Annotated in this window: 44 protein-coding genes; 13 read left to right on the top strand and 31 right to left on the bottom strand. The window is 74.3% G+C overall.

The genetic code is table 11. The features are described 5' to 3' along the window. Positions 1-5 precede the first annotated feature (5 nt). The gene (ilvD, locus tag ACI795_RS10240; protein ID WP_457075389.1) at positions 6-1,727 is read right to left on the bottom strand and encodes a dihydroxy-acid dehydratase; all 1,722 of its coding nucleotides are present in this window, start codon (positions 1,725-1,727) and stop codon (positions 6-8) included. 99 nt (positions 1,728-1,826) lie between these two features. Here ilvD and ACI795_RS10235 point away from each other — a divergent pair, with 99 nt between their 5' ends. Then, entirely contained in the window at positions 1,827-2,651 is an 825-nt protein-coding gene (locus ACI795_RS10235; protein WP_457075388.1) for a helix-turn-helix transcriptional regulator, read from the top strand. Between the two features lie 24 nt (positions 2,652-2,675). Beyond that, on the top strand, positions 2,676-3,038 hold the full coding sequence (locus ACI795_RS10230; protein WP_457075387.1) for a PH domain-containing protein: 363 nt from the start codon (positions 2,676-2,678) through the stop codon (positions 3,036-3,038). A gap of 27 nt (positions 3,039-3,065) precedes the next feature. Here the strand turns inward: ACI795_RS10230 and ACI795_RS10225 are convergent, their stop codons facing one another. From ACI795_RS10225 to ACI795_RS10205, 5 genes are all read right to left on the bottom strand, one after another. Then, a complete protein-coding gene (locus ACI795_RS10225) occupies positions 3,066-4,220 on the bottom strand; it encodes a branched-chain amino acid ABC transporter permease (RefSeq protein WP_457075386.1) in 1,155 nt (384 codons plus the stop codon). Next, positions 4,213-5,103, bottom strand: coding sequence for a branched-chain amino acid ABC transporter permease (locus ACI795_RS10220; RefSeq protein ID WP_457075385.1), 891 nt, complete (start codon positions 5,101-5,103; stop codon positions 4,213-4,215). The genes ACI795_RS10225 and ACI795_RS10220 overlap by 8 nt, the downstream gene beginning before the upstream one ends. Continuing rightward, positions 5,100-6,689, bottom strand: a complete 1,590-nt coding sequence (locus tag ACI795_RS10215; protein ID WP_457075384.1) for an ATP-binding cassette domain-containing protein — start codon at positions 6,687-6,689, stop codon at positions 5,100-5,102. The genes ACI795_RS10220 and ACI795_RS10215 overlap by 4 nt, the downstream gene beginning before the upstream one ends. A gap of 165 nt (positions 6,690-6,854) precedes the next feature. Next, complete coding sequence (locus tag ACI795_RS10210) at positions 6,855-8,108, bottom strand: ABC transporter substrate-binding protein (RefSeq protein WP_457075383.1); 1,254 nt, start codon at positions 8,106-8,108, stop codon at positions 6,855-6,857. 286 nt (positions 8,109-8,394) lie between these two features. Next, positions 8,395-9,351 carry a 2-hydroxyacid dehydrogenase gene (locus ACI795_RS10205; protein WP_457075382.1) on the bottom strand — a complete coding sequence of 319 codons (957 nt, stop codon included), beginning with the start codon at positions 9,349-9,351 and terminating at the stop codon, positions 8,395-8,397. A gap of 83 nt (positions 9,352-9,434) precedes the next feature. Between ACI795_RS10205 and ACI795_RS10200 the strand changes: the two genes are divergently transcribed. After that, on the top strand, positions 9,435-10,595 hold the full coding sequence (locus ACI795_RS10200; protein ID WP_457075381.1) for a PQQ-dependent sugar dehydrogenase: 1,161 nt from the start codon (positions 9,435-9,437) through the stop codon (positions 10,593-10,595). Here ACI795_RS10200 and ACI795_RS10195 read toward each other — a convergent pair. From ACI795_RS10195 to gatC, 5 genes are read right to left on the bottom strand one after another with little or no spacing between them, the layout of a single operon-like run. Continuing rightward, positions 10,592-11,140: a GNAT family N-acetyltransferase gene (locus tag ACI795_RS10195; RefSeq protein WP_457075380.1), complete on the bottom strand. Its 549-nt coding sequence runs from the start codon at positions 11,138-11,140 to the stop codon at positions 10,592-10,594. The two genes, ACI795_RS10200 and ACI795_RS10195, sit on opposite strands and share 4 nt — an antisense overlap. A gap of 19 nt (positions 11,141-11,159) precedes the next feature. Continuing rightward, positions 11,160-12,671, bottom strand: coding sequence for an Asp-tRNA(Asn)/Glu-tRNA(Gln) amidotransferase subunit GatB (gene gatB, locus ACI795_RS10190; RefSeq protein ID WP_457075379.1), 1,512 nt, complete (start codon positions 12,669-12,671; stop codon positions 11,160-11,162). Then, complete coding sequence (locus ACI795_RS10185; protein WP_457075378.1) at positions 12,668-12,883, bottom strand: hypothetical protein; 216 nt, start codon at positions 12,881-12,883, stop codon at positions 12,668-12,670. The genes gatB and ACI795_RS10185 overlap by 4 nt, the downstream gene beginning before the upstream one ends. Beyond that, positions 12,880-14,403 carry an Asp-tRNA(Asn)/Glu-tRNA(Gln) amidotransferase subunit GatA gene (gene gatA, locus ACI795_RS10180; RefSeq protein WP_457075377.1) on the bottom strand — a complete coding sequence of 508 codons (1,524 nt, stop codon included), beginning with the start codon at positions 14,401-14,403 and terminating at the stop codon, positions 12,880-12,882. The genes ACI795_RS10185 and gatA overlap by 4 nt, the downstream gene beginning before the upstream one ends. Continuing rightward, positions 14,400-14,699: an Asp-tRNA(Asn)/Glu-tRNA(Gln) amidotransferase subunit GatC gene (gatC, locus tag ACI795_RS10175; protein WP_457075376.1), complete on the bottom strand. Its 300-nt coding sequence runs from the start codon at positions 14,697-14,699 to the stop codon at positions 14,400-14,402. The genes gatA and gatC overlap by 4 nt, the downstream gene beginning before the upstream one ends. 182 nt (positions 14,700-14,881) lie before the next feature. On the opposite strand from gatC, the gene ACI795_RS10170 reads away from it, so the two are divergent. After that, positions 14,882-15,541 carry an ACT domain-containing protein gene (locus ACI795_RS10170; protein ID WP_457075375.1) on the top strand — a complete coding sequence of 220 codons (660 nt, stop codon included), beginning with the start codon at positions 14,882-14,884 and terminating at the stop codon, positions 15,539-15,541. Between the two features lie 10 nt (positions 15,542-15,551). On the opposite strand, the gene ligA is transcribed toward ACI795_RS10170, so the two are convergent. Together ligA and ACI795_RS10160 are read right to left on the bottom strand one after the other, a co-directional pair. Beyond that, positions 15,552-17,720, bottom strand: a complete 2,169-nt coding sequence (gene ligA / locus ACI795_RS10165) for an NAD-dependent DNA ligase LigA (protein WP_457075374.1) — start codon at positions 17,718-17,720, stop codon at positions 15,552-15,554. 235 nt (positions 17,721-17,955) lie between these two features. After that, positions 17,956-19,158, bottom strand: coding sequence for a DUF222 domain-containing protein (locus tag ACI795_RS10160; protein ID WP_457075417.1), 1,203 nt, complete (start codon positions 19,156-19,158; stop codon positions 17,956-17,958). A gap of 221 nt (positions 19,159-19,379) precedes the next feature. Between ACI795_RS10160 and ACI795_RS10155 the strand changes: the two genes are divergently transcribed. Continuing rightward, complete coding sequence (locus ACI795_RS10155) at positions 19,380-19,760, top strand: hypothetical protein (protein ID WP_457075373.1); 381 nt, start codon at positions 19,380-19,382, stop codon at positions 19,758-19,760. A 660-nt stretch (positions 19,761-20,420) separates the two neighbouring features. Here ACI795_RS10155 and ACI795_RS10150 read toward each other — a convergent pair. The 9 genes from ACI795_RS10150 to ACI795_RS10110 form a co-directional block, all read right to left on the bottom strand. Next, entirely contained in the window at positions 20,421-21,479 is a 1,059-nt protein-coding gene (locus tag ACI795_RS10150; protein WP_457075372.1) for a methionine synthase, read from the bottom strand. Further along, positions 21,463-23,736 (bottom strand): bifunctional metallophosphatase/5'-nucleotidase, encoded by a 2,274-nt coding sequence (locus ACI795_RS10145; protein ID WP_457075371.1) that lies wholly within the window; start codon positions 23,734-23,736, stop codon positions 21,463-21,465. Before ACI795_RS10145 ends, ACI795_RS10150 begins: the two co-directional genes overlap by 17 nt. A 176-nt stretch (positions 23,737-23,912) precedes the next feature. After that, positions 23,913-24,986 carry a tRNA 2-thiouridine(34) synthase MnmA gene (gene mnmA / locus ACI795_RS10140; RefSeq protein WP_457075370.1) on the bottom strand — a complete coding sequence of 358 codons (1,074 nt, stop codon included), beginning with the start codon at positions 24,984-24,986 and terminating at the stop codon, positions 23,913-23,915. A 2-nt stretch (positions 24,987-24,988) separates the two neighbouring features. Beyond that, a complete protein-coding gene (locus ACI795_RS10135; RefSeq protein ID WP_457075369.1) occupies positions 24,989-26,179 on the bottom strand; it encodes a cysteine desulfurase family protein in 1,191 nt (396 codons plus the stop codon). A gap of 154 nt (positions 26,180-26,333) precedes the next feature. Further along, positions 26,334-27,296 (bottom strand): electron transfer flavoprotein subunit alpha/FixB family protein, encoded by a 963-nt coding sequence (locus ACI795_RS10130; protein WP_457075368.1) that lies wholly within the window; start codon positions 27,294-27,296, stop codon positions 26,334-26,336. 31 nt (positions 27,297-27,327) lie between these two features. Beyond that, complete coding sequence (locus tag ACI795_RS10125; protein ID WP_457075367.1) at positions 27,328-28,107, bottom strand: electron transfer flavoprotein subunit beta/FixA family protein; 780 nt, start codon at positions 28,105-28,107, stop codon at positions 27,328-27,330. A 106-nt stretch (positions 28,108-28,213) separates the two neighbouring features. Next, complete coding sequence (gene cds1, locus ACI795_RS10120; protein WP_457075366.1) at positions 28,214-29,317, bottom strand: L-cysteine desulfhydrase Cds1; 1,104 nt, start codon at positions 29,315-29,317, stop codon at positions 28,214-28,216. Further along, the gene (locus tag ACI795_RS10115; protein WP_457075365.1) at positions 29,314-30,099 is read right to left on the bottom strand and encodes an enoyl-CoA hydratase/isomerase family protein; all 786 of its coding nucleotides are present in this window, start codon (positions 30,097-30,099) and stop codon (positions 29,314-29,316) included. The genes cds1 and ACI795_RS10115 overlap by 4 nt, the downstream gene beginning before the upstream one ends. A 75-nt stretch (positions 30,100-30,174) precedes the next feature. Then, positions 30,175-30,972 carry an ABC transporter ATP-binding protein gene (locus ACI795_RS10110; protein ID WP_457075364.1) on the bottom strand — a complete coding sequence of 266 codons (798 nt, stop codon included), beginning with the start codon at positions 30,970-30,972 and terminating at the stop codon, positions 30,175-30,177. A 62-nt stretch (positions 30,973-31,034) separates the two neighbouring features. Between ACI795_RS10110 and glgX the strand changes: the two genes are divergently transcribed. Next, on the top strand, positions 31,035-33,206 hold the full coding sequence (glgX, locus tag ACI795_RS10105) for a glycogen debranching protein GlgX (RefSeq protein ID WP_457075363.1): 2,172 nt from the start codon (positions 31,035-31,037) through the stop codon (positions 33,204-33,206). Between the two features lie 13 nt (positions 33,207-33,219). On the opposite strand, the gene ACI795_RS10100 is transcribed toward glgX, so the two are convergent. The 3 genes from ACI795_RS10100 to glgP all read right to left on the bottom strand — a co-directional run bounded on the left by ACI795_RS10100 (position 33,220) and on the right by glgP (position 37,492). Next, positions 33,220-33,777 (bottom strand): hypothetical protein, encoded by a 558-nt coding sequence (locus ACI795_RS10100; protein ID WP_457075362.1) that lies wholly within the window; start codon positions 33,775-33,777, stop codon positions 33,220-33,222. A 4-nt stretch (positions 33,778-33,781) separates the two neighbouring features. Next, positions 33,782-34,765 carry an FHA domain-containing protein gene (locus ACI795_RS10095; protein WP_457075361.1) on the bottom strand — a complete coding sequence of 328 codons (984 nt, stop codon included), beginning with the start codon at positions 34,763-34,765 and terminating at the stop codon, positions 33,782-33,784. Between the two features lie 177 nt (positions 34,766-34,942). Further along, positions 34,943-37,492 carry an alpha-glucan family phosphorylase gene (glgP, locus tag ACI795_RS10090; protein WP_457075360.1) on the bottom strand — a complete coding sequence of 850 codons (2,550 nt, stop codon included), beginning with the start codon at positions 37,490-37,492 and terminating at the stop codon, positions 34,943-34,945. Positions 37,493-37,688: 196 nt separating this feature from the next. Between glgP and ACI795_RS10085 the strand changes: the two genes are divergently transcribed. The 5 genes from ACI795_RS10085 (at position 37,689) to ACI795_RS10065 (ending at position 47,714) form a co-directional block, all read left to right on the top strand. Then, entirely contained in the window at positions 37,689-39,701 is a 2,013-nt protein-coding gene (locus ACI795_RS10085) for an alpha-1,4-glucan--maltose-1-phosphate maltosyltransferase (RefSeq protein ID WP_457075359.1), read from the top strand. Between the two features lie 102 nt (positions 39,702-39,803). Then, a complete protein-coding gene (gene treS / locus ACI795_RS10080) occupies positions 39,804-41,663 on the top strand; it encodes a maltose alpha-D-glucosyltransferase (protein ID WP_457075358.1) in 1,860 nt (619 codons plus the stop codon). Continuing rightward, complete coding sequence (locus tag ACI795_RS10075) at positions 41,663-43,033, top strand: maltokinase N-terminal cap-like domain-containing protein (RefSeq protein WP_457075357.1); 1,371 nt, start codon at positions 41,663-41,665, stop codon at positions 43,031-43,033. Before treS ends, ACI795_RS10075 begins: the two co-directional genes overlap by 1 nt. Before the next feature lie 41 nt (positions 43,034-43,074). After that, positions 43,075-46,188: a 1,4-alpha-glucan branching protein GlgB gene (gene glgB, locus ACI795_RS10070; RefSeq protein ID WP_457075356.1), complete on the top strand. Its 3,114-nt coding sequence runs from the start codon at positions 43,075-43,077 to the stop codon at positions 46,186-46,188. A gap of 92 nt (positions 46,189-46,280) precedes the next feature. Next, positions 46,281-47,714, top strand: coding sequence for a neutral zinc metallopeptidase (locus ACI795_RS10065; protein ID WP_457075355.1), 1,434 nt, complete (start codon positions 46,281-46,283; stop codon positions 47,712-47,714). Between the two features lie 55 nt (positions 47,715-47,769). On the opposite strand, the gene ACI795_RS10060 is transcribed toward ACI795_RS10065, so the two are convergent. From ACI795_RS10060 to ACI795_RS10035, 6 genes are all read right to left on the bottom strand, one after another. After that, on the bottom strand, positions 47,770-48,750 hold the full coding sequence (locus ACI795_RS10060; protein WP_457075354.1) for a tetratricopeptide repeat protein: 981 nt from the start codon (positions 48,748-48,750) through the stop codon (positions 47,770-47,772). A gap of 53 nt (positions 48,751-48,803) precedes the next feature. Then, positions 48,804-50,495 carry an acyl-CoA mutase large subunit family protein gene (locus tag ACI795_RS10055; protein ID WP_457075353.1) on the bottom strand — a complete coding sequence of 564 codons (1,692 nt, stop codon included), beginning with the start codon at positions 50,493-50,495 and terminating at the stop codon, positions 48,804-48,806. Positions 50,496-50,536: 41 nt separating this feature from the next. Next, a complete protein-coding gene (locus tag ACI795_RS10050; protein WP_457075352.1) occupies positions 50,537-51,046 on the bottom strand; it encodes a MarR family winged helix-turn-helix transcriptional regulator in 510 nt (169 codons plus the stop codon). Between the two features lie 254 nt (positions 51,047-51,300). After that, on the bottom strand, positions 51,301-52,773 hold the full coding sequence (locus ACI795_RS10045) for a phytoene desaturase family protein (protein WP_457075351.1): 1,473 nt from the start codon (positions 52,771-52,773) through the stop codon (positions 51,301-51,303). Then, the gene (gene meaB / locus ACI795_RS10040; RefSeq protein ID WP_457075350.1) at positions 52,770-53,819 is read right to left on the bottom strand and encodes a methylmalonyl Co-A mutase-associated GTPase MeaB; all 1,050 of its coding nucleotides are present in this window, start codon (positions 53,817-53,819) and stop codon (positions 52,770-52,772) included. Before meaB ends, ACI795_RS10045 begins: the two co-directional genes overlap by 4 nt. After that, positions 53,816-55,021 carry an acetyl-CoA C-acetyltransferase gene (locus ACI795_RS10035; RefSeq protein WP_457075349.1) on the bottom strand — a complete coding sequence of 402 codons (1,206 nt, stop codon included), beginning with the start codon at positions 55,019-55,021 and terminating at the stop codon, positions 53,816-53,818. Before ACI795_RS10035 ends, meaB begins: the two co-directional genes overlap by 4 nt. Before the next feature lie 222 nt (positions 55,022-55,243). Between ACI795_RS10035 and mce the strand changes: the two genes are divergently transcribed. Both mce and ACI795_RS10025 read left to right on the top strand, forming a co-directional pair. Then, complete coding sequence (mce, locus tag ACI795_RS10030; RefSeq protein WP_457075348.1) at positions 55,244-55,708, top strand: methylmalonyl-CoA epimerase; 465 nt, start codon at positions 55,244-55,246, stop codon at positions 55,706-55,708. A gap of 181 nt (positions 55,709-55,889) precedes the next feature. Further along, a complete protein-coding gene (locus tag ACI795_RS10025; RefSeq protein ID WP_457075347.1) occupies positions 55,890-57,371 on the top strand; it encodes a hypothetical protein in 1,482 nt (493 codons plus the stop codon). Positions 57,372-57,671: the final 300 nt, after the last annotated feature.

Below are 57,671 nucleotides of genomic sequence, written 5' to 3'. Positions count from 1 at the left end.
CGGGGTCAGCCGCAGACGGCCCCCTGCGCGGCCGACCCGACGAGCTTGGCGTACTTGCCGAGGACGCCGGTGGTGTAGCGCGGGGCGGGCGGCGCCCACCCGTCCCGGCGGCGGGCCAGCTCCTCGTCGTCGACCAGCAGCTCCAGGGTGCGGTTGGCCAGGTCCAGCCGGATCGGGTCGCCGTCCCGCACGAACGCGATGGGCCCGCCGTCGGTGGCCTCGGGCGCGATGTGCCCGACGCACAGGCCGGTGGTGCCCCCGGAGAAGCGGCCGTCGGTGAGCAGCAGGACGTCCTTGCCCAGCCCCGCGCCCTTGATCGCGCCGGTCACCGCGAGCATCTCCCGCATGCCCGGGCCGCCCTTGGGCCCCTCGTAGCGGATGACCACGACGTCGCCGGCCCGCAGCGTCCCGTCGGTGACGGCGTCCATCGCGCCCTGCTCGCCGTCGAAGACCCGGGCGGTGCCCTCGAAGACGTCGGTGTCGAACCCGGCGGACTTCACCACGGCACCGTCGGGGGCCAGCGACCCGCGCAGGATCGTCAGGCCACCGGTGCGGTGGATCGGCTCGCTCATCGCGTGGATGATCGCGCCGTCGGGGTCCGGCGGGGAGAGCTCGGCGAGGTTCTCGGCCATGGTCTTCCCGGTGACGGTCAGCGTGTCGCCGTGCAGCAGACCGGCGTCCAGCAGCGCCCGCAGCACCACGGGGACACCGCCGACCCGGTCGACGTCGGTCATCACGAACCGGCCGAAGGGCTTGACGTCGGCCAGGTGCGGCGTGCGGTCACCGATCCGGTTGAAGTCCTCCAGCGTCAGCTCGACCTGCGCCTCGTGCGCGATCGCCATCAGGTGCAGGACGGCGTTGGTGGAGCCGCCCAGTGCCATGACGACGGTGATCGCGTTCTCGAAGGCCTCCCGGGTCATGATCTGCCGCGCGGTGATGCCCTTGCGGAGCAGCTCGACCACGGCCTCGCCGGACTTCACCGCGTAGTCGTCGCGGCGGCGGTCCGGCGCCGGCGGGGCGGCGCTGCCGGGCAGGCTCATGCCCAGTGCCTCGGCGACGCTGGCCATGGTGTTGGCGGTGTACATCCCGCCGCAGGAGCCCTGGCCGGGGCAGGCCGCCTTCTCGATGGCGGTCAGCTCGTCGCGGGTGATCAGCCCCCGCGCGCAGGCGCCGACGCCCTCGAAGACGTCGATGATCGTGAGGTCCTTGTCGCCCAGCTTCCCCGGCAGGGTGGAGCCGGAGTAGAGGAAGACGCTGGCCAGGTCCAGCCGGGCGGCGGCCATCAGCATGCCGGGCAGCGACTTGTCGCAGCCGGCCAGCAGCACCGAGCCGTCCAGCCGCTCGGCGAACATGACCGTCTCCACCGAGTCGGCGATCACCTCCCGGGACACCAGCGAGGCGCGCATGCCCTCGTGGCCCATGGAGATGCCGTCGGAGACCGAGATGGTGCCGAACTCCAGCGGGAACCCGCCGGCGGCGTGCACCCCCTCCTTGGCGCTCTTGGCCAGCCGGTCCAGGGAGAGGTTGCAGGGGGTGATCTCGTTCCAGGACGAGGCGACGCCGATCTGCGGCTTGGCGAAGTCGTCGTCGCCCATGCCGACCGCCCGCAGCATCGCCCGGGCCGGGGCCTTCGCGTCCCCGTCGGTCACCGCCCGGCTGCGCGGCTTGATGTCGACGGTGGGCTGTCCTGCGGTGGTCTGCTCGGGGCGGTCTTCGACGGTCGTCACGCCGGCGATGCTAGGCGGCTCCGTCCGCCGTCCCCAGATGCAGTGCATGCTGGTACCAGCACCACCACCCATCTGGCCGCGTGCCCCGAGGAGGACCCCGTGCCCGGCACCCCGCGCGAGGAGCTCGCCGCCTTCCTGCGGTCACGGCGCCGCCAGGTCGACCCGGCCGCCGTCGGTCTGCCCGGCACGGGCTCCCGGCGCACCCCGGGGTTGCGCCGGGAGGAGGTGGCGCTGCTCGCCGGGGTGAGCCACACCTGGTACACGTGGCTGGAACAGGGCCGGGACATCCGCCCCTCCCGGCAGGTGGTCGACGCGGTGGCCCGCACCCTGCAGATGTCGGCGGCCGAGCACGAGTACGTGCTGCGGCTGGCCGGGCACGCCGCCGCCGCGCCGGCCGGCAGCGCCGGTGGGCTGCCGCCGCACCTGCACCGGCTGCTGGACGCGCTGGGCCCCTCCCCCGCGTACGCCATCACGCCCGACTGGTCGATCGTCGGCTGGAACGCCGCGTACGCACGCTTCTACCCCGGGGCTGCCGACGCCGAGGACGGCGACCGGAACCTGCTGTGGCTGGTCTTCACCGACCCCCGGGTGCGTGGCCTGCTGGCCGACTGGACCACCGACAGCCGGCGCTTCCTCACCCAGTTCCGGGCCGAGGTGGGCGGCCGGCTGCACGACCCCGCCGTGGTGCGCCTGGTCGCCCGGCTGGAGGCGGCCAGCGAGCACTTCCGGACCGGCTGGGCCAGCCACGACGTCGACCGGTTCACCTCCGGGGAGCGCCGCTTCTGCCACCCGGAGGTCGGCGAGCTGGTGCTGGAGCACCACCAGCTCTCCCCCGCCGACGCACCGGGGGTGCACCTGGTCGTCTACACGGCCGCGCCCGGCACCGACGCCGCCGACCGGCTGGCCCGTCTCTCCGCGGGCTGACCGGGGTCTGGGACCATCGCGGCCGTGGCGACAGCTCGGATGCGGATGAGCCGGACGGCGCTGCTGCCGGTGGGCCTGATGGCCTTCTGCGTGCTGCCGCTGGCCTCGGCCACGCCGTGGCTGCTGCTCCTGCTGGTCGTCCCGCTGGTGCTCGCCGCGTGGGTGCTGACCGTCGGCGTCGACGTCGGCCCCGACGGCATGACCGCCCGCTCGCTGGTGGGCCGGAGGCTGGTCCCGTGGCCCGAGCTGGCCGGGGTGCGGGTGGCCGAGGACCGGGCACTGTGGCTGGTCACGACCACCGGCAGCCAGGTGCGCCTGCCGGCGCTGCGGGCCCGGGACCTGCCCCGGCTGGCGGCGCTGACCGACGGGCGGATCCCCGCGCCCTGAGCCGCGGAGCCCGCCGTCAGCGGTGCCTCAGGAGCTGTCCGACCCGGTCGGGACGCCGGGGCGCACCTCGGTCCGCGCGTCGTCCGGGTCGCCGGCCGGCGCCGGTTCCGGCGGCAGGCTGCTGGTGTCCGGCGGCCGCCGCCGGTGGCGGAGCCGGTCGATCCCCCCGATGAGGCCGCCGCGGAGGAACAACAGCACGAGGATGATCGCGACCGCGTAGAGGAACCGGGCCAGCGTGCCGGCGTCGACTCCACCGGACCCGGGCAGCGCCAGGAACGGCAGCGCCGAGCTGTACTGCACGAGCACCAGCGGCAACGTCACCACGAAGACCGCGCCGATGACGGCGCCGGCGATGGTGCCCACCCCGCCCAGGACGATCATGATGAGGAAGTCGATGGACAGCTGGAACGTGAAGACGTCGGGTGAGATCCGCCCGTAGGCCAGCGCCATCAGCGCCCCGCCGATGCCGGCGTAGGCGGAGGAGACGATGAAGGCGGTCGCCTTCGCCCGGGCGACGTGGATGCCCATCGCCGCCGCCGCCGTCTCGCTGTCCCGCACGTTGGTCCAGGCGCGGCCGGTGCGGCTGGCCCGCAGGTTCCGGCCGATCCAGACGGCGGCCACGGCCACCACGAGGAAGACGTACCAGAGGCGGTGCAGCCCGCCGAACTCCACGCCGGCGACGGCCAGGTAGTCCGGGTCGGAGTTGCTGAAGCTGAACCCGGGGACGGCGAGCGCCTCGACGCTGCGGCCGTTGAAGCCACCGGTGACGTCCTCGACGTTGAGCATCACGTGCCGGGCCAGGAACACCAGGCCGAGGGTGGCCAGGCCCAGGTAGATGCCGCGCAGCCGCCCGGAGATGGGGCTGAACAGCGCGCCGGCGAGCGCGGCCACCAGGCCGCCCAGCACCAGCGCGAGCACCGGCGGCAACCCCAGCCCGGCCGCGCGACCGTCGACCGGGCCGGCCGCCCAGGCGTAGGTGTAGGCGCCGAGCGCGGCGAACGCCGCGTGCCCCAGGGACAGCTGACCGGCGGTGCCGACCAGCAGGGTGAGCCCGATCGCGGCGACGACCGCGGCCATGGAGAACAGCCCGGTCTGCAGCCAGAAGTCGGAGAGGAACAGCGGCAGCACCAGCGCGGCGAGGACGGCGAGCACCACGGGGAGGCGGCGCACCAGGTCAGACACGGACGGCCTCCTTCTTGCCGAAGAGACCCTGCGGACGGACCAGCAGGACCGCGATCATCACCACGTAGGGGACGACCTCCCCCAGGCCGCGGCCGAGGAACTCGAGGTGGGACTCGTAGCCGACCACCAGTGCGGTCGAGATCCCGATGACCAGGCCGCCGACGATCGCCCCCACCACGGAGTCGAAGCCGCCGAGGACCCAGGCCGGGATCGCGGCCAGCGCGGTGAGCGCCACGCTCGGCGCCACGCCCGGCGCGGGGAACGAGGTGAGGAAGATGCCGGCCAGCGCGGCCAGCGCGCCGGCGAGGGCCCACCCGGTCGCCCCGGTGCGGGAGAGCCGGATGCCCATCAGCGAGGCGGTGTCCCCGTCGCTGGCGGCCGCCCGCATGGCGACCCCCGCCCGGGTCCGGGCGAACAGGAACCACAGCAGGGCGAAGGCGACGAGCGCCACCCCCGCCGCGACCGCGCGGCTGGTCGGCAGGGTCACCGGCCCGAGGGTCACGACGTCGGCACCCCACGGCGCGCCGTTGGTGAGCACCCGGTTGCCGATCCGCCGGGTCAGCTCGGTGAGCAGCAGGACCTGCACCGCGAGGGTCAGGGTCGCCGCCGTCCCGGGGTCGGACTCGGCGAGGTTGCGCACCAGGACGGCGTTGACCAGCACGGCGAGCAGCGCGGCGCCGAGGACCCCCACGACGACCGCGGGCCAGAAGCCGATCGGCTCCTTGAGGACCGCGACCAGGTAGGCCCCGGCCAGCAGGATCGCGCCGTGCGCGAAGTTCAGCACGCCGGTCGCGGTGAAGACGATGACGAAGCCGACGGCGATCAGGCCGAGGATCAGCCCGTAGGAGACGCCGTTGGCCAGCTGGGTGAGCAGGTAGCTCATGCCGCCGCCGTTCCGAGGTAGGCGCGCAGCACCTCGGGGTCCCGCTGCACCTCTGCGGGCGTCCCCTCGGCGATGCGCTGTCCGAAGTCGAGGACCGTGATGTGGGCGGCCAGCCCCATCACGAAGGGCATGTCGTGCTCGACGAGCAGCACCGAGAGCCCGAGCTCGGACTGCACGGTCCGGATGACGGCCGCCATCTCCACCGACTCGCCGTGGGTCATGCCGGCCACCGGCTCATCGAGCAGCAGCAGCGTGGGCTCGCCGGTCAGTGCCCGGCCCAGCTCCACCCGCTTCCGGTCGCCGTAGGAGAGCGTGTGCACCTCGCGCTGCAGCAGGCGCTCGATGCCCAGCAGCTCGGCGGTCCGCCGGACCGCCTCCCGGTGCTCGCGTTCCTCCCGGCGTGCCCTGGGCAGCCGCAGCGCGTCGGACACCGCCCCCGAGCGCATCAGGTGGTGGCGCCCGACGAGCAGGTTCTCCTCGACCGTCTGCTCCAGGGCCAGCGAGATGTTCTGGAACGTGCGCGCCACGCCCAGCTCGGCGAGCCGGTGCGGCGGGCTGCCGGTCACCTCGACGTCGCCGTAGCGGACGCTGCCGCTGGTGGCCCGGTAGGCGCCGCCGAGGACGTTGATGCAGGTCGACTTCCCGGCACCGTTGGGGCCGATGAGCGCCTGGATGGTGCCGGGCTCGACGGTGAAGGAGACCTCCGACAGTGCGGTGATCCCGCCGAACCGGACGGTCAGCCGGTCGATCGTCAGCCGCTCGGGGCGGGCCCGCCCCTCCCGGTCGGCCGGCGCGGCGGCCGCTGCGGGGGTTCCGGTGGCGGCGTGGCTGCCGCTGGTGGCCGGCGCCTCGGTCACGCCCAGGTAGCGGCTGCGGATCTCGTCGGTGGCGGCGAGCTCCGCAGCCGGGCCCGAGGCGGTGACCGCGCCGGTCTCCAGCACGTACGCGCGGTCGGCCACGCGCAGTCCCATCGCGGCGTTCTGCTCGATGAGCAGCACCGACGTCCCCTGGGCGTGGATCTGGCTGATGATGTCGCCGATCTGCTCGACCAGCTGGGGTGCCAGCCCCAGCGACGGCTCGTCGAGCAGCAGGAGCTTCGGCGAGGTCATCAGGGCCCGGCCCATCGCCAGCATCTGCTGCTCGCCCCCGGACAGCAGCCCGCCGCGCTGGTCGCGCCGCTGGGCCAGGACCGGGAACAGCTCCAGGACCCGCTCGTGGGCCTCCTTGCGCGCCCGGGCGTCCCCGACGGTGTAGCCGCCGGCCTGCAGGTTGTCCTCGACGGTGAGGTCGCGGAAGATCCGGCGCCCCTCCGGCACCTGCACCAGCCCGGCGCGGACCGCCCAGGACGAGTCGTGCCGCGCGAGGTCCTGCCCGTCGAACCGGATCCGGCCGCCGGTGACCGCGCCGCCGACGCTGGCCAGGGACCGGGACACCGCCCGCAGGAGGGTCGTCTTCCCGGCGCCGTTGCTGCCGAGGACGGCGACGACCGAGCCGGCGTCGACCTGGAGGGTGACCCCGCGCAGCGCCTGCACGGCGCCGCCGTAGGTGACGGCGAGGTCCTCCACCATCAGGAGGGGATCGGGCACGGGCAACCTCTCAGCGGAAGGGGCGCCGGGCGCTGTGCGGTCCCGGCGGGGACGTCGCCGCCCGGGCCGCGGCACCGGGGGCGGATGAGCTCGGAGGGCGGGCGACGGGGAGCCGCCCACCGGCAGGGCTCCGGCCCGGGGCAGTGCCCGGGCCGGAGCCGGCGGTCACTCGAAGGTGTAGCTCTCCGCGCTGGGCCCGAGGATCGTGTCCTCCATCCGCAGCCCACCGGGCGCCTCGGCGTCGGGACGCAGCAGGTACACCTCGCGGAGCGGGGGCACCCCCTCCTCGGAGTAGTCCAGCGTGCCCGGGAGGATCCCGCCGGTGTCGAGGTCGGTGGTCTCCCGGATCCCCTCGACGATGCCCGCGGGCGTGAGGTCACCGGCCTCGCAGGCGTTCTCCATCGCCTCGCGCAGCAGCATGGCCTCGGCGTTGCCCGCCGGGATCTCCCAGCCCGCCGGGACGTCGGGAGCCGCCTCCTCGTGCAGCGCGACCGCCTCCTGGACACCGGGCTCGTCGGCGCTGTAGGGGGCGATGCTGCTCAGGAAGTAGAAGTTCTCCAGCAGGGCCGGGCCCGCCGGCCCGTCCAGGAGCGAGGGGTTGTAGGTCGGCGAGTTGCCCAGCAGCGGGACGTCGAGCCCCTGCGAGGAGAGGACGGCGGCGAGGGATGCCAGCTGGGCCGGTGCGGCGCCCAGGATGACGGCGGAGACACCTTCCTGCTTCAGCGCCGAGACCTGCGCGGACAGGTCCGTGTCGGCCGGCGTGATCTGCTGCGGCACGATCTCCAGACCGCGCTGCTGTGCCGCGTACTCGGCGCCGGCGAGCGAGTCGCCGCCGAGGTCGCCGGTGAAGTAGACGACGCCCACCTTGTCGCCCTCGGAGAGGCCGAGCTCGTCGACGAGGTAGTCGATCCCGTTGGCGCTCTCGATGCTGTACGTCGTGCCGGGGATGTGCGCGTTCGGGTAGTCGAGGACGACGCTGGACCACCCCATGCCGCCGACGTAGAGGTCGTCCTCCTCGGCCAGCGGCATCAGGGCCGCGACGACGGGCGAGCCGAGCACCTGCTGGAGCGCCGCCACGTTCGGCGCCATGCTGCGGTACAGGGCGACCGCCCGCTGCGGGTCGTACTGGTGGTCCTGGACCTGCACCTCGACGTTCCGGCCGCAGACGCCGCCCTCGGAGTTCACCTGGTCCCAGTAGGCCTGGATCTGGCTCACGTGCAGCGGGGCGCTGACGGCGAAGGGACCGGAGAGGTCGGTGAGGATGCCGACGCTGATCGTGTCGTCGGTCACGCCGTTGCCGGTCTGGACCTCGTCCCCGTCGCCTCCGCCACCGCTGGCCTCCGGAGCCTCGGTGCTGCATGCCGTCAGGAGGGCGGCACAGCCGGCGACAGCCAGCGCGGACCGGGTGCGGTGCTTCATGTGATCCCCTTCTCGACGGCGGGCGGACCCGCCGGACTGCCCTACCGGACGTCGATGTCTGGAGTGACTCAAGTCACAGCGAAGTTAGAGGGGATCGCGACGGGCGTCAAGGAAAGTTCTAGTGTCGTGATCGGACCGCGACCATCCGGCCTTCCGCCAGGCGGAAGACGGCAGCACGGAGCGGCCCGCAGCCGGGCGGCTGCGCGCGTACGAGCGGTGGGAGGCAGTGCGGCCCCGTCCCGGGGCTCGCCCCGAGCCCGCGAGGGGTGCGGAGGACGGGGTCCTTCTAGTAGTCGCCGACGACGTTCTGCAGCGGGCGGCCGGCCAGCACGCGCGCCAGCTGCTCGGTGACCGCGGCGGTCGCCCGGGCCTCGGTGTCGGGGACGTCCCCGCCCACGTGCGGGGTCAGCAGCAGCCCGGGGGCGGCGAACAGGGGGTGCCCGTCGGGCAGCGGCTCCGGGTCGGTGACGTCCAGCGCCGCGCGCAGCCGGCCCCGGTGCAGCTCGGCGAGCAGCGCGTCGGTGTCCACGACCACCCCGCGGGCGGCGTTGACCAGCAGGGCGTCGTCCTTCATCGCCGCCAGGAACGCGGCGTCGACCATCCCGGTCGTGTGCGGGGTGACCGGCACGATGAGCACCACGACGTCGGCGTGCGGCAGCAGCTCGGGCAGCTCGTCCATCGCGTGCACGCCCTCGCGGGCGGTGCGGGCCACCCAGGTGAGCTCGACGTCGAACCCGGCCAGCATGCGGCCGATGGCCCGGCCGATGTCCCCGGCGCCGATGACGAGCACCCGGGCACCCACCAGCGAGTGGTGCGTCGCGGGTGACCAGCGGCCGGCGTCCTGCGCCCGGGTGAAGGACGGGATCCCGCGCTGGGCGGCCAGCGTCGCGGCCACCGCCCACTCGGCGGTGGCCGGGGTGTGCGCGCCGCGGGCGTTGCAGAGCACCACCCGGTCGGGCAGCCGGCCGGCGAACTTCTCCGCACCCGCGCTGAGCAGCTGCACCAGGCGCAGGTCCGGCAGCGCGTCCAGCAGTCCCTCGGGCAGCCCGGCGCCACCCCGGGGCACCAGCACCTGGGCGCGGGCGGCCGCACCGGTGGGCAGGCCCGCGTCCGGGTCGAGGCGGTGCGCCGTCACGCGGGGCGACAGCGCCTCCACCGCCTCGGCGAGCGCGCGGGAGGGCACCAGCACGTGCAACGTCTCGTCGGGGGCGAGTTCCAGCAGGGGCGGCGACGTGTCCGGCACGGCTCCCGACCCTAGGCCGCAGCGGCCCCGGTGGCTCGCTCGGGCGGCCACACCGGTGGCGGGCGGGCCGTACTGTGGCGGGCGTGGGACGGCGGACGGCGCGCACGCGCACCGGGCTGGCCGGTGCCCTGCTCGCCTGCAGCCTGCTCGGCGGCACGGTGCTGACCGGGTGCGGCGGCGGGTACACCCCGTCCGGGCCGTTCCGGGAGAAGCCCCAGGGCCAGCCGCCGCAGGTCGGCCCGCCCCGGGAGAGCGCCCCCGCCCCCGTCCCCGGTCAGCCCTCCACGCCCGGCACCGGGCAGGAGCAGGCCGGCGACCCCAACGTCGTCGCCACCGGGCTCGCCGTCCCCACCGGGCTGGTGGTCCTGCCCGACGGCACCGCCGTCGTCGGTGAGCGGGACACCGGCCGGCTGCTGCAGGTCTTCCCCGACCGGTCGCCGGCGCAGGAGCTGATGGTCCTGCCGGTCGACACCGCCGGCGACGGCGGCCTGCTCGGGCTGGCGCTGTCGCCCACGTTCCCCGAGGACGGGCTGCTCTACGCCTATGTCTCCACCGCCTCCGACAACCGGGTCGTGCGCTTCCCGATCGGTGGCACGCCCAACCCGGTCCTCACCGGCATCCCCCGCGGCGAGGTGGGCAACGGCGGCGGCCTGGCGTTCGGGCTGGACGGCACGCTCTACGTCGGCACCGGCGACACCGGCGACGCGGCGCTCGCCGCCGACCCGGCCTCGCTGGCCGGCAAGGTGCTCGCCGTCGACGTCTTCGGCCAGCCGGTCGGCGCCGGGCCGGTCACCTCCCGTGGCCACCAGGACGTCACCGCGCTGTGCGTCGGCGCCGACGAGCGGGTGTACGCCACCGACGAGGCGGTCACCGGCCCCGACGCGCTGGACGCCGTGCGTCCCGACGGCGACGTCGGCCCGCAGGGCACCCGCCCGGTGCTGGAGGTGCCCGCAGCCGAGGGCGGACTGGGCGGCTGCGCGGTCAGCGGGCCCTACGTGTTCCTCGGTGCGCTGGACGGCGAGCGGGTGACCATCGTGCAGCTGGACCAGGCGGGCCGGCCGGTCGAGGAACCCCAGTCGTTCCTGGAGGGGCGCTACGGGCGGCTCCGCAGCGTCGCCGTCGACCCCGCGGGCGCACTGTGGATCACCACCTCGAACCGCGACGGCATCGGCGAGCCAGCCGAGGACGACGACAAGGTGCTGCGGGTGACCCCGCCGTCGTCGGAGGCCAGCTCCCCGGTCTAGCGAGGCCGGACGAAGCGGTGGACGACGTGATCGGGCGGGTCGATCGGGTTGTCCGGTGTCAGCTCGCCCGCCGCGTACCAGGTGCCGCCGGCCCGCTGCAGCGCCCGCCAGGACGCCTCGTTGCCCAGCGCGACCGGCACCAGGACGTCGTCGGCCTCGGGGTGCTCGGCGAAGCCGAGGGCGACCGCGGCGGCGATCATCGCGGCGGCCAGCCCGCGGCCGCGGGCCGCCGGCTCACCGATCAGGTAGTCGATGCTGAGCGCGCCCGGCGGGACGGGGCACACCGCGGTGAGCTCCGCGACGTGCTCCGGGTAGTCGGCGAACGCGTAGACCTGGACCAGTCCGAACGGCGCACCACCGTGCACCCCCAGCAGCACCCGGGTGGGCTCGGCGCCGTCGACGCAGGGACCGAAGTCCCGCTCGACGGCGTCCGGCGTCCACTCGTGGTGCCACCAGCGCGCGACCAGCGGCTCGGCCAGCCACCGGCCGACCAGCCCGAGGTCCGCCCGCGTCAGCGGGCGCAGCTCGACGGCCGGCAGGTCCACGCCGGCCACCGTAGGCCGGTCAGGAGCCGAGCACCCGCTCCTCGAGCATGCGCTTGACGGTGGGGGCGTCGGCCTTGCCGCGGGTGGCCTTCATGACCTGCCCGACGAGCGCGCCCAGCGCCTGCACCTTGCCGGCGCGGACCTTCTCCACGACGTCGGGGGCACCGGCGATCGCGGCGTCGACGGCGGCGACCAGCTCGTCGGACTCCCCCATCACCGCCAGCCCCTGCGCCTCGACGACCTGGGCCGGGCCGCCCTGACCGGCGAGCACGCCGTCGAGGACCTGCCGGGCGAGCTTGTCGTTGACGGTGCCCGCGGTGATGAGCCCGGTCAGCTCGGCCACCTGGGCGGGGGTGATGGCCAGCTGGTCCAGCTCGACGCCGAGCTCGTTGGCCCGGCGGGCGAGGTCGCCCAGCCACCACTTGCGGGCCTCAGCCGGGCTGGCCCCGGCGGCGACGGTCTGCTCGACCAGGCCGAGGGCACCGGCGTTGGCCAGCCAGGTCATCTCGGTGGCCGAGGCGCCCCACTCCTGCTGGAGCCGGGCCCGGCGGGCGGCCGGCAGCTCGGGCAGGGCGGTGCGCAGCTGCTCGACCCACGCGGCGTCCGGGGCCAGCGGCACCAGGTCGGGCTCGGGGAAGTACCGGTAGTCGGTGGCCTCCTCCTTGCTGCGCCCGGGCGAGGTGGAGCCGGTGTCCTCGTGGAAGTGCCGGGTCTCCTGCCGCACCGTCCCGCCGTCGTCCAGCAGGGCGGCCTGACGGCGCATCTCGTACCGGACGGCTCGTTCGACCGATCGCAGGGAGTTGACGTTCTTGGTCTCCGTGCGGGTGCCCCACTCGAGGCTGCCGGCCGGGGCCAGGGAGGTGTTCACGTCGCAGCGCAGGTTGCCCTGCTCCATCCGCACCTCGGAGACCCCGAGGGTCAGCAGGATCTCGCGCAGCTCGGTGACGTAGGCGCGGGCGACCTCGGGCGCCTTGGCGCCGGCGCCCGGCACCGGCCGGGTGACGATCTCGACCAGCGGGATGCCCGCGCGGTTGAAGTCGACCAGCGAGTGGTCGGCGCCCTGGATCCGCCCCGTGGCGCCGCCGACGTGCAGGTTCTTGCCGGTGTCCTCCTCCAGGTGCACCCGCTCGATCTCCACCCGGTACGTCTGCCCGTCGACCTCGACGTCGAGGTGGCCGGCGGTGCACAGCGGCTCGTCGTACTGGCTGGTCTGGAAGCCCTTGGGGATGTCCGGGTAGAAGTAGTTCTTCCGGGCGAACCGCGACCAGCTCGCGATCCGGCAGCCCAGCGCCAGCCCGATCCGGATGGTCGCCTCGATCGCCGCGACGTTGGCCACCGGCAGCGAGCCGGGCAGCGCGAGGCAGACCGGGCAGGTCTGGGTGTTCGGCTCGGCACCGAACGTGGTGGAGCAGCCGCAGAACATCTTCGACGCCGTGCCCAGCTCGACGTGGGTCTCCAGGCCGATCACCGGCTCGTAGCGGGCGACGGCGTCGTCGAACTCGACCAGCCGGTCCGTCATGGTGGCGGTCACTCCTTCTCCTCCGGGTAGCTGAGCTCGCCCTGCACCCGGGTCTGCTTCGAGGTGGGCGCGGTGCGCCCGGTGAACCAGGCGCCGACCGCGGTGAGCAGGCCCAGCACGATGAAGACCGCGAAGATCGCGCGGCCGGTGACGGCCCACAGCACGATCCCGGCGACGATCACGAAGGCGGTCAGCCCCCAGGCGGCCTTGAGCGGGCCGTTCACGCCGGGGTCCCGGCCGTCGTCGGGAGCTCGTCGAGCAGGCGATGGCCGCGGGCGGCGTCCTGGGCGGCCTCCAGCGCGGCGGCGACCCGGTAGCAGCGGTCGTCGGCGAGCGCGGGCGCCATGACCTGCAGGCCGACGGGCAGGCCGTCGGCCAGGCCGCTGGGGACCGAGATCGCCGGCAGCCCGGCCAGGCTGGCCGGCAGGGTGCAGAGGTCGGCGGCGTACATGGCGATCGGGTCCTCGACCCGGGCGCCCAGTGGCCAGGCGACGGTGGGGCTGGTCGGGCTGACCAGCACGTCGACCCCGGCGAAGGCGGCGGTGAACTCGCGGGCGATCAGCGAGCGGACCTTCTGCGCCTGGCCGTAGTAGGCCTCGTAGTAGCCGCTGGACAGCGCGTAGGTGCCCAGGATGATCCGGCGCTTGACCTCCGGGCCGAAGCCCTGCTCGCGGGTGAGTGCCATGACCTCGTCGAGGTCGTGGCTGCCGTCGTCGCCGACCCGCAGGCCGAACCGGACGCCCTCGTAGCGGGCCAGGTTGCTCGACGCCTCGCTGGGGGCGATGAGGTAGTAGGCGGGCAGCGCGAGGTCGAAGGACGGGCAGGAGACCTCGCTGACCTCGGCGCCGAGGCTCGCCAGCAGGTCGATCGCCTCGCGGGTGCGGGCCAGCACACCGGGGTCGTAGCCCTCGGTGTGCCCGTCCCCGCCGAGCTCGCGGACCACACCCACCCGCACGCCGCTCAGGTCGCCGGCGGCGCCGGCGCGGGCAGCGTCGGCCAGCCCGAGCACGGGTGCGTCGATGCTGGTCGAGTCGCGCGGGTCGTGGCCGCCGATGACCTCGTGCATGAGCGCGGCGTCGAGGACCGTGCGGGCCATCGGGCCGGCCTGGTCGAGGCTGGAGGAGAACGCGATCAGGCCGTAGCGGGACACCGAGCCGTAGGTGGGCTTGTGCCCGACCAGGCCGGTGACCGCGGCGGGCTGGCGGATCGAGCCGCCGGTGTCGGTGCCGATGGCCCAGGGCGCCAGGTGACCGGCGACGGCGGCGCTGGACCCACCGGAGGAGCCGCCGGGGATGCGATCGTGGTCCCACGGGTTGCGGCTCACGCCGTAGGCGGAGTTCTCCGTGGAGGAGCCCATCGCGAACTCGTCCATGTTGGTCTTGCCGAGCAGCACGGTGCCGGCCTCGGCGAGCCGGGTGGCGATCGTCGCGCTGTAGGGCGGCCGCCAGCCCTCGAGGATCCTCGAGCCGCTGGTCGTGGGCACGCCCTCGGTGACCACCAGGTCCTTCAGCGCCACCGGCACACCGGCCAGCGGGCCCAGCTCGGTGCCGGTGGCGCGCGCCTCGTCGACGGCGGTGGCGGCGGCCAGCGCGGCCTCGCCGTCGACGTGCAGGTACGCGCCGAGGGCGCCGTCCTCGGCGCTGATCCGGTCGAGGTGGGCGCGGGTGACCTCGGCGGCGCTGACCTCACCGGCGGTCAGCCGCCGGGAGAGTTCCGCGACGTCGAGGGTGGTCAGGTCGCTCACTCGGACTCCCCCAGGATGCGCGGGACACGGAAGCGGTCGTCCTCGGCGGCCGGGGCGGCGGCGAGCACGGCCTCCCGAGGCAGGCTCGGGGTGACCTCGTCGGCGCGCAGCACGTTGGTCAGCGGGACGGCGTGGGTCATCGGCGGGACGTCGCCCACCGCGGCCTCGCCCACGCGGGCCACTGCGGCGAGCACCTGGTCGAGCTGCCCGGCGAAGCGGTCGAGCTCGTCGTCGGTCACCGCCAACCGGGCCAGGCGCGCCAGGTGCGCGACGTCGTCCCGAGAGATGCTGCTCATGCTGTCGCGGGCCCCACTTCGTCGACTGTCCATCCACTGCCTCGTTCGGCTTGTCAACTGTACGTGGGGCGTCGTGCGGACCCGTGCGAGCCGGGCTTGGTGCAGGCGCCCGCATGCGGGAGGCTGCAGGTGCCCGCGATCGACGGAGATCGGCCTGCACCTGACGGCACCGGAGGGTCGACGTGTCCTACCTCTTGCGGCTGGTCGTGCCCGACCGGCCCGGCATCCTCGGCGCGGTGTCCACCGCGCTGGGTGAGGCCGGCATCGACATCGTCTCCGTCGACGTCCTGGAGCGCGGCAACGGCGTGGCCGTGGACGACATCGTCGTCGAGCTGCCGCCCGAGCGGGTGGCCGACAGCCTGATCACCGCGGTCACCGCGGTCGACGGGGTGCAGGTGGAGTCGCTGCGTCCCTTCGCCGGGCCGCTGGACACCCACCGGGAGCTGGACCTGCTGGAGGCCCTCGCGCCGGCCGGTGAGGGCACGGCCAAGGTGCTGGCCGCGGAGCTCCCGCGGGTGTTCCACAGCGGGTGGGCGGTGGTGCTCACCGGCTCCGCGGCGGACGTGCGGGTGCTCGCCGCCTCCGACGCCGCGCCGTCGCTGGAGGGCGTCGCGATGCCGTGGCTGCCGCTGACCGGGCCGCTGCTGCTGCCCAGCGAGGCGGAGTGGGTGCCGGCGCGCTGGCAGGAACTGGCGGTGGAGATGATGGCCGCGCCGCTGGACGGCGGCCGGGCGGTGCTCCTCGGCCGGTCCGGCGGCCCGGCGTTCCGGCGCTCGGAGCTGCTGCGGCTGGCGCACCTGACCGGCATCGCCGCGACCGTCGCCCGGATGCCCCCGGCCTGAGTCGCGCGGCTCAGTCCTCGGCGCTGCCGTCGCCGATCGTGGCGACCTCGCGGGCGGCGTCCGGCCCCTGCTCGAGCAGCACCTGGAACCCGTCGTCGTCCAGGATCGGCGCCTTGACCTGCACCGCCTTGTCGTACTTGCTGCCCGGGTCGGCCCCGACCACGACGAAGCCGGTCTTCTTCGACACCGACCCGGTGACCTTGCCGCCGCGCTGCTGGATGGCGGCGATCGCCTGGTCACGGCTGTGGTCGCGCAACGACCCGGTGACGACGACGGTGACGCCGGTGAGCGGGCCGGGGCCGGCGTCCTCGCCCTCGTCGGCCATCCGGACCCCGGCCCGGCGCCACTTCTCCACCACGTCGCGGTGCCAGTCGACGGCGAACCAGTCACGGACCGCGGTGGCGATGGTCGGGCCGACGCCCTCGGCGGCGGCCAGCTCGTCCTCGCCGGCGGCCATCAGCCGGTCGATCGAACGGAACTCCCGGGCCAGCGCCTGCGCGGCGGTGGGGCCGACGTGCCGGATGGAGAGGGCGACGAGCACCCGCCACAGCGGGACGTCCTTGCGGGCCTGCAGGTTGGCCAGCAGCTTCTGCCCGTTGGCCGAGAGGGTGCCGTCCTTCTTGGTGAAGAAGTCGGTGCGGCACAGCGCGTCCTCGTCGAGGAAGAAGACGTCGCCCTCGTCGGTCAGCAGGTGCGACTCCAGCAGCGCGATCGCGGCCTCGTAGCCGAGCACCTCGATGTCGAAGGCGCCGCGGCCGGCGACGTGGAAGACGCGCTCGCGCAGCTGGGCCGGGCAGGACCGGGAGTTCGGGCAGCGGATGTCGGCGTCGCCCTCCTTCTCCGGCCGCAGCTCGGTGCCGCACTCGGGGCAGTGGGTGGGCATGACGAAGGCCCGCTCGTCGCCGGTGCGCGCGGCGACCACCGGACCGAGCACCTCGGGGATGACGTCACCGGCCTTGCGGATGACGACGGTGTCGCCGATGAGCACGCCCTTGCGCTGGACCTCGCTGGCGTTGTGCAGCGTGGCCAGCTGCACGGTGGAGCCGGCGACCTTGACCGGCTCCATGTAGGCGAACGGCGTGACCCGGCCGGTGCGGCCCACGTTGACCCGGATGTCGAGGAGCTTCGTCGTCGCCTCCTCGGGCGGGTACTTGAAGGCGATCGCCCAGCGGGGGGCGCGGCTGGTCGAGCCGAGCCGCCGCTGCAGCGCGACCTGGTCGACCTTGACCACGACACCGTCGATCTCGTGCTCGACGGAGTGCCGCTGGTCGCGGTAGCGCTCGATGTAGCCCCAGACGGCCTCGAGGTCGTCGACGACCTCGTAGCGCCCGCTGGTGGGCAGGCCGAGCTCGCGCAGCCGGGCGTAGGCCTCGGACTGCCGCTCGGGCTGCCAGCCGTCGTGCGCGCCGATGCCGTGCACGATCAGCTGCAGCGGCCGGGAGGCGGTGACCTTCGGGTCCTTCTGGCGGAGCGAGCCGGCGGCGGCGTTGCGCGGGTTGGCGAACGGGGCCTTGCCCTGCTCGACCATCGCGGCGTTGAGGTCGGCGAAGGCGGCGACCGGGAAGTAGATCTCCCCGCGCACCTCGAGCCGGTCGGGCAGGTCCGCTCCGTTCAGCTGCTGCGGGACGTCGCGCATGGTGCGCACGTTGGCGGTGACGTCCTCACCGGTGGTGCCGTCGCCGCGGGTGGCCGCGCGCACCAGCCGACCCTTCTCGTAGAGCAGCGCGACGGCCAGGCCGTCGATCTTGAGCTCGCAGAGCCAGCTGACGCCGGTGCCTGCGTCCCGCTCGACCCGGGCGGCCCAGGCGGAGAGCTCGTCGGAGGAGAAGACGTTGTCCAGGCTCTGCATCCGCTCCAGGTGCTGCACCGGGGCGAACGTGGCGGTGAAGCCGCCGTTGACCTTCTGGCTCGGCGAGTCGGGGGTGACCAGCGCCGGGTGGGCCGCCTCGATCGCCTTCAGCTCGCCCAGGCGCTCGTCGTACTGGCCGTCGCTGACCAGCGGCGCGTCCTGCACGTAGTAGGCGAAGGCGTACCGGTCGAGCTCCTCGGACAGGTCGCGGTGCCGGGTGCGTGCGTCGTCGGGGACCTCGGTGAGGTCCGCCCGGTCGACGGCCGCCTCGACCACGGGCTGGTCGGGCCCGCCCACCACGTCCTGCTCCACCCCTACCTCGGTGCTCACGCGGGAAACCGTAACCGGCGGGTCCGACGGGAGACGGCGGTCGCCACCGCGTCATCCGCGGGGTGCGCCCCGGTCGATCCGCAGGGGTGCGCCCCGGTCACCCGTGGTGGCCTGCCGGCGCCTCCGAACGCCCCCGGTCACGGCAGCGGGCAGCGGGCAGCGGGCAGCGGGCAGCGGGCAGCGGGCAGCGGGCAGCGGGCAGCGGGCAGCGGGCAGCGGGCAGCGGACCATCGCATCAGGTGAGCAGTGGTCCGATGAAGATCTCGGTGCCGTCGGGGCGAAAGGTGCGCCATCGCCCGTCGGGTTGTCGCTCGACCCGGAACCCGTGATGCACCTTGGTGTGATGCCGTTCGCACAACAGCGCCGAGTTGGCCAGGCTGGTCTCGCCGCCGTGCAGCCAGTGGATGACGTGGTGCACGTCGCACCACCAGGTCGGGGCGCCGCACCCGGCGAAGACGCAGGACTTGTCGCGCCGTTCGACGGCCTTACGCAGTCCGGGGGTGACCACCCGGTGGTCCCGCCCGAGGTCCAGCGGAGTGCCGTCGGGGCCCATCACGATCCGGGAGATGCTCCCGTCGCAGGCCAGGTAGCGGGCGCGTGCCGCGGAGATCATGGCCCCGAACCCCATCTCCGCAGCGCCCGCGCCGGTGGCCGGGTCCACAAGGTCCTCGACGTCGATCCCGACCACGACATGCGGCTTCACCGTGCGCAGCGTCGGCAGGTTGCCGCTCGCCAGCTGGTTGTCGCACAGCTGAACGAACGCGTCGGCCTGCTGCTGGGCGCGGGTGCGGGTGTCACCCTTCGGGCGGTCGGCCTGCACGATCGACTCGATCGCCGCCTGCACCTTCTCACCCCCGACCGCGTCCAGGTCGAAACGGCCGGTGATGCTGCCGTCGGCGTGCTTGGCGATCGACAGCCGCCTCCCCTCGGTGGGGTCCGGCTCGGGACCGTCGGGGTCCAGCGCGGCCTCGAACAGCGCGACCGCGGTCTTCAACGACTCATGCGGCGCACCGGCGGCGATCACCGCCCAGGTTCGATCGAACTCCGCGAGGTCGATGCCCTGCTCCTGGGCCTGTGCCACCTCACCGGGGCCGACCTTCTCCGCCACCACGTTCACCTGCGCGGCGGACACCGAACCCACGGCGAACCCCGCCGCCAGCGCCGGGAAGGACTCCAGGGCACGCCCGGCCCGGAGGATCCGCGACGCCTCGACCGGCGCCAGCCGGGCGTGCCCGATCAACCACGACCGCATGCTCTTCAGCGCATCCCGCTCGCACGCCTGCGTGCTCTCCGCGTGCCGCACCGTGCGGGTCAGCTCCGCGTCCAACCGGTTCCGCACCGCCACCAGCACCGCCGTCCGGTCCAACACCTGACCGTCGGACAGCCCGTGCAGCCCCTCCCCGGCCAACGCAGCCAGCGCCGCATCCAGCTCACTCAGGCCCTCGGCCGGCAGCTCCGCGACCACATTCGGCGCAACGGCGTCCAGCGTCGCCGACCGGCTCACGGACACCTCCCACCAATTCGAACGTGCGTTCGAAGTCTACCGGCGACCGACAACGTCGACCAGTCGAATGTCCAGGTCAAAGGCCCGTCCACAGATGCGACGAGGACCTTGACGACAGCCGGGCGAACCGTTCACCAGTGGGCCACCATGGACCCATGGACCAGCAGTTGACCCGGGCGCTGGCCCCCGTGCTCGCCGACCTGGTCGCGACCGGCGTTCCCCTGCCGCGCATCGAGGCGAGCGACTGGACGGGGGACCCCGGCCGGGCCGGCGCGATGCTGTGGAGCGCCGACGGGAGCGGCCAGGGTGTCGCCGTCACCCTCGGTCAGCCCTACGCGGAGCAGGTGGTCAAGGCGGCCGACTCCGTGCAGGAGTGGGCCATCGAGGCCCTGTGGGGTTCCCGACCCACGAACTGGCCACCCTGCCCGCGGCACCCGGCCACGCACCCGCTCGCCCCCGCACTCCGGGACGGCGAGGCAGCGTGGACCTGCCCGCGCGACGACGTCCCCGTGTCTCCCGTCGGCGGTCTCGGCTGAGACCGCCCCCTTATGGACGAGCGGGTTCTACGCGGAGCGCTCGGACGGCGACTACGGAGTGAAGTGTCTCCCCGCCACCCGCTTCGTCGCCTACCGTGGCCGGGTGACCATCGGCCCGGCGTTCATCCCCAGGGCTGTTGCGCGCGGTGGGCCACTTGACGGCAGCGTTCTCGGCGACTCTCCACCCACGGAGTTCGAGGTCGTGATGGCTGATGGCTCGCACCATGTGTACGTCGTCACCGACGATTGGTCCGAGGATCCGCCTGGTGTTCGCGCACGGGTGTACGACTGGCGTGGCCGACGGGGCGGCCCTCAAGCCAGTCGAGCCGCTTCCGTGTAGGTGGCCCCGCGCGCGAGATCGACGAGCGCCGTGGCGACTTCCTCGATGCCGTACTTGCTGCCGGCAACTCGTCCCCAGACGCCGGCCGGCTTCGGCGGCGGCCTCAGCCCGTGCTTGTGGATCGTTCCGTCCGCGGCCTCGTAGAAGCACCGCAGTCGCGGCCGGGGCGGGTTCCCATAGGTGCCCTGCTTGCGAACGGACGACCCGGAATGGGTCGGGCAGTTCGGGAGCGTTGGGTCAGGCGGGCGTGGCATCACCTACGACGGTAGGCAGCAGTTCGGACGGGGATAAGACTCACTCACCGTAGGGGAGGAGACCGCTCAGTCGGGCAGGAGGAACTTCGCCGCCTCGCGCACGTGCTGCATCGCCGCCCGGGCGTAGGCCGGGCTCGCCCCGGCCAGGCCGCAGGCGGGTGTCAGGGTGACCGCCTCGTGCAGGTGCTCGACCGGGAAGCCCAGTTCCCGCCACCACGACTGGACCCGGCTGGCGGTCACCTTCGGCGCGCCCAGCGCCGCGTCCGTCCCCGGCACGACACCGACCAGCAGGTGGGTGCCGGCCTCGACCGCGGTGCCGAGGTCGTCGAGGTCCTGGACCATCCCGAGGTCGAAGGAGACGGCGGCGGCCCCGGCGGCGCGGAAGAGCTCCAGCGGGGCCCGGTTGGCGCAGCAGTGCACGACCACCGGTGCCGCGATCGCGCCCACCAGGTCGGCGAGCTCCTCCTCCACCACCTGCGCCTCGACCGCGGGCAGCTTGCCGAAACCGCTGATCGTGGGCAGCCCGCCCTGCAGCACGGCCGGCACCGAGGGCTCGTCGATCTGGACGACGACCCGGGCGCCGGGCACCCGCCCGGTCACCGCGGCGACGTGGGCGGCGACGCCCTCGGCGAGCGACTGGGCCAGGTCCCGGCGGGCACCGGCGTCGACGACGGCCCGGTCGCCCCGCGTGCGCTCCAGCCCGGCGGCCAGCGTCCAGGGACCGGCCACCTGCACCTTGAACGGACCGACGTGGCCCTCGGCGACCTCGTGGAGGGCGTCGAGGTCGCGGGCCAGGATCTCCTGCGCCCGGCGCTGGTCGGCCCCGGGGCGCGGGACGAGCCGCCAGCCGGCCGGGACCAGGTCGACGGCGAGGTCGACCAGCAGGCCGGCGGAGCGGCCGATCATGTCCGCCCCGGCACCGCGCGCGGGCAGCTCGGGCAGGTGCGGGAAGTCCGGCAGCTCACCGACCACCACCCGCATCGCCTCGACCGGGTCGGTGCCGGGCAGCGACCCGACGCCGGAGGCCGGCCCCCACGACACGGGAGCCGGCCCCAGGTCCTGCTCCCCCGGCACGTCGGTGCCGGGGGTCGTGCTGTCGTCCGGGAACTCAGTCGGCGAGGCCACGGCGCCGACGGTAGCCCGCCGCCGTCACGAGCCCACCGGCCGCCAGCAGGGCGGCGCCGAGTCCGACCAGCTGCGCGGTCGGCACACCGGTGTAGGCCAGCGACCCGCCGCTCCCCTTGCCGCCACCACGGGAGCCGTCGTCCATGCCGCCACCCACCACGGGCTGGAGCGTGGGCTGGGTCGGCGCCGGCTGCGTGGGCGACGGGTGCGTCGGCTCGGTCGGGACCGGCGACGGGTGCGTCGGCTCGGTCGGCGTCGGCTCGGTGGGCGTCGGCTCGGTGGGCTCCGCCGGGCACTCGAACCCGGCCGCCGCCACGCCCTGGAGGCCGCTCACGCCGTCGACCGTGGTCACCGGCTCGGGCTCGGTGGTGGTGGTGCCCCCCAGCCCTGCCGGGGTCGGCGGCGTGGCGAACGTCGTCTGCTGCGCGTGGTCCGCGGCCGGGGCAGCCACCGGGGAGTTGGCCTCGAAGTACGCCACCGCGGTCTCGACGTCGACCGGGCCGGTGGCCGGGTCGGTGCCGTTGGTGAAGGCGGTGAAGGCGTCGCCGCCGCCGATGAGGAAGGAGTTCGCCGCCACCCGGTAGGTGGCCGCCGCATCGATCACCTCACCGTTCAGCGTGATCGAACCCGGGTCCACCCGCTGCCCGTACGGCTGCGCCGGGTCGTACTCGTAGCTGAAGCCCTCCGAGGTGCCCAGGATCAGCTGGCTGCCCCGGCCCTGGTCGCCCTGGAACTGCTGCTCGAGCACCGCCCGGACGTCGGCACCGGTCAGCGTCACGACGTTGACCGTGTTGCCGAAGGGCTGGACGTTGAACAGCTCGCTGTAGGTGACCTCGCCGGCCAGGATGTCCGTGCGCAGCCCACCGGGGTTCATGAAGGCGAGCACCGGGTTCCCGAAGGTGTCGTCCTGCACCGCCTCCAGCTGCATCTGCGCGACCAGGTTGCCCAGGCTCGACTCGCCGTCGCGGACCGGGACGAACACGCCGTCCGGCCCGAGGGTGCCGGCCCGGCGGATGTCCGCGGCGGCCTCCCCGACGACGCGGTTCCCGGCCTCGGCCGCCTGCGCCGTCCAGTGGTCGACGACCTCCGCGATCGCGACGTTCTCGGCCTCGCGCACGTTGAGCACGTTGCCGGCCCGGTAGTCGGCGCAGAGCCGGTCGACGTCCCCGGTGGCACCGTCGAGGACCAGGCGGATGTCGGTGAACATGCGGCCGTAGTACTCGGCCTGGGTGACCAGCCGCGGCTGGCCCGCCGGGTCGGTGAGCATGCAGTTGTAGCCCTGGTGGCTGTGCGCGCTGACGATCAGGTCGACCGCGGCGTCGGTCTCGGCGTTGATGTCGGCGATCGGACCGCTGAGCTGGGCGCAGCCGTTCGGGTCGGCGGCGTCGGCACCGGGGTTCTCCCCGCCCTCGTGCACCAGCGCGACGATCGCCTCGACGCCCTGCGCCCGCAGCTCCGGCACGTACCGGTTGATCGCCTCGGCCTCGTCGACGAACTCGACGTCGGCGATGCCACCGGGCGAGACGATGGTCGGGGTGGTGTCGGTGACCGCCCCGATGAAGCCGACGGCCTTGCCCTCGGCGACCTCGACCACCGCGTACGGCGGCAGCATGGGCTCACCGGTGTCGCGGGAGACGACGTTCGCGGCCAGGTACGGGAAGGCGGTGCCGGCGAACGCCGCGCCGGTGCTGTCGGTGAAGCAGCCAGTCCCCTCCGCCTCGGAGACGCCCTCGCAGGCGGTCACGTCGTCGCTGGCCACGCCGTCGGTGACCCCGGAGACCCGGCGCAGCTCGTCGGTACCGCGGTCGAACTCGTGGTTGCCGACGACGGAGACGGCCATGCCGAGGGCGTTCGCGACCTCGATGGTCGACTCGTCGCGGAAGACGCTGGACTCGAACGGCGAGGCGCCGATGACGTCGCCCAGGCCGATCAGCAGCGAGTCCTCGGCCGCGCCACCGTCGGCGACGAAGCCCGCACGCGCGCGCTCGATGGTCTCCGCGAGGCTCGCCGCGCCACCGACCTCGACGACGACGTCGTCGGCGGTGCCGTAGGCGCCGTCCGGGCCGGGCGCGGTCGCCTCGCCGTCGTCACCGCTGGGCTGGTTGATCCGGCCGTGGAAGTCGTTGACGGTCAGCAGCTGGACCGGTACGTCCGCCGCAGCGGTGGTCTCCGCGGACGCGCCCGCCGGGAAGGCGAGGGCGGCGGCGGAGGTGCTGACCGCCAGGGCGAGAGCCAGGGACAGGCGCGTTCGGCGCAAGGAGTCCTCCGTGGACAGGCGTCACCACGCCACCCGCGAGGGCGACCCGGAGACGGAGCTGACGTGCCTCCCGCATGGGAGCGGGAGGGAACGGACCGGGGTGGACCGGTCCGTCACGGGACGCTAGCGGCCCTCAGGGAGTGGCCCAAGAGGCTGCTGGGAGAGGACGAGCAGTGTTAACCCGCCGGACACACGGCGGCCTGGCCGAGCACCCGGTCACCGTGCACCGGGTCCGGCTCGTAGAGGACCGCCGACTGGCCCGGCGCGACGCCCCGCTGCGGGCGCCCCAGCTCGATCCGCAGGCCGCCGTCCGCGGCCGTGGAGACGGTGCACGGCACCGGCGTGCCGTGGGCGCGCAGCTGCACCTCCGCGGTGAGCGGCAGCGCGGGCGCGGGCCCGGTCCACGTCGGTGCCCCGGTGTGCACCTCGCCGACCTCGGCCTGCTCGGCGGTGCCGATCGTCACCGTGCGGCTCACCGGCTCGATGCCCAGCACGTAGCGCGGCCGCTGGTCACCGGTGCTGATCCCCAGTCCCCGCCGCTGCCCGACGGTGAAGCCGTAGGCGCCGGCGTGGGTGCCGACGGTCTCCCCGGTCAGGGCGTCCACCACCGGCCCGGGCTGCTCGCCCAGCCGGCGGGCGAGGAAGCCGCGGGTGTCGCCGTCGGCGATGAAGCAGATGTCGTGCGAGTCGGGCTTGGCGGCCACCGCATAGCCGCGCTCGGCGGCCAGCTCGCGCACCCGCTCCTTGGTCATGCCCCCCAGCGGGAAGGCGGCGCCGGCCAGCTGCGCCGGCGTGAGCACGCCCAGCACGTAGGACTGGTCCTTCGCGGCGTCCACCGAGCGGCGCAGCACGCCGTCGGCCAGCCGGGCGTGGTGGCCGGTGACGACGGCGTCGAAGCCCAGCGCCCGCGCGCGATCCAGCACCGCGGAGAACTTGATCTTCTCGTTGCAGCGCAGGCACGGGTTGGGCGTGCGGCCGGCGGCGTACTCGGCGACGAAGTCCTCGACGACGTCCTCCCGGAACCGGTCGGCCAGGTCCCACACGTAGAACGGGATGCCGAGCTCGTCGGCGACCCGCCGGGCGTCGTGCGCGTCCTCGACGCTGCAGCACCCCCGCGACCCGCTGCGCAGCTGCTGGCGGTCCGGGGAGAGCGCCAGGTGCACCCCGGTGACGTCGTGCCCGGCCTCCACCGCCAGCGCGGCGGCGACCGCCGAGTCCACTCCCCCGCTCATCGCGGCGATGACGCGCATGGTCAGGACCGCCCGGTGCCGGCGCGGCGCGCCCGCTCGACGACCGGCGCGATCACCTCGAGGACGGCGTCGACGTCGCCGTCGGTGGAGGTGTGACCGAGGCTGAAGCGCAGCGAGCTGCGGGCCCGGGCGGCATCGGCCCCCGTCGCCAGCAGCACGTGGCTGGGCCGGGCGACGCCGGCGCTGCACGCCGACCCGGTCGAGCACTCGATGCCGCGGGCGTCGAGCAGCATCAGCAGCGCATCGCCCTCCGCACCCGGGAAGGAGAGGTGCGCGTTGCCGGGCAGCCGGCCCGGCCCCCCGGCCAGCACGTCGTCGAGCGAGGGTCCGTTGAGCTGCGCGTCGGGCACCCGGGCGATGACGCCGGCCACCAGCCGGTCGCGCAGCGCGGCGACCCGCGCCCCCCGCTCGACCCGGTCGGCGACGGCCAGCTGCGTCGCGGTGGCGAGCCCGACGATCGCGGCGACGTCGAGGGTGCCCGACCGCACGTCGCGCTCCTGCCCCCCGCCGTGCAGCAGCGGCGTGCACTCGGCATCGCGGCGCAGCAGCAGCGCACCGGCGCCCATCGGCCCGCCGAGCTTGTGCCCGGTCATGGTCAGCGCGTCGACGCCGCTGGCCGTGAAGTCCACGGCCAGCTGCCCGACGGCCTGCACGGCGTCGGTGTGCAGCGGCACACCCACGGCGTGGGCGACCTCGGCGAGCCGCGCGACGTCGCTGACCGCGCCGATCTCGTTGTTGGCCCACATGACGCTGGCCAGTGCCACGTCGGCCCCGTCGCCGAGGGCGTCGGCGAGCGCCTCGGGGGTGATCCGGCCGCTGGGCTCGACCCGCAGCCAGGTGACCTCGGCGCCGTCGTGCTTCTCCAGCCACTCGACGCTGTCCAGGACGGCGTGGTGCTCGGCCGGGCTGGCCACGATCCGGCGCCGCCGGTCGTCGGCCCCCCGCCGCGCCCAGTACAGCCCCTTGACCGCGAGGTTGTCGCCCTCGGTGCCGCCAGCGGTGAACAGCACCTCCGACGGGCGGGCACCCAGGGCCGCGGCCAGCTGCTCGCGCGACTGCTCGGCCACCCGGCGGGCCTCGCGGCCGCTGGCGTGCAGCGAGGAGGCGTTGCCGACCCGGCCCAGCTGCGCGGCCATCGCCTCGACGGCGGCCGGCACCATCGGGGTGGTGGCCGCGTGGTCCAGGTAGGTCATGGCAGGTCCTGGTGGGTCATGGCACCGGCAAGCGTAGGCGCCGCGGAACGAGGCCGGTCGCCGGGCGCCCGGGTGGTGGACGTGGACGCCCCACACGCGCGTCGGGCACCGACCCGAGGTCGGTGCCCGACCAGCGAGGGACGTGCTGGAACGACTACGTGCGGGCGGCGATCTGCTCGGTGGCGGCGGGGACGACGGTGTTCAGGTCCCCGACCACCCCGAAGTCGGCCAGCTCGAAGATCGGCGCCTCGGGGTCCTTGTTGACCGCCACGATCGTCTTCGAGGTCTGCATGCCGGCGCGGTGCTGGATCGCACCGGAGATGCCCACCGCGATGTACAGCTGCGGGGAGACGGTCTTGCCGGTCTGGCCCACCTGGAAGGTGTGCGGGTAGAAGCCGGAGTCGACCGCCGCCCGCGAGGCGCCGACGGCGCCACCGAGCGCGTCGGCCAGGCGCTCGATGAGGGCGAAGTTCTCCGCGCTGGCCACGCCGCGGCCACCGGAGACGACGATCGACGCCTCGGTGAGCTCCGGGCGGCTGCTCTTCTGCTCCACCACCCGGTCGACCACGCGGGTCTGCCGGGCCTGCTCGGAGACCGAGACCGCCACGGTCTCCTCGGTGCCGGCGGCGGGGGCGGGCTCGGCGGTGACCGAGTTGCCGCGCAGCGTGTAGATCGGCGTCCCGACCGTCACCTTGGAGTGCACGATCGTCGCCCCCGCGAAGGCCACCTGGGTGGCGGTGCCGTCGGGGGCGATCTCCGTGACGTCGGTCAGGAAGCCGCTACCGGTCTTGAGAGCCAGCCGGGCGGCGATCTCCTTGCCCTCCGACGAGGACGGGATGACGACCGCCGCCGGCTGCTTCTCCGCGACCAGCTGTGCCAGCACCTCGGCCTTGGGGGCGACCAGGTAGGCGTCGACGTCGTCGGACTCCGCGACGTAGACCGTCGCCGCGCCGTACTCGGCCAGCTGCTCACGCACCGACGCGGCGGTGCCGGGCACGCCGAGCACGACCGCCGAGGGCTCACCCAGGGCGCGGGCGGCGGTCAGCGCCTCCAGCGTCGTCTTGCGCGCACCGCCGCCGGCCGGGTTCAGCTCGGCCAGGACCAGGACCTCTGCCATGTTCCGCTGCTCCTCTTCCTCGGGGTCCGGCTCAGACGATCTTCTGCTCGGCGAGGAAGCCGACCAGCTGGTCGGCGCCGTCACCGGAGTCGACGACCTTGACGCCCTCGCCCTTGGGCGGGCGGCCGGCGAAGTCGACGACGGCGCTGGTGGCGGTGGCCAGGCCGACGGTGGCCGGGTCGATGCCGAGGTCGGCGAGGGTCAGCGTCTCCACCGGCTTCTTCTTGGCGGCCATGATCCCCTTGAAGGAGGGGTACCGGGGCTCGTTGATCGTGTCCCAGGTGGAGACGATCGCCGGCAGCTGCGCCTCCAGCGCCCAGTAGCCGCCGTCGGTCTGCCGCTCGACCCGGGCCGTCGTACCCTCCACCGTGAGCTTGCGGGCGCCGGACAGCTGCGCGATGCCCAGCCGCTCGGCCAGCAGCGCGGGCATCACCGAGACCTGGCCGTCGGTCGACTCGGCGCCGCAGAGCACCAGGTCGTACTGCAGCCGGGAGAGCGCGGCGGCGAGCACGGCGCTGGTCTGCGGGGCGCAGGCCCCGTGCACCGCCGGGTCACTGACGTGCACGGCCTTGTCCGCGCCCATCGACAGCGCCTTGCGGATCGCGTCGGTGGCGGTGTCCGGGCCGACGGTCAGCACGGTCACCTCGCCGCCGTGCGCCTCCTTGAGGGTCAGCGCCTCCTCGATGGCGTACTCGTCCATCTCGTTGATGACGTTGTCGGCGGTGGCCCGGGCGACGGTGTTGTCCGCCGGGTCCAGCTTCCGCTCGCTGCCGGAGTCGGGGACCTGCTTGACCAGAACGACGATGTCCATCGTCAGACGACCTCCGCGGTGCTTCGTCGGGGCGCGGGCGGGGCCCGCCTCGCTGCCGATCGTCGAGGTTACTCATCGGTAATGACGGCGCGGAGGGTGGCCCCCGTCACGTCGGCGGCTGCCACTCCCCGGTCCGGGCGAAGTGCTCCAGGGTCCGGGTGCAGGGCCCCAGGTCCAGCCCCTGGGCCGCCACCCACGCGTCGGAGTGGTACGTGTCGGCGTACCGCTCGCCGCCGTCGCACAGCAGCGTCACCACGCTGCCGGTCCGGCCCGCGGCGAGCATCTCCGCCACCAGCCCGAAGGCCCCCCACAGGTTGGTGCCGGTCGAGCCACCGGCCCGCCGGCCGGTGACCCGCTGCAGGTGCCGCATCGCCGCGAGCGACCCCTCGTCGGGGACGCACACCATCCGGTCGACGATCGTGGGCACGAACGACGGCTCCACCCGGGGCCGGCCGATCCCCTCGATCCGCGACCCGCGCGCGGTGGCGGCCGGGTCGCCGTCCCGCCAGCCGGCGAAGAACGCCGACCCCTCGGGGTCGACGACGGCCAGCCGGGTGGGCAGCCGACGGTAGCGCAGGTACCGGCCGATCGTGGCGCTCGTGCCACCGGTCCCCGCCCCGACGACCACCCACTCCGGCACCGGGTGCCGCTCCCGGGCCAGCTGGTCGAACACCGACTCGGCGATGTTGTTGTTCCCGCGCCAGTCGGTGGCCCGCTCGGCGTTGGTGAACTGGTCCAGGTAGTGGCCGTCGCACTCGGCGGCGATGCGGCGGGCCTCGTCGTAGACGCTGCCGGCGTCGGCGACCAGGTGGCACCGGCCGCCGTGGAACTCGATCAGCGCGATCTTCTCCGGGCTGGTGGCCGCCGGCATGACCGCGACGAAGGGCAGCCCGAGCATCCGCGCGAAGTACGCCTCGCTCACCGCGGTCGAGCCGCTGGAGGCCTCCACCACCGTGCTGCCCTCGTGCAGCTGCCCGGAGCACAGCGCGTAGAGGAACAGCGACCGCGCCAGCCGGTGCTTGAGGCTGCCGGTCGGGTGGGTCGACTCGTCCTTGAGGTAGAGGTCGATCCCCCACTCCGCCGGCAGCGGGAACACCAGCAGGTGGGTGTCGGCGCTGCGGTGCGCGTCGGCCTCGACCAGCGCCACGGCGCGCTCGACCCAGGCCCGGCCGGCGCGGTCGGAGCGGTCGAGGTCGGCGGGGGCGCTCACCGGCCGGTGAAGGTGGCCTTGCCCGGCCCCTGCTCCAGGAACGAGCGCATCCCGGTCGCCTGGTCCTCGGTGTCGAACAGCTCGGCGAACAGCCGGCTCTCCAGCTGCAGCCCGGCCGCCAGGGACCCGTCCAGCCCCTCGTCGATCGCGCGCTTGGCCGCGGCCAGCGCCAGCGGCGGGCCGGCGGCGAACTTGCGGGCCATCGCCACCGCGGTGGCGTACACGTCGTCGTCCGGGACGACGGCGTCGGCCAGCCCCATCTCCAGCGCCTCCTCCGCGCCCACGTGCCGGCCGGTGAAGACCAGGTCCTTGGCCTTGGCCGGGCCGACCAGCCGGGCCAGCCGCTGGGTGCCCCCGGCACCGGGGATGACGCCCAGCAGGACCTCCGGCTGCCCCACCTTCGCCCCGGAGCCCATCACCCGGAAGTCCGCGCACAGCGCCAGCTCGTACCCGCCGCCCAGCGCGTAGCCGGTGATCGCGGCGATGACCGGCTTGGGGATCCGGGCCACCTCGGTGAACGACGCGGTGAGCTCCCGCCCCCAGGCGACCATGCTCGCGCCGGTCAGCCCGGCCATCGCCTGCACGTCGGCGCCGGCGGCGAAGACCCGCTCACCGCCGTAGAGGACGACGGCCCGCACGTCCTCCCGGGAGCCGGCCTCCAGGGCCGCGGCGCGCACCTCCCAGTGCACCTGCTCGTCGATGGCGTTCATCTTCGGCCGGTCCAGCCGGATCGTGCCGACCGGACCGTCGACCTGCAGGGTCACGAACTCCGGCTCGCTCATGCCCGCACCTTACGGCCGGCCCCCTCGCAGGGGCCCGCCGCGAGCGTGCGAGCGGTGGGGGGCGAGGGGGTCCTGCTAGGCGCGGCGGGCGGCGAACCGGCCGCGGTCGAGCTGGACGTCGAGGCTCACGCCGAAGGCCTCCGACAGCAGCGGCGCGGTGAGCACCTCGGCCATCGGGCCGGCGGCGACGACCTCCCCGGCGCGCAGCAGCAGCGCGTGGGTGTAGCCCGGCGGGATCTCCTCGACGTGGTGGGTGACCAGCACCTGGGCCGGCGCGTAGTGGTCGCGGGCCAGGCCGGTGAGCCGGGTGACCAGGTCCTCCCGCCCCCCGAGGTCCAGCCCGGCGCCGGGCTCGTCGAGCAGCAGCAGCTCGGGGTCGGTCATCAGCGCGCGGGCGATCTGGGTGCGCTTGCGCTCGCCCTCGCTGAGGGTGCCGAACGGCCGGTGCGCCATCGGGGCGATGCCCCACTGCTGCATGAGCATCGCCGCGCGGGTCAGGTCGTGGACGTCGTAGCGCTCCCGCCACCGGCCCACGACCGCGTAGCCGGCGCTGACCACGACGTCCCCGACCCGCTCCCCCGGGGAGATCCGCTGGGCCAGCGCGGCGCTGGTGAGCCCGATCCGCGGCCGCAGCTCGAAGACGTCGACGGCGCCGAGGGTCTCCCCCAGCACGTGCACCTCGCCGCGGGTCGGGTGCATCTGCGCACCGGCCAGCTGCAGCAGCGTCGTCTTCCCCGCCCCGTTGGGCCCCAGCAGCACCCAGCGCTCGTCGGCCCGGACGGTCCAGTCGACCCCGCGCAACAGGTGCGCCTGGCCCCGGACGACGTCCACACCCCGGATCTCGACGACGGGCTCGCTCTCCACGGGGGCCATCCAACCAACCTCCCGGGCGTCGCGACGGACGGGGCGGGGCCGTGTCGGGCACCATGCTCGGGGTGAGCGCTGCGACAGGGGCACGGTGGTCCGGCGGGACGGCGGAGGTGTGGCCGGGCAATCCGGCTCCCCTCGGGGCGCACTGGGACGGCACGGGCACCAACTTCGCCCTGTGGTCGGCCGGCGCGTCGGCGGTGGACCTGTGCCTGTTCGACGCCGACGGGACCGAGCACCGGCAACGGCTGCAGGAGACCACCCACCAGGTGTGGCACGGGCGGGTCCCCGGGGTCGGCCCCGGGCAGCGGTACGGCTACCGGGTGCACGGGCCCTTCGACCCGGCCTCCGGCGCCCGCCACAACCCGGCCAAGCTGCTGCTGGACCCCTACACCCGCGCCGTCGACGGCGAGCTGGTCCTCGATGACGCCCTGTTCGGCCACGACCGGTCCGACCCCACCGTCCCCGACCCCCGGGACTCCGCGCCGTACGTGCCGCGGGGCGTGGTCATCCACGACTCGTTCCCGTGGGACGGCGACACCCGGCTGGACACCGCCTGGTCGGACACGGTGGTCTACGAGGTGCACGTCAAGGGCGCGACCCAGCTGCACCCCGACGTCCCCCCGGCGCTGCGCGGCACCTACGCGGGCCTGGCCCACCCGGCCTTCGTCGAGCACCTGGTCTCCCTCGGCGTGACCGCCGTCGAGCTGCTGCCGGTGCACCACTTCGTCAGCGAGCCGCACCTGCTGCGGCGCGGGCTGACCAACCACTGGGGCTACAACACCCTCGGCTACTTCGCCCCGCACGCCGCCTACAGCTCGGTCGGTTCCCGCGGCGGGCAGGTGACCGAGTTCAAGGCGATGGTCAAGGCGCTGCACGCCGCCGGCATCGAGGTGATCCTCGACGTCGTCTACAACCACACCGCCGAGGGCGACCACACCGGCCCGACGCTGTCGTTCAAGGGCATCGACAACGCCGGCTACTACCGGCTCGGCGGTGAGGACCGCTCGCGCTACACCGACTACACCGGCTGCGGCAACACCCTCGACGTCCGGCGGCCGCCGGTGCTGGCGCTGCTGATGGACTCGCTGCGCTACTGGGTCACCGAGATGCACGTCGACGGGTTCCGCTTCGACCTCGCCTCCGCGCTGGCCCGCTCGATGCACGACGTCGACCGGCTGTCGGCGTTCTTCGACGTCGTCCACCAGGACCCGGTGGTCAGCACGGTGAAGCTGATCGCCGAGCCCTGGGACGTCGGCGAGGGCGGCTACCAGGTGGGCAACTTCCCGCCGCCGTGGACGGAGTGGAACGGCAAGTACCGCGACACGGTGCGCGACGTGTGGTCCGGGGCCCGGGTGGGCGTGCGCGACCTGGCCTACCGGCTGACCGGCTCCTCGGACCTCTACCGCTCCGACGGCCGCCGCCCGTTCGCCTCGGTCAACTTCGTCACCGCCCACGACGGCTTCACCATGGCCGACCTGGTCACCTACGAGACCAAGCGCAACGAGGCCAACGGCGAGGACAACCGGGACGGCGAGAGCCACAACCGGAACTGGAACTGCGGCGTCGAGGGCCCCACCGACGACCCGGAGATCACCGCCCTGCGCGCCCGGCAGGTACGCAACCACCTGGCCACCCTGCTGCTGTCCACCGGCGTGCCGATGCTCACCGCCGGCGACGAGCTGGGCCGCACCCAGGGCGGCAACAACAACGCCTACTGCCAGGACAACGAGGTCTCCTGGATCGACTGGGGGGCGATCGACGCCGACCTGTGGTCGTTCGTCGCGCACGCGGTCGGGCTGCGGCGGGCGCACCCGGCGCTGCGCCAGGAGGCCTTCTTCGAGGGCGCCGAGGTGGCCGGCACCGGCGGCACCCGGGACCTGGCCTGGTTCTCCCCCACCGGGGAGCAGCTCACCAGCGGCGACTGGTTCGACACCGGGCTGCAGACGGTGGGCATGTACCTCGACGGCCGCGGGCTCCGGCACCGCGACCAGCGCGGGCGGCCAGTGGTCGACGACTCCTGGCTGATCTGGCTGCACGCCGGCGCCGACGCGGTCGACGTCGTCCTGCCGGGCGACCCGTGGGGTGACGGGTACGAGCTGGTGCTGGCGACCGAGTACCCGACCGGCCAGCCGCCTCGGCCGACGGCGGTGGCGCCGGGCCCGGTGCAGCTGCCCGGCCGCTCGGTCTGGGCCCTGCGCGTGCTGCGCCCGCCGCAGCCGGAGGCCCACGCCGACTGAACGACGCCGCCCCTCAGCCGGCCGGGTAGCTGGTCACCAGGGCCGGCAGGTCCCGCCCGTCGACCAGCACCCGTTCGGTCGGCAGCGCGTCGGCGGCCGGCACGCTGTCCCGGTCCACCGCGAGGACGAGGCGGTAGGGGGCGTACTCCTCGGTGCAGCCGTTCCCGGGGACGTGCCGACGCTCCTCGAGGTTGACCTCGCCGTCCGCCACGGAGACGTCGCCGAGCCAGCCGGGACAGACGCCCGACTGCCCGCCGGAGAGGACGACGAGCACCTGCTCGGCGAAGTCGACGTCCTCCAGCGCCCCGTAGCGGCCGGGCTCGCGGGGCTCACCGCCGGCCGACGGCAGGTCGTCGGGGACGACCGTGGCCCACGCCGCCGCGGCCGTCGCTTCGTCGTGGGCGATCTCCAGCACGGTGTGGTACCCGCCGAAGTCCCCCCGGTCCAGGGACGGGCTCCAGCCGTCCGCCTTGACCAGCGTGGCCACGCCGTCCGCGGCGGGGGCGGAGCACGCCGCGACGGGCGGCGCAGCAAGCAGCGCGGCGACGATCCGCCATCGCGCCGCCGCCACGGTGCTACTCGGTGGCCTGCTCGAAGGTGATGACGGTCCAGCCGAGCAGCAGGCGGTCGCCGTCGGCGAGCACGTGCGGGACACCCGGCTCGAGCTGGGTCCACTCGGTGGCCTCGGGGCCGGCGACGTGGGTGCCGTTCAGCGAGCCCAGGTCGATCAGCGAGACCTCACGCCCGGCCCGCTGGATGGCGGCGTGCGCGGAGGACAGCACGTTCTGCGTGTCGGCGATCGGCACCGGGCGCGCCGTGCCGCCGGTGACCAGGTCGTGGCCGTCGGGACGGCGCCCGAGCACCAGGTCCTCGTCGACGGTGACGACCATGCCGTCGTCGAAGCGGAGCACCGGGGCCGCCGGGGGCTCCGGGCGCCAGAACGCGGTCTGCTCGCCCACCTGGGCGACCGACCCGGAGGCGACCGGCCCGGAGGCCGCCCGCCCGGCGCCGCTGAAGCCCGCGTCGGTGCCCGCGGTGAAGGACTCGCCACTGGGCAGGCCGGTGGACCGCGGGACGGCGACCGAGGGCGGCACGGCGGCGGCCAGCTGCAGCAGCGCGCCGGAACCGGGGACGGTGCCCTCGACCAGGTCGAGGGCGACCCCCGGCGGCATGGCCGCAGCCGGCTGCCCGGGGCCGACGTAGAGCGTCTGCCCGAGGGCGAAGCCCGAGGCCAGGGTGCAGCCGTCGGCGGCCGAGCCGGAGACCGGGACCCCGTCGACGGCCGGCTGGCCCTTCCCCGACCACAGCGCGACGCCGGAGCCGGCGCCCTCCGCGGTGTCGGCGAGGACCAGGGCGAAGGAGACGGGCCCGTCGGAGAGCCGGTTCACCTGTCCGGCGACGGCGGCGAGCACGCGGTCGGCGCCGGGACCACTGACGCCCAGACAGGCGTGCAGGGCGGCGACCAGGGCCGGTGAGCCGGGGGCGTCGACCCACAGCAGGCCGCCGCCGCGGCGGGCGACGACAGAGTCTCCGGGGAGCACCTCACAGCGGTCGGGCATGGAGGCCAGCCTAACGACGCGCACGCACATCGGAGCGCCCGCCACAGCGTGCCGCGCCGCGATCTCGACCCGTTGTGCACGGCACGTACCAACGGTCACACCTTCACCACCGAGGCTGCCACTTTCCGCAGTCGGCTCGGGACGGAGCGTGATCAACCGGTGATGAGGACACCACCTCTAGGCGTTGACCACGACCCCCAGCTCGGCCGGCGTGGCCAGCAGCTCCGAGTGCGGGAGCACCCGGACCGTGTAGCCGAAGGCGCCGGTGCGCTCCAGCGGCACGGTGGCGGTGAACCAGTGCCGGGAGCCCTCCGTCGCCTCGTGCGTCATCCGCACCGTCGTCACCTCGTGCAGGCCGTCGGCGTCATCGACCCGGCCGTAGGCCGCCTGCACCTCCACGTCGGCCGGCGTCAGCCCGGGCAGCTCGACCTCGGCGCGCAGGTCGATGCTCGAACCGATCTCCGGGGTGTCACCCAGGCCGGTGGCCTCCACGTGCGCGACCCGCACCGCCGACCAGTGCTCCAGCAGCCGCGACCGCCAGACGGCCTGGCTGCGGGCGGGCTCGTAGCCGCCGGCGGACAGCGCGCGGGCCGAGCCGGCGGCCGGGACGTAGAGCTGCTGCACGTAGTCGCGGACCATCCGGGTGGCCAGCACCTTCGGGCCGGTCTCGCGCAGCGTGTGCCGGACCATCTCGACCCAGCGGGTGGGGATGCCGTCGCGGTCGACCTCGTAGAAGCGCGGCAACACCTGCTTGTCCAGCAGGTCGTAGATGGCCTGCGCCTCGACCTCGTCGCGCCGGTCGTGGTCGGCGACGCCGTCGGCGGTGGGGATGGCCCAGCCGTTCTGCCCGTCGAACCACTCGTCCCACCACCCGTCGCGGATGGAGAGGTTCAGCCCGCCGTTGAGCGCGGACTTCATGCCCGACGTCCCGCACGCCTCCAGCGGGCGCAGCGGGTTGTTCAGCCAGACGTCGCAGCCCCAGTACAGGTAGCGCGCCATGCCGATGTCGTAGCCGGGCAGGAAGGCGATCCGGTGCCGGATCTCCGGGTCGTCGGCGAACTTGACCATCTGCTGGATCAGCTGCTTGCCACCGTCGTCGGCCGGGTGGCTCTTGCCGGCGATGACCAGCTGGATCGGGCGCTCCGGGTCCAGTAGCAGCGCCTTGAGCCGCGCGGGGTCGCGCAGCATCAGCGTCAGCCGCTTGTAGGAGGGCACCCGGCGGGCGAAGCCCACGGTGAGCACGTCGGGGTCGAAGGCGTCCTCGGTCCAGCCCAGCTCGGCCTCGGCAGCGCCGCGGGACAGCGCCGTCTCCCGGATCCGGCGGCGCACCTCCTCGACGAGCCGGCCGCGCAGCAGCCGCCGGGTGTTCCACAGCTCGCCGGCGTCGATCCGGTCGACGCCGTCGAAGTGCACCTCGCCCTGGACGTCGACCGGGTCACCCTGGCTGGTGGTCTGGGTCCCCAGCTCCACCAGCTCCCGCGCCGTCCAGGTCGGGGCGTGGACACCGTTCGTGATCGCCCCGATCGGCACGTCCTCGGGGTCGAAGCCCGGCCACAGCGCGCCGAACATGTCCCGGCTGACGTGGCCGTGCAGCTGGCTGACCCCGTTGGCCCGCTGGCCCAGGCGCAGCCCCATGTGGGCCATGTTGAACTTGGCCGGGTCCTCCTCGGCGCCCAGCGGGAGCAGGTGCTCCAGCGGGACGCCGAAGCCGGCGAAGTACCGCTCGATGAGCGCGCGCGGGAAGCGGTCGATCCCGGCCGGCACGGGGGTGTGGGTGGTGAAGACCGTGCCGCCGCGCACCGCCTGCAGCGCCTCGGGGAAGGTCAGCCCGTGGCTCTCGGTCAGCTCGCGGATCCGCTCCACGCCCTGGAAGCCGGCGTGGCCCTCGTTGGCGTGGAAGACCTCCGGCTGCGGGGTGCCGGTGAGCGAGCAGTAGGCGCGCAGCGCACGGACCCCGCCGATGCCCAGCAGCATCTCCTGGCGCAGCCGGTGGTCCTCCCCGCCGCCGTAGAGCCGGTCGGTGACGCTGCGCTCGGCGGGGGCGTTCTCCTCGATGTCGCTGTCGAGCAGCAGCAGCGCCACCCGGCCGACCTGCACCCGGTAGACGTGCGCGTGCAGCGTGCGGCCCTCGGGCAGCGGCACGGAGACGACCACTGCGTTGCCCTCCCCGTCGCGCACCAGCTTCAGCGGCAGGCCGTGCGGGTCGAGCGAGGGGTAGTGCTCCAGCTGCCAGCCGTCGGCGGACAGGCCCTGGGAGAAGTAGCCTGCGCGGTAGAGCAGCCCGACCCCGATGAGCGGCACCCCCAGGTCCGAGGCGGCCTTGAGGTGGTCACCGGCGAGGATGCCCAGGCCGCCGGAGTACTGCGGCAGCACCTCGGTGATGCCGAACTCGGCGGAGAAGTAGGCGATCGTCGCCGGGGCCTCGTCGCCCAGCGACTGGTACCAGTGCGGCGCGTCCAGGTACTCCTGCAGGTCGTCGGTCGCGTCCTGCAGCCGGCGCAGGAAGCGGCGGTCCCCGGCCAGGGCGGCCAGCCGTTCGGCCGACACCTCACCGAGCACCTTCACCGGGTCGCCGCCGCAGCTGTTCCACAGCTCCGGGTCCAGCGCCTCGAACAGGTCACGGGTCTCCGGGTGCCACGACCAGCGCAGGTTCGTCACCAGCTGGGACAGCGGCAGCAGCGCCTCGGGCAGCGAGGCTCGGACGGTGAGTCGACGCAGGGCTCGCACGCGCCCGACCCTAGCCGCGGCGGCCGGTCCGCACCGGGTCGGACGACCTGCGTCCTCGCGTCCGCCCGGACCCTGCCCGACCCCGCCCCCGCGGGTCGGGCGCAGGGGTCCGGCGACCCGGCCCACCTCCCTCTCCTGGCGGAGGGGAGATCACTTCGAAGTGCCCACCAGCGCGGATGTGGATAGCGTTGCCGCGATGACTGGCCGCGCTGACCTCCGCCTCGGCATCACCGATGTCGCCCCCGTCGTGTCGTGCGGGTCGTTCTCGACCCGCGCCGTGGTCGGCGAGCACCTGCCGATCACCGCCACCGTCTTCCGCGAGGGCCACGATGCCGTGGCCGCCACCGTGGTGCTCACGCCCCCGGCCGGCTCCGCGGGGACGCCCTCCTCGGCCCGGATGCGGAAGTTCGGGCCCGAGCCCGACCGCTGGACCGCCACCGTCGTCCCCGACCAGGAGGGTCTGTGGACCTACCGGGTCGAGGCGTGGGACGACCCGCTGAGCACCTGGCACCACGACGTCGAGGTCAAGGTGGAGGCCGGCCAGGGGGCCGACGAGCTCGCCAACGACCTCGAGTCCGGAGCCCGCCTGCTCGAGGAGGTGGCCGCCACCGCCCCCGAGGAGCACCGCCCGGCGCTGCACGAGGCCGTGGCGGCGCTGCGCGACGGCGGGCGCGAGCTCACCGCACGGCTGGCGCCGGCGTTCGCGCCCGCGCTGCAGCGCGTGCTCGACGAGCACCCGGTGCGCCGGCTGGTCACCCCGACCCGGGAGTACGAGCTGTGGGTCGACCGCCCGCGGGCGCTCTACGGTTCCTGGTACGAGTTCTTCCCGCGCTCGGAGGGCCCGGTCGTCGGTGGCCAGCCCACCCACGGCACCTTCGCCCAGGCCGCCGACCGGCTGCCGGCGATCGCCGACATGGGCTTCGACGTCGTCTACCTGCCGCCGATCCACCCGATCGGCAAGGTCAACCGCAAGGGGAAGAACAACACCCTGGTCGCCACCCCCGAGGACGTCGGGTCGCCGTGGGCGATCGGCAGCGACGAGGGCGGCCACGACGCCGTCCACCCGCAGCTGGGCACGCTCGACGACTTCAAGGCCTTCGTCGGCCGCACCCGCGAGCTGGGCATGGAGGTCGCCCTCGACCTGGCCCTCCAGGCGGCGCCGGACCACCCGTGGGTGCGCGAGCACCCGGAGTGGTTCACCACCAAGCCCGACGGGACCATCGCGTACGCGGAGAACCCGCCGAAGAAGTACCAGGACATCTACCCGCTGAACTTCGACAACGACCCCGAGGGCCTCTACGCCGAGGTGCTGCGGGTCGTGCGGCACTGGATGGACGCCGGGGTGCGGGTGTTCCGGGTCGACAACCCGCACACCAAGCCGCTCAACTTCTGGCACTGGATCATCTGGGAGGTCAAGCAGACCGACCCGGACGTGCTGTTCCTCGCCGAGGCCTTCACCCGGCCGGCGATGATGCACCAGCTCGCCCGGCTGGGCTTCACCCAGAGCTACACCTACTTCACCTGGCGCACGGAGAAGTGGGAGCTGGAGGAGTACGGCCGTGAGCTGGCCGCCAACGCGCACTACATGCGGCCGAACTTCTTCGTCAACACCCCGGACATCCTGCACGAGACCCTGCAGGTCGGCGGGCCGCCGATGTTCAAGATCCGGGCCGTGCTCGCCTCGATGATGAGCCCCACCTGGGGCGTCTACTCCGGCTACGAGCTGTTCGAGCACGTAGGCCTGCGCCCGGGCAGCGAGGAGTACCTGGACACCGAGAAGTTCCAGCTGCGCCCGCGTGACTGGGCCGGCGCCGAGGCCAGCGGCCGCACGCTGGCGCCCTACCTCCGCCGGCTCAACGAGGTCCGCCGCGCGCACCCGGCGCTGCAGCAGCTGCGCACGCTCCGGTTCCACCACATCGACAACGAGAACCTGCTCTGCTTCTCCAAGACCGACCCCGGCTCGGACGACGCGGTGCTCGTGGTGGTCTCGCTGAACAGCAGCTACACCCAGATCGGGACCACGTCGCTGGACATGCCGGCCCTCGGGCTCGACTGGTCCGACCGGTTCTCGGTCACCGACGAGATCACCGGCGCGCACTACGACTGGGGCCAGCACAACTACGTCGAACTGGACCCCTACCGGGAGCCGGCCCACGTGTTCACCGTGCACCGGAGCCTGTCCGCCCCGGTGGACCCGATGACCCCCTGACGGGTCCCCCGACCGTCCTCACCCGCGACGGCGACGGACCTGCCGCGGCCGGCGCCGTCGCACCACCCAGCACCCCCGAGAACGAACGAGGACTTCAGTTCCATGACCCTCCCCGTCCCCACCCAGTCGACCCCTGGCGCGGGCGAGCAGTCGGCCCTCCCCCCGCCCGGGAGCGACCCCGAGTGGTTCAAGCGCGCCGTCTTCTACGAGGTGCTCGTCCGCGGTTTCGCCGACAGCAACGCCGACGGCATCGGCGACCTGCGCGGCATGATCGGCAAGCTGGACTACCTGCAGTGGCTGGGCGTCGACTGCCTGTGGCTGCCGCCGTTCTTCGCCTCCCCGCTGCGGGACGGCGGCTACGACGTCAGCGACTACACCGCGGTGCTGCCGGAGTTCGGCGACATCGAGGACTTCAAGGAGCTGATCGAGGCCGCCCACTCCCGTGGCATGCGGATGATCATCGACTTCGTCATGAACCACACGTCGGACCAGCACCCCTGGTTCCAGGCCAGCCGCAGCGACCCCGAGGGCCCCTACGGCGACTTCTACGTCTGGGCCGACGACGACACCGGCTACGCCGACGCGCGGATCATCTTCGTCGACACCGAGAGCTCGAACTGGACGTTCGACCCGGTCCGCAAGCAGTACTTCTGGCACCGCTTCTTCAGCCACCAGCCCGACCTGAACTTCGAGAACCCGAAGGTGCAGGAGGCGATCATCGACGCCCTGCGCTTCTGGCTCGACCTCGGCATCGACGGCTTCCGCCTCGACGCCGTCCCCTACCTGTTCGAGGAGGAGGGGACCAACTGCGAGAACCTCCCGCGCACCCACGAGTTCCTCAAGAAGGTGCGCAAGGTCGTCGACGCCGAGTACCCCGACCGGGTGCTGCTGTGCGAGGCGAACCAGTGGCCGGCCGACGTCGTCGAGTACTTCGGCGAGGACGGCGACGAGTGCCAGATGGCCTTCCACTTCCCGGTCATGCCGCGGTTGTTCATGGCCGTGCGGCGCGAGCAGCGCTTCCCGATCTCCGAGATCATGGCGCAGACGCCGGACATCCCGGAGAACTGCCAGTGGGGCGTCTTCCTCCGCAACCACGACGAGCTGACGCTGGAGATGGTCACCGACGAGGAGCGGGACTACATGTGGGGGGAGTACGCCAAGGACCCCCGGATGAAGGCCAACATCGGCATCCGCCGGCGGCTGGCCCCGCTGCTGGACAACGACCTGGACACCCTCGAGCTGTTCACCGCCCTGCTGCTGTCGCTGCCCGGGTCGCCGGTCATGTACTACGGCGACGAGATCGGCATGGGCGACAACATCTGGCTCGGTGACCGCGACGGCGTCCGCACCCCGATGCAGTGGACGCCGGACCGCAACGGTGGCTTCTCCACCGCCGACCCCCAGCGCATGCACCTGCCGCTGGTGGCCGACCCGGTCTACGGCTTCCAGGTGACCAACGTCGAGGCCCAGCTGCGGAACTCGAACTCCCTGCTGCACTGGACCCGCACGATGATCTCGGTGCGCAAGCAGCACCCGACCTTCGGCGTCGGCAGCTTCACCGAGATCGGGTCCCGCAACCCGACGGTGCTCTCCTTCGTGCGCGAGTTCGGCGACGACATCGTGCTCTGCGTGAACAACCTGTCCCGGTTCCCGCAGCCGGTGGAGCTCGACCTGCGCCGCTTCGAGGGCTACACCCCGGTCGAGCTGACCGGGCGCGTGCAGTTCCCTCAGATCGGCGTCCTGCCGTACATGCTCACCCTCGGTGGGCACGGCTTCTACTGGTTCGAGCTGCAGAAGCCCGCCGCCGCGGCCACCGAGGAGGAGGAGGACTGGGAGAGCACGACGAGCAGCAACGTCGCGCAGTCCCTGCTGGACTCCGGCCTGGTGTCCGAGAGCGCCCCGGCGGGCACCGGAGGCCTCGGTGGCGAGGCCCCGACGATCGACTCCGAGGGAGAGGCCTGATGACCGCAGTGACCGACCTGCTGGCCGGCTGGATGCCGGGACAGCGCTGGTTCGGCGGCAAGGGCCGTGAGTGGGCCGAGGTCAGCGACGAGGGGTTCTTCCTCGACCAGTCCGACCCGGTCCTCTCGGTGCACCGCGTCCGGGTGACCTACACCGACGGTGCGACCGAGACCTACCTGGTCCCGCTGTCGTGGCGGGAGTCGCCGGCCGAGGAGCTGTCCAGCGCCTTCATCGGCGCGGTGACCGGCAACGACGGCGTCGAGAACTACGCCTACGACGCGATGCGCGACCGCGACGCCACCGTGCCGTGGCTGACCCACCTGGTGGCCGCCTCGACCGTGGGCCCCATGCACTTCCACCCGGCGGGGGTCGCCCACATCCCCGAGGGGCTGCCCGGCGACATCGTCTCCACCGAGCAGAGCAACACCTCCCTCGTCTACGGCGAGACGGCGATCCTCAAGCTGTTCCGCCGGCTCGAGCCCGGGCTGAACCCCGACGTGGAGATCCACGACGCGCTGCGCCGGGCGGAGAACCCGCACATCGCCGGGCTGCTCGGGCACATCGAGATCGACGGCGAACCCGGTGACGAGCCGGCGACCGTCGCGATGCTGCAGACCTTCGTCCCCAACGCCAGCGACGGCTGGCGACTGGCCACCTCCAGCGTCCGCGACCTCTACGCCGAGGGCGACCTGCACGCCGACGAGGTGGGCGGCGACTTCGCCGGGGAGAGCGAGCGGCTGGGCGAGGCCACCGCCTCGGTGCACGCCGACCTGGCCCGGGTGCTGCCGACCGAGCCGGCCGACCGGGACTGGTACCGCACGCTGGCCGAGCAGATGACCCAGCGGCTGGAGGCGGCCCTCGCCGTCGTCCCGGACCTGGCCGAGCACGCCGACGGGCTGCGGGCGCTGTACTCCGCGGTGGCCGACACCGAGGAGCAGGTGACCCGCCAGCGGGTGCACGGCGACCTGCACCTGGGCCAGGTGCTGCGCACCACGAGCGGCTGGATCGTGCTGGACTTCGAGGGCGAGCCGGCCCGGCCGCTGGCCTCCCGGCGCGAGATGGACACCCCGCTGCGCGACGTGGCGGGGATGCTGCGCAGCTTCGACTACGCGGCCCGGCACATGCTGGTCGAGCAGCCCGACGACCCGCAGCGGGCCTACCGCGCCCAGGAGTGGGCGGAGCGCAACCGGGCCGCCTTCTGCGCCGGCTACTCCGCCGCCGGCGGTCTGCAGCTGTCCGCCGACTCGGCGCTGCTGCGCGCCTTCGAGGCGGACAAGGCCGTCTACGAGTGCGTCTACGAGGCGCGGAACCGGCCGCACTGGCTGATGATCCCGCTCAGCTCGCTGTCCCGGCTGACCTCCGGCGACTGACGCCGACGACCACGGACCACCGAGAAGCACTGGAGACACCGATGAGCACCGAGGACACCCAGGGGCGCTCCCCCGACGCGGAGCCAGCCGGCAAGGACGAGCTGCTGCGCCGGGTGGAGGAGAAGACGGCCGCTGTGCAGGACGCCGCCGCGACGGACACCGCGCCGACCGACGCCGCCCCGCCGGCGAAGAAGGCCACGCGCAAGGCCGCCGCCAAGAAGGCCCCGGCGAAGAAGGCCCCGGCCAAGAAGGCGGCTGCTGCGGCCGCTGGCGCGGGTGGGCAGACCGAGCTCGCCGACGAGGCGGCGCCGGCGAAGAAGGCCGCCAAGCGGACGACGAAGAAGGCGACCGCGGCCGCCGAGGGCGAGGCCACCCCGGCCAAGCGGACCCGGAAGGCCGCCGCCACGAAGGTGACGGCCGCCCCGGTCGTCGCCCCGGCGCCGATCGCCGAGCCCGGCGACCCGTCCGCCCCCTCGGCGCCCCAGCCCGAGCCGCCGAGCCCCGACCCGGCCGAGCCGAGCACCCCGCAGGCGCCGGAGGACGGCGAGCACGCCGGCACCGGTGGCAGCTCCCCGGCCGAGACCTCCTCGGAGCCGGGCGCGGAGCCGGCACCCGACACCGTCGGCACCGACACCCCCGCGGCCGAGGCCTCCACCGACGCGGAGCTGCCGGAGTCGACGACCGCCGAGACCACCACCGCCGACCTGGTCGTCGGTGAGGTCACCGACCTGCCGCCCGCGCCCGACCAGGCACCCGAGCCGGCCGCCACCGAGCTGGTCGAGGCGCTGCCCGACGGGGAGGCCCCGGTGAGCACCTCGGTGCCCGCCGACGTCACCCCGGCCGGCCGGGAGGTCTCCGGGGAGGAGCTGCGCGCCGTCGTCGAGGGCTGGTCCTACGACCCGCACGGCGTGCTGGGCGCCCACCGGGTCGACGAGGGCTGGGCGGTCCGCACGCTGCGCCCCGACGCCGTGGCCGTCGTCGTCGTCGACCAGGACGGCACCCGGTACGAGGCACACCAGCTGCACGGCGGCGGGATCTACGAGGCCCGCCTGCCGCAGCAGCCCGGCGACTACCGCATCGAGGTCGTCTACCCCGACGGGCAGGGCGGCACCGACACCTACCTGGTCGACGACCCCTACCGCTGGCTGCCCACCCTGGGCCAGCTGGACCAGCACCTCATCCGCGAGGGCCGGCACGAGCAGCTGTGGACCGTGCTCGGGGCGCACGTGCGCCACTACGACACCCCCGGTGGCCCGGTCGACGGCGTCTCCTTCGCCGTCTGGGCGCCCAGCGCCCGCGGGGTGAAGGTCACCGGCGACTTCGACTACTGGGAGGCGCGCGCCTACCCGATGCGGTCGCTGGGCTCCTCCGGGGTCTGGGAGGTCTTCGTCCCCGGGGCGAAGGCCGGCACGCGGTACCGGTACCACGTGCTCGGCGCCGACGGTCAGTGGCGGGTGAAGAGCGACCCGATGGCGTTCGCCACCGAGGTGCCGCCGTCCAACGCCTCGGTGGTCACCGAGTCCACGTACGAGTGGAACGACGGGGAGTGGCTCGCCTCGCGCGCCGAGGGCCGCTGGCACGAGCGGCCGATGAGCGTCTACGAGGTGCACGCCGGCTCCTGGCGGCAGGGGCTGTCCTACCGCGAGATGGCCGACGAGCTGGTCGCCTACGTCAAGGACGCCGGGTTCACCCACCTGGAGTTCATGCCGCTGGCCGAGCACCCCTTCGGCGGGTCCTGGGGCTACCAGGTCACCTCGTACTACGCGCCCACCTCGCGCTTCGGCACCCCCGACGACCTGCGGTACCTGATCGACACCGCGCACCAGGCCGGCATCGGCGTCATCGTCGACTGGGTGCCGGCGCACTTCCCGAAGGACGAGTGGGCGCTGGCCCGCTTCGACGGCACGCCGCTGTACGAGCACCCGGACCCCCGTCGCGGTGAGCAGCCGGACTGGGGCACCTACGTGTTCGACTTCGGCCGGCCCGAAGTGCGCAACTTCCTGGTCGCGAACGCGCTCTACTGGGCGCAGGAGTTCCACGTCGACGGCATCCGCGTCGACGCGGTCGCCTCGATGCTCTACCTGGACTACTCGCGCAACGACGGCGAGTGGACGCCGAACGAGTACGGCGGCCGGGAGAACCTGGAGGCGGTGGCCTTCCTGCAGGAGATGAACGCGACCGTCTACAAGGCGGTGCCCGGCGTCATCACGATCGCCGAGGAGTCGACCGCCTGGCCAGGCGTCACCCGCCCCACCTACCTGGGCGGGCTGGGCTTCGGGTTCAAGTGGAACATGGGCTGGATGCACGACTCGCTCGGCTACATGGCGAACCAGCCGGTGTACCGCAGCTACCACCACAGCCAGCTGACGTTCTCCCTGGTCTACGCGTTCTCGGAGAACTACGTCCTGCCGATCAGCCACGACGAGGTCGTCTACGGCAAGGGCTCGCTGCTGCGGAAGATGCCCGGTGACCGGTGGCAGCAGCTGGCCAACCTGCGCGCCTACCTGGGCTACATGTGGGCCCACCCGGGCAAGCAGCTGCTGTTCATGGGCTCGGAGTTCGGCCAGCTGTCGGAGTGGGCGGAGAGCCGCTCGCTGGACTGGTGGCACCTCGACGACCCGGCGCACCGGGGCGTGCTCGACCTGGTCCGTGACCTGAACACCGTGTACCGGGAGAGCGAGGCGCTCTACAGCCAGGACGTCGACCCGGCCGGTTTCCAGTGGATCGACGCCAACGACGCCGGCGGCAACACGCTGACCTTCCTCCGTTACGGCAAGGACGGGCAGGTGCTCGCCTGCGTGTCGAACTTCTCCGGCACGCCGCACTCGGAGTACCGCATCGGCCTGCCGCGCGGCGGCCGGTGGCGTGAGGCGGTCAACACCGACGCCGAGGGCTACGGCGGCTCGGGGGTGGGCAACTACGGCGCCATCGACGCCGAGCCCGAGTCCTGGCACGGCCAGCCGTGGTCGGCGACGCTCACCGTGCCGCCGCTGGCGACCGTGTGGTTCGTGCACGAGGGCCCCGAGCCCGAGCTGCCCGACTCCGGCACCCCGGCCGACCAGGCGCAGATCGCCGCCGCCGAGGCCTCCGGTGCCGCCGAGGGCCCGGGCACCGCGGTCGAGGCCGCCCAGGCCGACCTCGACCGGCAGGACTGACACCACCGGGGAGCGGCGGCCGTGCGGCCGCCGCTCCCCGGCCCGGCGCGAGGGACCGCCACCGCACCGGTGGCCTGGACGACAGGGAGCCGATGTCCGTCTCGTCGCGTCGGATCGCCGGCGCCGTCCTGGCCGCGGCGCTGGCGGCGACGGCGCTCAGCGGGTGCGCGGTGACCTTCATCGAGGGCACGGCGACCCCGCTCGCCGGCGCGCGCGGCGAGGTCGGCCCGGCGGAGTTCCCGATCATCGGGGCCGGCGACGGGGACGTCGACCGGATCGCGCGCAACGCGCTGGCCGACCTGAACACCTACTGGGCCGAGCAGTTCGTCCTCGTGTACCAGCAGGAGTTCCCGCCGCTGACCGGTGGCTACTACTCCGTCGACCCGGCGGACATCGACCCCACCGTCTACCCCGGTGGGGAGATCGGCTGCGGCGAGCCCCCCGAGGCCGTCGAGGACAACGCCTTCTACTGCGGGCCCGGTGAGCAGTACCCGAACGGCGACGCCATCCAGTACGACCGGGCCTTCCTCGGCGACCTGGCCTTCGGCACCGGCGGGTCGGAGGGCTACGGCCGGTTCATCCCCGCGCTGGTGATGGCGCACGAGTTCGGGCACGCCGTGCAGGGCCGGGTGGGCTACCCGTTCCAGGCCTCGATCGCGATCGAGACGCAGGCCGACTGCTTCGCCGGCGCCTGGACCCGGTGGGTCGCCGACGGCGAGGCGCCGCACAACTCGATCCGGCCGGCCGAGCTGGACGACGTGCTGCGCGGCTACCTGCTGCTGCGCGACCCGGTGGGCACCGGGCTCAACGCGGGCGAGGCGCACGGCTCCTACTTCGACCGGGTCTCGGCCTTCCAGGAGGGCTTCGACGACGGCCCGACGGCGTGCCGGGACGCCTTCGGCGCCGACCGCCCCTACACGCAGGGCGCGTTCCGCGACGACGACGACGCGCTCACCGGCGGCAACGCCCCCTACGAGCTGACCGTGGGCCAGTTCGTCCCGGAGGGCCTGGGCGAGTTCTGGCAGCAGGTGCTCAGCGACCGCGGTGCGACGTTCGACCCGCCGACGCTGGAGCCCTTCAACCGTCGGGCCCCGGCCTGCGACGGCGCGCGCGCCGACGTCGACCTGCTCTACTGCCCCGCCGACGACACCGTCGCCTTCGACGAGCGGGAGCTCACCGGGCCGCTCTACGCGGCCGAGCGGGGCGGGGACTACGCCGTGCTCACCGCCGTGGCCATCCCCTACGCGCTGGCCGGCCGCGAACAGCTCGGGCTGCCCACCGACGGGCAGGAGGCACTGCGCTCGGCGGTCTGCCTGTCCGGCGCCTTCACCGCCTCGGTGCTCAACGAGGAGAGCACGGTCCTGAGCATCTCCCCCGGCGACGTCGACGAGAGCGTGTCGTTCCTGCTCGAGTACGCGACCGACCCGCAGGTGCTCCCCGACGCCGAGCTGACCGGCTTCCAGCTGGTCGACGTCTTCCGCGCCGGGGTCTTCGAGGGCCCCGCCGCCTGCAACCTCGACGACTGAGGAAGGCCCCCCTCGCAGGCTCGCGATGGACCCTGCGAGGGGGCCGGGCGACGGGCTAGTACAGGGCGAGGGTGAGCGCGCGGCGGGCGGCGCCGACCCGGGGGTCATCGTCGCCGACGACCCCGAACAGCTCCACCAGGTGCTTGCGAGCCAGGTCGCGGTCCTCACCGGCGGTGCGGCGGATGACGTCCAGCAGCCGGTCGAAGGCGGCCTCCACGTTGCCCGTGCCCAGCAGCAGGTCGGCGGCGCGGGTCTGGGCGGCGATGTCGTCCGGGGCCGCGTCGGCGGCGTTGACCGCATCCGGCCCGGCCTCCTCCGCCCGGCGGAACAGCTGCACCTGGCGCAGCGCGAGGCCGGCGACGGGGTGCTCGGGCTCGGCGTCGAGGATCGCCTGGTAGGCGGCCTCGGCCGCGGTCAGGTCACCCCGGTCCAGCGCGGCCTCGGCCTCGTCCAGCCGCGGGTCCTCCGGCTCGGCCGGCTCACCCTCGGCACCGCCGGGCGCCGCTCCCCCGGTGGTGGCTGCGACCAGCTCGGTGACGAACTGGCGCGCCTGCTCCTCCGGGATGGCGCCGGTGAACTCGGCGACCAGCTGCCCCTGCCAGACCGCCTTGACCGCGGGGATGCCCTGCACCCGCAGCCCCTGGGCCAGCGCCGGGTTGGCGTCCACGTCGATCTTGGCGAGCACCCACGACCCGCCACCCTCGGTGGCCAGCCGCTCGAGCACCGGGGACAGCTGCTTGCACGGGCCGCACCACTCGGCCCACAGGTCGAGGACGACCGGGACCTGGAAGGAGCGGTCGAGGACCTCGGCCTGGAAGGTGTCCTCGGTGACGTCGACGACGGCGCTCCCCGGAGCGCCGGCCGGCGCGGCGGCCGACGGCGGCGGCGCGGCCTGGGCGCGGGCCGCTGCCTCGCTGCGCGCCTTGACCGCAGCGAGGTCGACGGCGCCGGCCAGGGAGGCGGCCATCTGCGCCTGCTGGGCGGCGGCGCGGGGGTCACGCGGGGCGGCGGGGCGAGCAGGACGGTTCGGCTGCATGCCCACGATCATCCCACCGGACGCCGGGGTGCGGCGCGGCCGGTCGCCCGGGGTCAGAACCGGGCGGGCTCGGTGTAGGTGCCCCACTCGGTGCGGAGGGCGTCGCAGATCTCGCCGAGGGTCGCCTCGGCGCGGGCGGCCTCGAGCATGGCGGGCACCATGTTCGCCCCGGTGCGGGCGACCTCGACCATCCGGGCCACCGCGGCCCGGGCGGCCTCGTCGTCGCGGGCCTGCCGCCGGGTGGCCAGCTCGGCCCGCTGGTCCAGCTCGACCTGGTGGCCGACCCGCAGGATCTCCAGCTGGTCGCCCTCCTCGACCGAGTCGGTGAGGGTGTTCACCCCGACCACCCTCTTCTGGCCCTTCTCCAGCGCCCGCTGGTAGGTGAACGCCGCCTCGGCGATCTCCCCGGTGAACCAGCCGTCCTCGATCCCCCGCAGGATGCCGCTGGTCATCGACCCGTCGGAGCCCATCTCCCGGATGCGGGCGAAGACCTCCTCGGCCTGCCGTTCCAGCTCGTCGGTGAGCGCCTCGACGTACCAGGAGCCGCCCAGCGGGTCGGCCACGTTGGCCACCCCGGTCTCCTCGGCGAGCACCTGCTGGGTCCGCAGCGCGATCTGCGCGGCCTTGGCGCTGGGCAGCGCGAGCACCTCGTCGAGGGCGTTGGTGTGCAGCGAGTTGGTGCCGCCGAGCACTGCGGCGAGCGCCTCCACCGCCGTCCGGACGATGTTGTTCTCCGGCTGCTGGGCGGTGAGCGAGACGCCGGCGGTCTGGGTGTGGAAGCGCAGCTGCTGGGCCCTCGCCGTGCGGGCGCCGTAGACGTCGCGCAGCCAGCGGGCCCAGATCCGCCGGGCCGCGCGGAACTTGGCGACCTCCTCGAAGAAGTCGATGTGCGCGTCGAAGAAGAAGCTCAGCCCGGGGGCGAACACGTCCACGTCGAGGCCCCGGGAGAGCCCCAGCTCCACGTAGCCGAAGCCGTCGGCGAGCGTGTACGCCAGCTCTTGCGCGGCGGTCGAGCCGGCCTCCCGGATGTGGTAGCCGGACACCGAGACCGGCTTGTAGGCGGGGATCTCGTGCGCGCAGAACTCCATCAGGTCGCCGATCAGCCGCAGGTGCGGCTCCGGGGCGAACAGCCACTCCTTCTGCGCCGTGTACTCCTTGAAGATGTCGGTCTGCAGCGTGCCGTCCAGCTTCGCGACGTCCACGCCCTGGCGCTCGGCGGCCACCAGGTACATGCAGAACACCGGGACGGCCGGGCCGCTGATCGTCATCGACGTGGTGGTGTCCTGCAGCGGGATGCCGGCGAACAGCGCGTCCATGTCGGCGGCGGAGTCGACCGCGACCCCGCAGTGCCCGACCTCGCCGAGCGCGCGGGGGTCGTCGGAGTCCCGGCCCATCAGCGTCGGCATGTCGAAGGCGACCGACAGCCCGCCCCCGCCGGCGGCGAGCAGCGCGCGGAACCGCTCGTTGGTCTGCCGGGCGTTGCCGAAGCCGGCGAACTGGCGGATGGTCCAGAGCCGGCCGCGGTAGCCGGTGGGGTGCAGGCCGCGGGTGTAGGGGAACTCCCCCGGCCAGCCGATCCGCTCGAAGCCCGGGACGGCGCGCTCGTCGGCGGGCCCGTAGACCGGCTCGACGGCCACCCCCGACAGGGTGGTGAAGTCCGCCTCCCGCACCCGCCCGGCGGCCAGCGCCGACTCGTACCGCTCCTGCCACCGCTGGCGGGCCTCGTTGCCCGCGGGCTCGGTCATGGCCAGATGCTAGGACGTCCTAGCATCTGCGGCCAGGGCCCTCATCCCGGCGCGACGTCCCCGGCGCCCAGCCGCACCTTCCGGAGGATGTCGAACAGCGTGTCCAGCTCGGCCTCGGGCAGGTCGGCCAGCCCGAAGTCCTGGCCGGTGAGCGCCTCGGTGGCCAGCGGGACGACGTCCCGGCCGGCGTCGGTGATCGCGGCCAGCACCCCACGACCGTCGGTCGGGTTGGGGCGCCGCTCCACGTAGCCGGCGGCGACCAGCCGCTCGATCGCGTTGGTGACGCTGGTCGGGTGCACCATCAACCGGCTGCCGATCACCTTCAGCGGCAGCTGTCCGGTGCGGGAGAAGGTGAGCAGCACCAGCACCTCGTAGCGGGCGAAGGTCAGCCGGTGCGGTCGCAGCGCCTCGTCGAAGCGGGCGAGCAGGATCTGCTGCACCCGGAACACCGAGGTCGCCGCGCGCATCGACGCCGCCGGGCCGAACCGCTCCGCCCAGCTCTGGGCCGCGCGCTCGATCGGGTCGAAGGGCAGCCCCAGGGGTCGGACCATGACCGCAGAGCGTAGGCCCGGGCTCCGGCCGCCGACCGCGCCCGCCGAGTGATGAGCCGTCGACGCCTGTCGACCAGGTGACATGTCGATGAGTCGACACTCGGCGAGCGCCCGCGCCGGGGCCGTGGACAGCGCGGACGGTCGCGGCCGCCGACCGGCCAGGCTCGTCCGGTGGCCATCGCCCCGTCGACGTGTCGACCCCTCCCGCCCGGTCGACACGTCGAGGACTCGACACTCGGTGAGCAGCGCCGGGGTCAGGCGGGCGGTGCCGGCCGGAGCCTCGGTGCCTGCCGGATGCCGAACACCTCGCGCAGCGCCACCCGCGCGGCGTTGTCGCCGCAGTGCCCGTGCACGGCCGGGCCGGGCGGGGTGGCGGCACCGGCGAGGTAGACCCCGGTCATCGGCGTCTTGTAGGTGTTCCAGCGGGGCACCGGACGGAAGAGCATCTGCCGCAGCGACGCCTCGCCGTTGGAGATGTCCCCCCCGACGTCGTTGGGGTTCCAGTGCTCCATCTGCCCGGCGTGCATGGTGTGCCGGGCCAGGATCGTGTCGCGGAAGCCGGGGGCGAACCGCTCGATCTGCGCCTCGATCGCCTCGGTCATGTCGACCGTCGACCCGTGCGGCACGTGCACGTACGCCCAGAAGACGTGCCCGCCCTCGGGTGCCCGGGCGGGGTCGACGACGGTGGGCTGCACGGCCAGCACGTAGGGCCGGTCGGTGATCCGCCCGGCGGCCGGGGCTGCCTCCCCCGCGATCGTCTCCGCCATCGTGCCCGCGACGTGCACGGTGCCGGCCCGCCGGACCTCGGGGTTGGTCCACGGCACCGGCTCCGACAGCGCCCAGTCGACCTTGAACACCCCCGGACCGTGCCGGTAGCGGTGCACCCAGCGGCGGTAGCCGTCGGGGACACCGTTGCCGGCCATCGCCACGAAGGCCCCGGGCGAGGTGTCCAGCAGGACGGCGGGCACCCCGGCGAACTCGCGCAGGTCGGTGACCTCGTGCCCGGTGACGACCTCGCCGCCCTGCTGCTCGAGGGCGGTGACCATCGCGTCGGCGAGCACCTGGGACCCGCCCTCGACCACCGGCCAGCCCTGGTGGTGGGAGAGCATCCCCAGGAACATGCCCAGCGCCGCGGTCAGCGGCCGGGTCAGGTCGAGCATCCCGTGCGCGGCGGCGCCGGTGATCAGCGCCTTCGCCTCGTCGTCGGCGAAGTACCGGTCGGCGAGGAACCTGATGTTCGGCAGCCCCTGCAGGCCGAAGCTGGCGATCGCCGGCGCGCCGCGCACCGGGAGCCGGCGGAAGGCCGAGGTCAGGAAGAAGTCGACGATCTCGTCCGCGTGCCGCAGCAGCGGCCCGAACAGCCGCCGGTAGGCCGCGGCGTCCCGGCCGAGCGACTCGGCCGTCCGGTCCAGGTCGTGCACGGAGACCGCGGCCCGCCCGCCGTCCAGCGGGTGGGCGAAGTTGATCTCCGGCTGGAGCAGCCGGACCCCGCGGGAGGCGAGGTCGAACTCGGTGAAGAACGGCGCGCTCGCCGCCATCGGGTGCACCGTGGAGCAGATGTCGTGCCGGTAGCCGGGCAGCGTCACCTCCTCGGTCCGCAGCCCGCCACCGGGCTGGTCACCGCGCTCCACCACCCGCACGGACAGGCCGGCCGCGGCCAGCCGCAGGGCGGCGGCCAGCCCGTTCGGGCCGGCTCCGACGACGACGGCGTCCGGGGTCCCGTTCACGGCGCCATCCTGCCCGCCGGGTCCTGGAGCTGCGCGACGAGCTGGTCCGCGGCCCGGTACGGGTCGGTCTCCCCCGCCACCACCCGCTCGGCCAGGGCCGGCAGCGCGGCCGAGCCACCGACGTCGCCCATCCGTTCGCGCAGCCCGGCGACGGCGACCGCCTCCACCTCACGGGCGGCCCGCGCCACCCGGCGCCGGTGTCCCTCGCCCGAGGACCTCAGCCAGGCGGCGTGCTCGTCGAGCCGGGCGACCACCAGGTCGACGCCGCTGTCGGCGTCGCGGGAGGCGACGGTCTGCACGATCGGCGGGCGCCACGCCCCGGCCTCGCTGTGCGGGCCCCCCAGGGAGAGCATCGCGCGCAGGTCGCGCACGGTCTGGTCCGCGCCGTCCCGGTCGGCCTTGTTCACCACGAAGACGTCGGCCACCTCCAGGATCCCGGCCTTGGCCGCCTGGATGCCGTCGCCCATGCCCGGGGCGAGCAGCACCAGCGTGGTGTCGGCCAGCGCGGCGACCTCCAGCTCCGACTGCCCCACCCCCACCGTCTCGACCAGCACGACGTCGCAGCCGGCCGCGTCGAGCACGCGCAGCGCCTGCGGCGTGGCCCAGGCCAGCCCACCCAGGTGCCCGCGGGAGGCCATCGACCGGATGAACACCCCGGGGTCCCCGGCGTGGTCCTGCATCCGCACCCGGTCACCGAGCAGTGCGCCGCCCGAGAACGGGGACGAGGGGTCGACGGCGAGCACCCCCACCCGCTCACCGCGCGCCCGGAAGGCGCGCACCAGCGCCGTCGTCGTCGTCGACTTGCCGACCCCGGGCGGCCCGGTGAGCCCGACGACCCGGGCGTTGCCGGTGTGCGGCGCGAGCGCGGCCGCGACCGCACGCAGCAGCGGGCTGGCGTCCTCGACCAGCGAGATCAGCCGGGCCACCGACCGGGCGTCGCCCTCCCGCGCGCCGGCGACCAGCGCCGGCACGTCGGCGGCCCGCCGGCCCCGCCGCCCCGGTCCGGCGGCAGGTGCCCCGACGGCCGGCGACCCGGGCTCGCTCACGCGGCGGCGGGGACCCTGAGGATGAGTGCGTCGCCCTGGCCACCACCACCGCACAGCGCGGCGGCTCCCACCCCGCCGCCGCGACGGCGGAGCTCCAGCGCCAGGTGCAGCACGATCCGGGCGCCGCTCATCCCGACCGGGTGGCCCAGCGCGATCGCCCCGCCGTTGGGGTTGACCTTCTCCGGTTCGATGCCCAGCTCGCGGGTGGAGACGATGCCGACGGCGGCGAACGCCTCGTTCAGCTCGACCAGGTCCAGGCCGGCCGGGTCGATCCCCTCCCGCGCACAGGCCTTGGCGATCGCCCGCGACGGCTGGGTCTGCAGCGTGGCGTCCGGGCCGGCGACGACGCCGTGCGCGCCGATCTCGGCCAGCACCGTGCACCCCAGCTCGGCAGCCTTGGCCGCGGACATCACCACGACCGCGCAGGCGCCGTCGGAGATCTGCGACGCCGACGCCGCGGTGATCGTGCCGTCGGGTGCGAAGGCCGGCCTCAGCCGCGCCAGGCTCTCCGGGGTCGTGTCCGGGCGGATCCCCTCGTCCTCGCGGAACTCGATGGGGTCGCCCTTGCGCTGCGGGACGAGCACCGGGGTGATCTCGTCGTCGAACAGGCCGTTCTTCTGGGCTGCGGCGGCCTTCTGGTGACTGGCGGCGGCGAACGCGTCCTGCTCCTCGCGGGTCAGCCCGTACCGGCTGTTGGCCTGCTCGGTCAGCGCCCCCATGGCGACCTGGTCGAAGGTGTCGGTGAGGCCGTCGTGCGCCATCGCGTCGACCAGCGCGGTGTCGCCGTACTTCGTGCCGGTGCGCGAGCTGGGCAGCAGGTGCGGCGCCTGCGTCATCGACTCCATGCCGCCGGCGACCACGACGTCGAACTCGCCGGCCCGGATGAGCTGGTCGGCCAGGGCGATGGCGTCGATGCCGGAGAGGCAGACCTTGTTCAACGTGAACGAGGGCACCGACATGGGGATGCCGCCGGCGACCGCGGCCGGGCGGGCCGGGTTCTGCCCCGCGCCGGCCTGGATGACCTGGCCCATGATCACGTAGTCGACCTGGTCGCCGGTGATCCCGGCGCGCTCGAGGGCCGCCTTGATCGCGACGCCGCCGAGGTCGGCGGCGCTGAAGTCCTTGAGGGAACCCAGCAGGCGACCCATCGGCGTGCGGGCGCCGCCGACGATGACGGAGCGGGTGGGTGCGGGCTGGCTCATCGGGGCCTCCAGTGGCTCCGGCCGCCGCCGTTGGCGGCCTGCTCCGGGGCAGCGGCGCGACCTTCCGCGCCGCTGCGGGATCCGTCGAGGATAGGACCCCCCACGGTGATAGGACCCCCCACGGTGCGCCGGCACCGAGCAGCCACCGGCCCACCGGTGCGCGAGGTGACCCCGGACACAACGGGGTCCCGCAGCGGCGGGCGCCCCGGCAGGATGCGCCGCATGACCGACGCCGTGCCCGACGCCGCGCACAGCCGGCTGCCCGCCGGGATGTTCACCACCATCGACCACGTGGGCATCGCGGTGCCCGACCTGGACGAGGCGATCGCCTTCTACGCCGCCACCTTCGGGGTGCAGTCGGTGCACGAGGAGACCAACGAGGAGCAGGGCGTCCGGGAGGCGATGCTCGCCGTCGGTGACGGGGAGACCCGGGTCCAGCTGCTCGCCCCGCTCACCCCCGAGTCGACGATCGCGCGGTTCATCGGCCGCTCCGGCCCGGGCCTGCAGCAGCTCGCCTTCCGGGTGACCGACGTCGAGGCCGCCGCGCAGACGCTGCGCGACCGCGGCCTGCGGCTGCTCTACGACTCCCCACGCCGCGGCACCGCCGGCAGCCGGGTGAACTTCGTGCACCCCAAGGACGCCGGCGGCGTGCTGGTCGAGCTGGTGGAGCCGGCCGCCGCGCACTGACCGCCCGTCCGCGACACCGCCCTGCGGGCCCGCCACCGGGCGGCGATCGACCGCGTGCGCGGCCGCGGACGGGACGCACCGGGGTCCGGCCGGTGGCCCGACCCCGGGCTCCCTGGCCGTTGCCTGCGGAGCGGCCGGGGACACGCTGACCCGGGACCGGTTCTCTGCGAGGATGACGCGCATGAGCGACCCGCGTGACGACTTCTTCCGCGACGGCGGCCCCGGCTTCGACGTGGTGCGCAAGGGTTACGACCGGGAACAGGTGCACGAGACCCTCGCCGGGCTCGACGCCGACCTGCGGGTCGCGATCGCCGACCGGGACGCCGCTGTGGCGCGCTCCTCCGACCTGGCCCGGCAGCTGCAGGCCCTGCACGGTGAGGTCGAGTCGCTGCGCCGCCGCGCGGCCAGCGCCAGCGCCCCCACCTTCGAGAACATGGGCGAGCGCATCTCGAACATGCTGCGGCTGGCCGAGGAAGAGGCCGCGGAGATCCGCCGGGCCGCCCAGGAGGACGCCGCCCAGCTGCAGGCGGCGGTCGCCGCCGAGGCCGAGGCGGTCCGCGAGCGGATCACCGGCGAGGAGCGGGCGCTCGGCGAGCGGTCGGCCGCCAGCCGGGCCGAGGCCGAGCGGCTCGTCGCCGAGGCCCGGGCGCATGCCGAGCAGGTCGCGGTGAAGGCGCAGGCCCGCGCCGACGAGCTGGTGAGCAAGGCGCAGGAGCGGGTGGCCCGCCTCGACGCCGACTCGCAGGCCCGCCGCACCAAGGCGGAGGAGGACTTCGAGATCGCGATGCGCATCCGGCGCACCGAGGCCGCGCGGCTGGAGGAGGAGCGCGAGCGCGCGTCCGTCGCCGCCGCCCAGCAGCGCATCAGCACCGCCGACGAGCGGGCGCACCGCACCGTCACCGAGGCCGAGGCGTCGGCGGCGGCGATCCGGGCCGTCCGGGACGAGCTCACCCAGCGGCTCACCGAGGTGCGCACGCTGCTGGGGCAGCTGCCCGACCTCGGCGACCGCCCGGCACCGGCCACCCCCGCGGCCCAGCCGGCCGAGAAGCCGGCCCGGCCTGCGGCGGAGCAGCAGCCCGCGGCCCCCGCTGCCCAGCCGCCGGCCGCCCGCACCCAGTCGCTCCGGGTCCCGCCGCGTCCGGAGGAGCGGAGCGCGGCGTCCCAGGGCACGGCGCCGGAGAGCCAGGCGCCCGCGGCTCCGGCCCGGGAGGCGGAGGCCCCGAAGACGGAGGCCCGGGAGGCGGAGGCCCCGAAGGCGGAGGCCCCGAAGGCGGAGGCCCCCAAGACGGAGGCCCCCAAGGCGGAGGCCGCGACGCCGGGAGCCCCGCAGCCCGACCAGCGGCCGACCCCGACCCAGGCGGTGCCGCAGCAGAGCCCGGCAGCCCAGCCGGCTGCCGGGCCCCGGACCGCCCCGGCCACGCCCGCCCAGGCGGCGCCTGCCCAGGCCACCCCCGCCCCGGAGCAGTCCGCCGCGCCGGCGGGCAGCCTGGAACGACCGGCCGCCGAGCAGCAGCCCGCTCGCCCGGTCGCCGCGCCGCGGCAGACCCCGCCGGTGCCCCCGCGGAGCACCCCGCCCCGTGGCCAGCAGCCGACCACCCCGCCCGTCCCCGCCGGCACCGGCAGCGCCCCGGGCACCGGCTCGACCGAGTCCGGCCGCAGCTGATCGACGCCGGCGCAGGGTCCACCCGCGCCGGCCGGCCCACCTGACGAGGACCCGCCCCGGACCACCGGTGGCGGGTCCTCGCACGTCCGCCACCGGCCGTCCGCCCCGCGCGCCCACCCCGGTGGCCCGGCCTCCGTCCCCGTGTCAGGGTCGGGTGCGGGTGCGTGCCGGGCCGACTCCACCGGGTGGCCGGCCAGCCCGTACGACGAGACGCCGGGAGGACCCCCACCGTGCCCGACCCGACGCCGCCGGTCGGCCGTCGCCGCCCGGGCACCCGAAGGGCCCGGCACGCCGCGACGT

The sequence above is a fragment of the Modestobacter sp. SYSU DS0290 genome (assembly GCF_054050955.1).
This window is presented reverse-complemented; position numbering and strand designations above follow the sequence as displayed.

Bases quoted from the DNA above. Each gene is read 5' to 3' on its own strand.
- ACI795_RS10220 (WP_457075385.1), bottom strand. From the start codon at position 5,103: ATGAGCTACCTGCTCACCCAGCTGGCCAACGGCGTCTCCTACGGGCTG.
- ACI795_RS10210 (WP_457075383.1), bottom strand. From the start codon at position 8,108: ATGAAGCACCGCACCCGGTCCGCGCTGGCTGTCGCCGGCTGTGCCGCC.
- gatC (WP_457075376.1), bottom strand. From the start codon at position 14,699: ATGAGCAGCATCTCTCGGGACGACGTCGCGCACCTGGCGCGCCTGGCC.
- ACI795_RS10155 (WP_457075373.1), top strand. From the start codon at position 19,380: ATGGACCAGCAGTTGACCCGGGCGCTGGCCCCCGTGCTCGCCGACCTG.
- mnmA (WP_457075370.1), bottom strand. From the start codon at position 24,986: ATGCGCGTCATCGCCGCGATGAGCGGGGGAGTGGACTCGGCGGTCGCC.
- ACI795_RS10135 (WP_457075369.1), bottom strand. From the start codon at position 26,179: ATGACCTACCTGGACCACGCGGCCACCACCCCGATGGTGCCGGCCGCC.
- ACI795_RS10130 (WP_457075368.1), bottom strand. From the start codon at position 27,296: ATGGCAGAGGTCCTGGTCCTGGCCGAGCTGAACCCGGCCGGCGGCGGT.
- ACI795_RS10125 (WP_457075367.1), bottom strand. From the start codon at position 28,107: ATGGACATCGTCGTTCTGGTCAAGCAGGTCCCCGACTCCGGCAGCGAG.
- ACI795_RS10115 (WP_457075365.1), bottom strand. From the start codon at position 30,099: ATGAGCGAGCCGGAGTTCGTGACCCTGCAGGTCGACGGTCCGGTCGGC.
- ACI795_RS10110 (WP_457075364.1), bottom strand. From the start codon at position 30,972: ATGGCCCCCGTGGAGAGCGAGCCCGTCGTCGAGATCCGGGGTGTGGAC.
- ACI795_RS10095 (WP_457075361.1), bottom strand. From the start codon at position 34,765: ATGCCCGACCGCTGTGAGGTGCTCCCCGGAGACTCTGTCGTCGCCCGC.
- ACI795_RS10085 (WP_457075359.1), top strand. From the start codon at position 37,689: ATGACTGGCCGCGCTGACCTCCGCCTCGGCATCACCGATGTCGCCCCC.
- treS (WP_457075358.1), top strand. From the start codon at position 39,804: ATGACCCTCCCCGTCCCCACCCAGTCGACCCCTGGCGCGGGCGAGCAG.
- ACI795_RS10075 (WP_457075357.1), top strand. From the start codon at position 41,663: ATGACCGCAGTGACCGACCTGCTGGCCGGCTGGATGCCGGGACAGCGC.
- glgB (WP_457075356.1), top strand. From the start codon at position 43,075: ATGAGCACCGAGGACACCCAGGGGCGCTCCCCCGACGCGGAGCCAGCC.
- ACI795_RS10065 (WP_457075355.1), top strand. From the start codon at position 46,281: ATGTCCGTCTCGTCGCGTCGGATCGCCGGCGCCGTCCTGGCCGCGGCG.
- ACI795_RS10060 (WP_457075354.1), bottom strand. From the start codon at position 48,750: ATGCAGCCGAACCGTCCTGCTCGCCCCGCCGCCCCGCGTGACCCCCGC.
- ACI795_RS10055 (WP_457075353.1), bottom strand. From the start codon at position 50,495: ATGACCGAGCCCGCGGGCAACGAGGCCCGCCAGCGGTGGCAGGAGCGG.
- ACI795_RS10050 (WP_457075352.1), bottom strand. From the start codon at position 51,046: ATGGTCCGACCCCTGGGGCTGCCCTTCGACCCGATCGAGCGCGCGGCC.
- ACI795_RS10035 (WP_457075349.1), bottom strand. From the start codon at position 55,021: ATGAGCCAGCCCGCACCCACCCGCTCCGTCATCGTCGGCGGCGCCCGC.
- mce (WP_457075348.1), top strand. From the start codon at position 55,244: ATGACCGACGCCGTGCCCGACGCCGCGCACAGCCGGCTGCCCGCCGGG.
- ACI795_RS10025 (WP_457075347.1), top strand. From the start codon at position 55,890: ATGAGCGACCCGCGTGACGACTTCTTCCGCGACGGCGGCCCCGGCTTC.